The 57671-nt window shown below is 39.7% G+C and carries 54 protein-coding genes and 2 tRNA genes (1 of these 56 running past the window's edge); 22 read left to right on the forward strand and 34 right to left on the reverse strand.

Features of this window, described 5'->3' with window-relative positions:
* The first annotated feature begins 87 nt into the window (after positions 1-87).
* The 6 genes from B8983_RS11160 to B8983_RS11185 all read left to right on the forward strand — a co-directional run bounded on the left by B8983_RS11160 (position 88) and on the right by B8983_RS11185 (position 6385).
* Complete coding sequence (locus B8983_RS11160) at positions 88-411, forward strand: ATP-binding protein (RefSeq protein ID WP_084284930.1); 324 nt, start codon at positions 88-90, stop codon at positions 409-411.
* A gap of 318 nt (positions 412-729) precedes the next feature.
* A complete protein-coding gene (locus tag B8983_RS11165; protein WP_084284933.1) occupies positions 730-2628 on the forward strand; it encodes a B12-binding domain-containing radical SAM protein in 1899 nt (632 codons plus the stop codon).
* A gap of 65 nt (positions 2629-2693) precedes the next feature.
* Positions 2694-3347 (forward strand): response regulator transcription factor, encoded by a 654-nt coding sequence (locus B8983_RS11170; protein ID WP_084284936.1) that lies wholly within the window; start codon positions 2694-2696, stop codon positions 3345-3347.
* A gap of 21 nt (positions 3348-3368) precedes the next feature.
* Complete coding sequence (locus B8983_RS11175; RefSeq protein WP_084284939.1) at positions 3369-4229, forward strand: pirin family protein; 861 nt, start codon at positions 3369-3371, stop codon at positions 4227-4229.
* A gap of 95 nt (positions 4230-4324) precedes the next feature.
* Positions 4325-5407 carry a Gfo/Idh/MocA family protein gene (locus tag B8983_RS11180; protein WP_084284941.1) on the forward strand — a complete coding sequence of 361 codons (1083 nt, stop codon included), beginning with the start codon at positions 4325-4327 and terminating at the stop codon, positions 5405-5407.
* Between the two features lie 3 nt (positions 5408-5410).
* Positions 5411-6385 (forward strand): Bug family tripartite tricarboxylate transporter substrate binding protein, encoded by a 975-nt coding sequence (locus tag B8983_RS11185; RefSeq protein ID WP_084284943.1) that lies wholly within the window; start codon positions 5411-5413, stop codon positions 6383-6385.
* A 53-nt stretch (positions 6386-6438) separates the two neighbouring features.
* Here B8983_RS11185 and B8983_RS11190 read toward each other — a convergent pair whose 3' ends face one another.
* From B8983_RS11190 to B8983_RS11215, 6 genes are all read right to left on the reverse strand, one after another.
* The gene (locus tag B8983_RS11190) at positions 6439-8730 is read right to left on the reverse strand and encodes a xanthine dehydrogenase family protein molybdopterin-binding subunit (RefSeq protein WP_084284945.1); all 2292 of its coding nucleotides are present in this window, start codon (positions 8728-8730) and stop codon (positions 6439-6441) included.
* Between the two features lie 10 nt (positions 8731-8740).
* Positions 8741-9211 (reverse strand): (2Fe-2S)-binding protein, encoded by a 471-nt coding sequence (locus B8983_RS11195; RefSeq protein ID WP_084284947.1) that lies wholly within the window; start codon positions 9209-9211, stop codon positions 8741-8743.
* A gap of 81 nt (positions 9212-9292) precedes the next feature.
* Positions 9293-11587 carry an amidase family protein gene (locus B8983_RS11200; RefSeq protein ID WP_084284949.1) on the reverse strand — a complete coding sequence of 765 codons (2295 nt, stop codon included), beginning with the start codon at positions 11585-11587 and terminating at the stop codon, positions 9293-9295.
* Positions 11588-11698: 111 nt separating this feature from the next.
* Positions 11699-14032 carry a Tex family protein gene (locus B8983_RS11205; RefSeq protein WP_084284951.1) on the reverse strand — a complete coding sequence of 778 codons (2334 nt, stop codon included), beginning with the start codon at positions 14030-14032 and terminating at the stop codon, positions 11699-11701.
* A gap of 170 nt (positions 14033-14202) precedes the next feature.
* Complete coding sequence (locus B8983_RS11210; RefSeq protein ID WP_084284952.1) at positions 14203-14898, reverse strand: molybdate ABC transporter substrate-binding protein; 696 nt, start codon at positions 14896-14898, stop codon at positions 14203-14205.
* 23 nt (positions 14899-14921) lie between these two features.
* Positions 14922-15905, reverse strand: a complete 984-nt coding sequence (locus B8983_RS11215) for a tripartite tricarboxylate transporter substrate binding protein (RefSeq protein ID WP_084284954.1) — start codon at positions 15903-15905, stop codon at positions 14922-14924.
* A 115-nt stretch (positions 15906-16020) separates the two neighbouring features.
* On the opposite strand from B8983_RS11215, the gene B8983_RS11220 reads away from it, so the two are divergent.
* Entirely contained in the window at positions 16021-16830 is an 810-nt protein-coding gene (locus B8983_RS11220; protein WP_084284955.1) for a ferritin-like domain-containing protein, read from the forward strand.
* 12 nt (positions 16831-16842) lie between these two features.
* Entirely contained in the window at positions 16843-17307 is a 465-nt protein-coding gene (locus B8983_RS11225) for a MaoC family dehydratase (protein WP_084284957.1), read from the forward strand.
* Between the two features lie 19 nt (positions 17308-17326).
* Here the strand turns inward: B8983_RS11225 and B8983_RS11230 are convergent, their stop codons facing one another.
* From B8983_RS11230 to B8983_RS11245, 4 genes are read right to left on the reverse strand one after another with little or no spacing between them, the layout of a single operon-like run.
* On the reverse strand, positions 17327-18382 hold the full coding sequence (locus tag B8983_RS11230) for a phosphotransferase family protein (protein ID WP_084284958.1): 1056 nt from the start codon (positions 18380-18382) through the stop codon (positions 17327-17329).
* 8 nt (positions 18383-18390) lie between these two features.
* Positions 18391-18789, reverse strand: coding sequence for a PaaI family thioesterase (locus tag B8983_RS11235; RefSeq protein WP_084284960.1), 399 nt, complete (start codon positions 18787-18789; stop codon positions 18391-18393).
* 24 nt (positions 18790-18813) lie between these two features.
* Positions 18814-19536, reverse strand: coding sequence for a 2-phosphosulfolactate phosphatase (locus tag B8983_RS11240; protein WP_159460894.1), 723 nt, complete (start codon positions 19534-19536; stop codon positions 18814-18816).
* The gene (locus B8983_RS11245; protein ID WP_084284964.1) at positions 19533-19997 is read right to left on the reverse strand and encodes a PaaI family thioesterase; all 465 of its coding nucleotides are present in this window, start codon (positions 19995-19997) and stop codon (positions 19533-19535) included. The genes B8983_RS11240 and B8983_RS11245 overlap by 4 nt, the downstream gene beginning before the upstream one ends.
* Before the next feature lie 83 nt (positions 19998-20080).
* Between B8983_RS11245 and queE the strand changes: the two genes are divergently transcribed.
* From queE to B8983_RS11270, 5 genes are all read left to right on the forward strand, one after another.
* Positions 20081-20746: a 7-carboxy-7-deazaguanine synthase gene (queE, locus tag B8983_RS11250; RefSeq protein ID WP_084284966.1), complete on the forward strand. Its 666-nt coding sequence runs from the start codon at positions 20081-20083 to the stop codon at positions 20744-20746.
* A gap of 15 nt (positions 20747-20761) precedes the next feature.
* On the forward strand, positions 20762-21214 hold the full coding sequence (queD, locus tag B8983_RS11255; RefSeq protein WP_084284968.1) for a 6-carboxytetrahydropterin synthase QueD: 453 nt from the start codon (positions 20762-20764) through the stop codon (positions 21212-21214).
* A 25-nt stretch (positions 21215-21239) separates the two neighbouring features.
* Positions 21240-21677 (forward strand): tRNA adenosine(34) deaminase TadA, encoded by a 438-nt coding sequence (tadA, locus tag B8983_RS11260; protein ID WP_084284970.1) that lies wholly within the window; start codon positions 21240-21242, stop codon positions 21675-21677.
* Positions 21678-21687: 10 nt separating this feature from the next.
* Entirely contained in the window at positions 21688-22671 is a 984-nt protein-coding gene (locus tag B8983_RS11265; protein WP_084284971.1) for an LD-carboxypeptidase, read from the forward strand.
* A gap of 88 nt (positions 22672-22759) precedes the next feature.
* Positions 22760-24370, forward strand: a complete 1611-nt coding sequence (locus B8983_RS11270; RefSeq protein ID WP_084284973.1) for an ABC-F family ATPase — start codon at positions 22760-22762, stop codon at positions 24368-24370.
* Between the two features lie 53 nt (positions 24371-24423).
* Here B8983_RS11270 and B8983_RS11275 read toward each other — a convergent pair whose 3' ends face one another.
* The 6 genes from B8983_RS11275 to tmk all read right to left on the reverse strand — a co-directional run bounded on the left by B8983_RS11275 (position 24424) and on the right by tmk (position 28400).
* Positions 24424-24627: a DUF1289 domain-containing protein gene (locus tag B8983_RS11275; RefSeq protein ID WP_084284976.1), complete on the reverse strand. Its 204-nt coding sequence runs from the start codon at positions 24625-24627 to the stop codon at positions 24424-24426.
* Positions 24624-25037, reverse strand: coding sequence for a lactoylglutathione lyase (gene gloA / locus B8983_RS11280; RefSeq protein WP_084284979.1), 414 nt, complete (start codon positions 25035-25037; stop codon positions 24624-24626). The genes B8983_RS11275 and gloA overlap by 4 nt, the downstream gene beginning before the upstream one ends.
* 72 nt (positions 25038-25109) lie before the next feature.
* The gene (locus tag B8983_RS11285) at positions 25110-25868 is read right to left on the reverse strand and encodes an ankyrin repeat domain-containing protein (protein WP_084284981.1); all 759 of its coding nucleotides are present in this window, start codon (positions 25866-25868) and stop codon (positions 25110-25112) included.
* Entirely contained in the window at positions 25865-26644 is a 780-nt protein-coding gene (locus B8983_RS11290) for a TatD family hydrolase (RefSeq protein ID WP_084284983.1), read from the reverse strand. Before B8983_RS11290 ends, B8983_RS11285 begins: the two co-directional genes overlap by 4 nt.
* A 20-nt stretch (positions 26645-26664) precedes the next feature.
* Complete coding sequence (locus tag B8983_RS11295) at positions 26665-27747, reverse strand: DNA polymerase III delta subunit-related protein (protein ID WP_084284985.1); 1083 nt, start codon at positions 27745-27747, stop codon at positions 26665-26667.
* Positions 27744-28400, reverse strand: coding sequence for a dTMP kinase (gene tmk, locus B8983_RS11300; protein WP_084284988.1), 657 nt, complete (start codon positions 28398-28400; stop codon positions 27744-27746). The genes B8983_RS11295 and tmk overlap by 4 nt, the downstream gene beginning before the upstream one ends.
* 104 nt (positions 28401-28504) lie before the next feature.
* Here tmk and ygfZ point away from each other — a divergent pair, with 104 nt between their 5' ends.
* Both ygfZ and B8983_RS11310 read left to right on the forward strand, forming a co-directional pair.
* Complete coding sequence (gene ygfZ, locus B8983_RS11305) at positions 28505-29416, forward strand: CAF17-like 4Fe-4S cluster assembly/insertion protein YgfZ (RefSeq protein ID WP_084284990.1); 912 nt, start codon at positions 28505-28507, stop codon at positions 29414-29416.
* A 13-nt stretch (positions 29417-29429) separates the two neighbouring features.
* Positions 29430-30281, forward strand: coding sequence for an NRDE family protein (locus B8983_RS11310; RefSeq protein ID WP_084284992.1), 852 nt, complete (start codon positions 29430-29432; stop codon positions 30279-30281).
* 6 nt (positions 30282-30287) lie between these two features.
* On the opposite strand, the gene B8983_RS11315 is transcribed toward B8983_RS11310, so the two are convergent.
* On the reverse strand, positions 30288-30767 hold the full coding sequence (locus tag B8983_RS11315; RefSeq protein WP_084284996.1) for a PaaI family thioesterase: 480 nt from the start codon (positions 30765-30767) through the stop codon (positions 30288-30290).
* A 189-nt stretch (positions 30768-30956) separates the two neighbouring features.
* On the opposite strand from B8983_RS11315, the gene msrB reads away from it, so the two are divergent.
* From msrB to B8983_RS11335, 4 genes are read left to right on the forward strand one after another with little or no spacing between them, the layout of a single operon-like run.
* On the forward strand, positions 30957-31349 hold the full coding sequence (gene msrB, locus B8983_RS11320; RefSeq protein WP_084284999.1) for a peptide-methionine (R)-S-oxide reductase MsrB: 393 nt from the start codon (positions 30957-30959) through the stop codon (positions 31347-31349).
* Positions 31349-31909, forward strand: coding sequence for a septation protein A (locus B8983_RS11325; RefSeq protein ID WP_084285120.1), 561 nt, complete (start codon positions 31349-31351; stop codon positions 31907-31909). Before msrB ends, B8983_RS11325 begins: the two co-directional genes overlap by 1 nt.
* A gap of 5 nt (positions 31910-31914) precedes the next feature.
* Positions 31915-32184 carry a BolA family protein gene (locus tag B8983_RS11330; RefSeq protein WP_084285001.1) on the forward strand — a complete coding sequence of 90 codons (270 nt, stop codon included), beginning with the start codon at positions 31915-31917 and terminating at the stop codon, positions 32182-32184.
* Positions 32181-32969, forward strand: coding sequence for a peptidylprolyl isomerase (locus B8983_RS11335; protein WP_084285003.1), 789 nt, complete (start codon positions 32181-32183; stop codon positions 32967-32969). Before B8983_RS11330 ends, B8983_RS11335 begins: the two co-directional genes overlap by 4 nt.
* Before the next feature lie 31 nt (positions 32970-33000).
* On the opposite strand, the gene B8983_RS11340 is transcribed toward B8983_RS11335, so the two are convergent.
* From B8983_RS11340 to B8983_RS11365, 6 genes are all read right to left on the reverse strand, one after another.
* Complete coding sequence (locus B8983_RS11340) at positions 33001-33783, reverse strand: spermine/spermidine synthase domain-containing protein (protein WP_084285005.1); 783 nt, start codon at positions 33781-33783, stop codon at positions 33001-33003.
* Positions 33780-37769 carry a phosphoribosylformylglycinamidine synthase gene (gene purL / locus B8983_RS11345; RefSeq protein ID WP_084285008.1) on the reverse strand — a complete coding sequence of 1330 codons (3990 nt, stop codon included), beginning with the start codon at positions 37767-37769 and terminating at the stop codon, positions 33780-33782. The genes B8983_RS11340 and purL overlap by 4 nt, the downstream gene beginning before the upstream one ends.
* A 34-nt stretch (positions 37770-37803) precedes the next feature.
* The gene (locus B8983_RS11350; RefSeq protein ID WP_084285011.1) at positions 37804-38304 is read right to left on the reverse strand and encodes a TPM domain-containing protein; all 501 of its coding nucleotides are present in this window, start codon (positions 38302-38304) and stop codon (positions 37804-37806) included.
* Positions 38304-39209 carry a TPM domain-containing protein gene (locus B8983_RS11355; RefSeq protein ID WP_234987027.1) on the reverse strand — a complete coding sequence of 302 codons (906 nt, stop codon included), beginning with the start codon at positions 39207-39209 and terminating at the stop codon, positions 38304-38306. Before B8983_RS11355 ends, B8983_RS11350 begins: the two co-directional genes overlap by 1 nt.
* 11 nt (positions 39210-39220) lie before the next feature.
* Positions 39221-39829, reverse strand: a complete 609-nt coding sequence (locus B8983_RS11360) for a LemA family protein (protein ID WP_084285019.1) — start codon at positions 39827-39829, stop codon at positions 39221-39223.
* 71 nt (positions 39830-39900) lie between these two features.
* Complete coding sequence (locus B8983_RS11365) at positions 39901-40578, reverse strand: ABC transporter ATP-binding protein (protein WP_084285022.1); 678 nt, start codon at positions 40576-40578, stop codon at positions 39901-39903.
* 35 nt (positions 40579-40613) lie between these two features.
* Here B8983_RS11365 and B8983_RS11370 point away from each other — a divergent pair, with 35 nt between their 5' ends.
* Complete coding sequence (locus B8983_RS11370) at positions 40614-41252, forward strand: arylesterase (protein ID WP_084285027.1); 639 nt, start codon at positions 40614-40616, stop codon at positions 41250-41252.
* On the opposite strand, the gene B8983_RS11375 is transcribed toward B8983_RS11370, so the two are convergent.
* The 8 genes from B8983_RS11375 to ispF all read right to left on the reverse strand — a co-directional run bounded on the left by B8983_RS11375 (position 41249) and on the right by ispF (position 50433).
* A complete protein-coding gene (locus tag B8983_RS11375; protein WP_084285033.1) occupies positions 41249-42700 on the reverse strand; it encodes a peptidylprolyl isomerase in 1452 nt (483 codons plus the stop codon). The genes B8983_RS11370 and B8983_RS11375 overlap by 4 nt on opposite strands.
* A 38-nt stretch (positions 42701-42738) precedes the next feature.
* A tRNA-Val gene (locus B8983_RS11380) sits at positions 42739-42814 on the reverse strand.
* Positions 42815-42946: 132 nt separating this feature from the next.
* The gene (gene lon / locus B8983_RS11385) at positions 42947-45358 is read right to left on the reverse strand and encodes an endopeptidase La (RefSeq protein ID WP_084285037.1); all 2412 of its coding nucleotides are present in this window, start codon (positions 45356-45358) and stop codon (positions 42947-42949) included.
* 151 nt (positions 45359-45509) lie between these two features.
* A complete protein-coding gene (clpX, locus tag B8983_RS11390) occupies positions 45510-46856 on the reverse strand; it encodes an ATP-dependent Clp protease ATP-binding subunit ClpX (protein ID WP_084285041.1) in 1347 nt (448 codons plus the stop codon).
* A 13-nt stretch (positions 46857-46869) separates the two neighbouring features.
* Complete coding sequence (clpP, locus tag B8983_RS11395; protein ID WP_084285043.1) at positions 46870-47496, reverse strand: ATP-dependent Clp endopeptidase proteolytic subunit ClpP; 627 nt, start codon at positions 47494-47496, stop codon at positions 46870-46872.
* Positions 47497-47544: 48 nt separating this feature from the next.
* The gene (tig, locus tag B8983_RS11400) at positions 47545-48882 is read right to left on the reverse strand and encodes a trigger factor (RefSeq protein ID WP_084285047.1); all 1338 of its coding nucleotides are present in this window, start codon (positions 48880-48882) and stop codon (positions 47545-47547) included.
* A gap of 138 nt (positions 48883-49020) precedes the next feature.
* Positions 49021-49107: transfer RNA gene (locus B8983_RS11405), tRNA-Leu, on the reverse strand.
* Between the two features lie 123 nt (positions 49108-49230).
* Positions 49231-50433 carry a 2-C-methyl-D-erythritol 2,4-cyclodiphosphate synthase gene (gene ispF, locus B8983_RS14315; RefSeq protein WP_084285053.1) on the reverse strand — a complete coding sequence of 401 codons (1203 nt, stop codon included), beginning with the start codon at positions 50431-50433 and terminating at the stop codon, positions 49231-49233.
* Positions 50434-50498: 65 nt separating this feature from the next.
* Between ispF and mfd the strand changes: the two genes are divergently transcribed.
* Together mfd and serB are read left to right on the forward strand one after the other, a co-directional pair.
* Complete coding sequence (gene mfd, locus B8983_RS11415) at positions 50499-54026, forward strand: transcription-repair coupling factor (RefSeq protein ID WP_084285125.1); 3528 nt, start codon at positions 50499-50501, stop codon at positions 54024-54026.
* Between the two features lie 5 nt (positions 54027-54031).
* Positions 54032-54883, forward strand: a complete 852-nt coding sequence (gene serB / locus B8983_RS11420) for a phosphoserine phosphatase SerB (RefSeq protein WP_084285057.1) — start codon at positions 54032-54034, stop codon at positions 54881-54883.
* 12 nt (positions 54884-54895) lie between these two features.
* Here serB and B8983_RS11425 read toward each other — a convergent pair whose 3' ends face one another.
* The 3 genes in view from B8983_RS11425 to phaR are tightly spaced (at most 60 nt apart) and all read right to left on the reverse strand, a layout consistent with a single transcriptional unit that may run on beyond the window.
* Positions 54896-56080, reverse strand: a complete 1185-nt coding sequence (locus B8983_RS11425; RefSeq protein WP_084285059.1) for an acetyl-CoA C-acyltransferase family protein — start codon at positions 56078-56080, stop codon at positions 54896-54898.
* Positions 56081-56140: 60 nt separating this feature from the next.
* Entirely contained in the window at positions 56141-57499 is a 1359-nt protein-coding gene (gene rimO / locus B8983_RS11430; RefSeq protein WP_084285061.1) for a 30S ribosomal protein S12 methylthiotransferase RimO, read from the reverse strand.
* Positions 57500-57540: 41 nt separating this feature from the next.
* A protein-coding gene (phaR, locus tag B8983_RS11435) for a polyhydroxyalkanoate synthesis repressor PhaR (RefSeq protein WP_084285063.1) crosses the window boundary here: on the reverse strand, positions 57541-57671 show its end. It continues 568 nt past the right edge of the window; the window shows 131 of its 699 coding nt (coding positions 569-699); the start codon falls outside the window, past its right edge; the stop codon is at positions 57541-57543.

Here is a 57671-nt window from a genome sequence, read left to right on the forward strand (position 1 = left end):
AATAACCGACCAAGAAAAAGGTTAGGATTTAAAACACCCAACGAAGTTTTTATGCAGTCTGTAAAACGTGTTGCACTTCGTACTTGAATCCACGACTTATTAAATAATGCGATTCAATCACTTAAACGCTCAGAGCGTTCAATTGCAAAGCAAATTCAGATATTGCTTCATCATGATGGTAGCAAGGTTTTATTATCTGTAATTGATAATGGTGATGGCATTCCAGATGAGCATCAGAACTCGCTATTTGACTTATTAGATTCCAATAAGTCATCGGGTTTGGGTATTGGACTTTGGCTTTGTAGGCACATTATGACAAAACATCATGCAGAAATAAATTTTGATCATCCAGCCGAAGGTCTCGGAGCTGTTTTTACCTTAAAGATCCCTCTAAAACAGCCTACTAATTAATAAGTTTTTAAGAGCATTTAATAACAAGGACTAGAGAGTAGGGTTTTTCACTGATTTAATTTGATGAAGTGATCATGGAATAGATAAAGATCATATTTCAAGGGTCATCTCGATTTTTGGCGATATGTTTCGGATACTGATGGAATAAGATTGAATGCTAAAATCACCAAATATTGATTTATATAACTTCTGATTAAAGATTCTTGATTTTTTTAACGCCATTTCGTTGTAAATCTCTACTAGGCTCTCTTACAGTGTAATTGACTCATTTGTGCAGTTACACCTTTACTTTATTATTGGATCATTTGATAACTCCCCATGAAAGTCTTAAGCATTATTCCACCGATGACGCAGTTGAATACGCCATATCCTTCAACAGCTTACCTCACTGGTTTTTTAAGATCTCGCAATATTGTGGCTGTTCAAGAGGATCTTGCCTTGGCTTTAGTCCTGAGTTTTTTTAATCCAGTAGGTTTAGATGAAGTAAAAATAAGTGCGCTTGAAGTACCAGAAATATACCGCAGTAGCAGTGTTAACTTTTTTCTTGATTATTTTGATGTTTATCAGACTACGATAACCGCTGTAATAAAATTTTTGCAGGGTAAGGATAGTACTCTCAGCCACCGAATTAACACTCGTGATTTTCTTCCTGAAGGGCCTCGTTTTGCTTCCCTTGATGCCTTTAGTGATGAAGAAACTGGTGACTCCTTAGCTTGGGCCTTTGGTGCACTGGGATCACAGGATAGAGCGCGTCATTTAGCTACTTTGTATCTCAATGATCTTTCTGATGTATTGCGTGATGCAGTTGATAGTCGTTTTGAATTTGTGCGATATGCTGAGTCTCTTGCTGGCAGTCAACCAACATTTACTCCATTAGACGAAGCTTTAAAAGCTGAACCGAATTTAATGGATCGTCACCTCAGCAATCTAACTATCGATGTAATTCGCCTTCATCAGCCAGGTTTAGTCCTGTTGTCAGTTCCATTCCCTGGTGCAATGTATGCAGCACTTCGTATTGCTCAATCGATTAAAAATACTGACCCTTCTATCAAGGTTGCTCTTGGCGGAGGATACATCAATACCGAGTTAAGAGAGATTACAGATTCTCGGATTTTTGATTATGTGGATTTCATTACTTTAGACTCCGGTGAAAGACCCTTACTAGCATTATTAGAGCATTTGAATGGAAAGCGCTCTCGTAGTCGACTAGTACGTACCTTTATTAGAGGTGAGTCTGATAAGGTCGAGTTGATGAATTGGCAAGAACCGGATATCCCATTTGAGGAGGTGGGTACAGCAACATGGGACGGCTTGCCGCTCGACTCCTATTTGTCATTACTGGATATGCTAAATCCAATGCATCGTCTTTGGAGTGATGGCCGATGGAATAAATTAACAGTTGCGCATGGGTGCTACTGGAAAAAATGTAGTTTTTGTGATGTGACCCTAGATTATATTTCTCGTTATGAGACCGCTTCGGCTAGTTTATTAGTTGACCGGATTGAACAAATTATTGCCGAAACTGGTCAGACTGGCTTTCATTTTGTTGATGAAGCAGCTCCACCCAAAATCTTAAAGGCCCTTGCAGAGGAGTTAATTCGACGTAAGGTTGTCATTTCTTGGTGGGGTAATATTCGCTTTGAAAAAACTTTTACACCGGAGTTGGCTCAGTTACTCGCAAAAAGTGGGTGCATTGCCATGTCTGGTGGTCTTGAGGTGGCATCGAATAGATTACTAAATTTAATGAAAAAAGGTGTCTCTGTGAACCAGGTGGCGCAGGTTACCAAGGGGTTTTCAGATGCGGGTATCTTAGTTCATGCTTATCTCATGTATGGCTTTCCTACACAAACAGTCCAAGAAACCGTTGATGCTTTAGAGTATGTTAGACAACTCTTTGAGCATGGCTGTATTCAGAGTGGGTTTTTTCATCGCTTTATTTGTACTGTTCATTCTCCAGTTGGTAAAAATCCAGAAGAGTATGGAGTGGAGCTGGTACCACTTCCTGACATTACGTTTGCTAAAAATGACATTCATTTTATTGACCCTGTTGATGTTGACCATGATCGTTTAGGGCAGGGTCTGAAAAAAGCGATTTATAACTTTATGCATGGGATTGGGCTAGAGGAAGATGTGAGAACATGGTTTGAAAGTTATGACAAAAAAATTCCTAAAACTACAGTTGCCAAAAATCATGTAGCTAATGCATTGTATGATTGAATAAATTGGTAGTTATTTTTAGGTTTAAAAATGTCCATGCAAAGACAATAATTCATTAATTAATCATGACTGGTAATACGCAAATCAATTCAGCTCCGTTCAGCCAAGCGCCTGCCATGAATGGTCATCATGTCTATTTAGTAGAAGACGACGATGCCATGCGTCAAATTTTACATTCCATCCTTAGTTTTTGTGGATACGAAGTTCACGCTTTTCAAAGTGCGCCAGCATTTTTAGAGCAAGACCACATTGAAACTCCTGCAGTTGTTGTAACAGACATGCGTATGCCGGGGATGAGTGGGACAGAGTTGCAGACTGAACTATTGGCAAGAGGTCGAGGTTTACCCGTGATTTTTATTAGTGGAGAAAGTACCGTTGAGCAAAGTATTATTGCCATGAAGCAAGGTGCAATAGAGTTTTTACTAAAGCCATTCCAAAGAGATGATTTAATTAAAGCCGTAGCTCGTGGCATTGAAAAAGATATCATCAATACCAAAGAGCTGATGAATTTAGAGAAATTAGAGCAACGCTTACATTCACTAACGAAGCGAGAAATGGAAATTTATGAGCTGTTACTTAATGCTTATAACAATATTGAGTTACAAGAGATAACAGGTCTCAAAATGAATACCATCAAAGATTATAAAAGTAAGGTGATGCAAAAAATGGACGTTACAACTTTAGCTGAGTTGATCCAACAAAGAAGCAAAACCTTTTAACCATAACTTCAAGATTACAATATGAAAAAATGTATCGGGATACAAGGTAATGATCAAGGTCATTGGGTTGGCGATGGCTTTCCCGTTCGAACACTCTTCTTCTACCAAAACCTTGGTAAACAAATGAGTCCTTTTTTGATGCTTGACTATGCAGGACCTCATCAATTTTCCATGACTACAGAGCGTAAAGGTGTCGGATCGCATCCGCACCGTGGGTTCGAAACGGTGACGATTGTTTATGAAGGAGAAGTTTCTCATAAAGACTCAACTGGGGAGGGTGGTACGATTGGTCCCGGCGAAGTACAGTGGATGACTGCTGGTGCAGGTATTCTCCACGAAGAGTACCACTCTGAGAATTTTGCAAAGAAGGGTGGAAATCTCAGAATGGTGCAACTTTGGGTTAACTTGCCAGCCGAGCAGAAGATGGTGAAGCCTGGTTACCAAGCTATCTTTAATCACCAAATCCCCAACTTTTCATTAGATAATCATCAAGGTAGTGGCAGAGTGATTGCCGGTAGTTATTTTGAACATCATGGTCCTGCTCATACTTTTACTCCCTTAAATGTCATTGACTTCACCTTGAAAAAAGGTACTACTATTACGATTCCCGCCCCAGATGGTTGGAATACTTCTTTAGTGATTATGCATGGTGCAATTCAAGGATCTGATGGCTCCGTAGCTAGGGATGCACAGATGCTGATGTTTAGTGCTGAGGGTCAAGATTTTGTGGTCACAGCCTTAGAGGATACGGTTGCCTTATTACTGAGTGGTGAACCCATTCAGGAGCCTATTGTTGGTTATGGCCCATTTGTAATGAATACGAAAGAAGAAATTGTGCAAGCTGTAGATGATTTCAATAGTGGCAAATTTGGAAAGATTTAATTCAAAGTTTTTGCACCTAGGGAACGATGTTTTAATTCTATTTTGAAGCTTCACTCATGTTAGGATATTGCCTATAACTAAAAAGTGGAGACGACATGCAAGCAAAAAAAGAAATTGGCCTAGCTATTGTAGGTTCAGGAAGAATCGGCACCCTACGTGGCAAATTAGCAAAAATGCATCCATCGGTAAGATTTATTGCCGTATCCGATGCCAACCCTGAAGCAGCAGAAAAATTAGCAAAAACGATTGGCGCTGATTATTGGACAACAGACAACTTAGAAGTCATGTCATTGCCAGAGGTCAATGCGATCGATATTGCAACTAGCGAACATGAACATACGGTGCCCTTATTAGCTGCTCTTGATCGTGGCGTTCCCGTTTTAGTAGAAAAACCAATTGCCTTATTAGAAGAAGATGCAAAGCTAGTCATTGCAAAGGCAGAGGCATTAAACAGTGACTTACATATTGGTTATAGTCGTCGATACAAGAATCGTTATTTGATTGCCAAGGAACAAATTGTGCAAGGTAGGTTAGGGGTGATAACAGGTGCCTGTGCGCGTTTATACAATTCTCGCTCTCAGTGCTTTGCGATGTTAAAACGAAATAAAGGTGCCACCCCTGTAGTGGATGCACTAACCTATTATGTCGATTTAATGGGGTGGTTATTAGCTGATAATCCAGTTGTAGAAGTTTTTGCAAAAGGACAAAAAGGTGTTATTCATGCTGCGGGCTATGATACTGAAGATGTTACTTGGGCCATCTTAACTTGCAAAGATGGGGCAGTGGTTAATTTAGGCGTTAGTTATGCACTGCCAGAAAAGTGGCCTTCCGTCGGGCATTCTGCTCGCGTTGAATTATTAGGAACGCATGGCACGCTATTAATTAATGATGATCATACTGATCAAATCATGCAAACAGACATTGGTTTTCCGCATGTGTATTTGAGTGATCATAAAATCGAAACTGTATTTCTTGAGAGTTCTACACCCGGTGATTGGGCATTAGGCGATTTCTTAGGGCCGATTGCAGATGAAACAAGAGCATGGCTTGATTATCTGTCTACCGGCAAACCATGTAACTTAGCAAAACCCAGAGATGCAATTAGGACTTTAGCAGTTACCTTGGCGATTGAAGAGTCTGCGAGAACAGGCAAAACAGTTTATTTAACACCCAATTAACTCATGAAGACAACCAATAAGATATGGTTTGCGATAGCCATCTTTCTGCTGGGAGCTAGTTCGTCCTGTGTTTTTGCGCAGTACCCAGATCGTCCCATTAAACTCGTTGTAGCTTATCCGCCAGGTGGTGGTACAGATATTATTGCCCGTTTAATTGCCCCAGAGCTTGGCAAGCAATTAGGCCAGTCAATCACCATTGAGAATCGTGGTGGTGCTAGTGGCAATATTGGCACAGACTCGGTAGTCCATTCACCTCCGAATGGATATACCTTGTTGATGGGTAATATTGGCCCGAATGCGATTAATGTCAGTATTTTTAAAAAGTTACCCTATAACCCTGAGAAGGATTTAATGCCGATTGCGCTGGTCGCCATTACACCGAATGTCTTAATTACCTCACCAGAATACCCCATTAAGAATATTGCTGACTTAATCAAATTAGCGAAATCACAGCCAGGTAAGATTAATTTTCCGTCAGCAGGGAATGGCACATCATCGCATTTGTCAGGGGTACTCATGAACTCGATGGCTAATCTTGATATGGTGCATATTCCATACAAAGGAGGGGGACTTGCCATTACAGATTTACTTGGCGGACAAGTACAAGTTTATTTTGCAACGATCCCTGCCGCCATGCCCTTTATTAAGTCTGGTAAGGTCAAAGCAATTGCAGTTACTTCTGAGCAAAGATCGAGTGCTTTATCCGACTTACCAACGATTGCAGAGTCAGGCCTTCCAGGCTATAGCGCCTCGACTTGGTATGGTCTTTACGCTCCGAAAGGAACTCCTCATGAAATTATCGAAACGGTTCATAAAGCCCTCGTTGAGGTCTTAAAAAATCCCAATATAAAAGAACAAATGTTACAAAGAGGTTTCGAAGTTGCCACGACTACACCGGCTCAATTTGCTACATTTATTCATAGCGAAATTGCAAAATGGGCAAAGGTTGTCAAGATTGCTGGCATCGAACCAGAATGAAAAAAGGCCTAACTCACGTTAGGCCTACTAGCTTTCATTTTGTTCCTAAATTCTCAAACCATTAAGGCTTTTTTTACTCTTTCTGGTGCTAAAGGATATTGACGAATTCGAACACCCGTTGCATCAAATACTGCATTGGCAACAGCGGCTGGAATGCTTACCAATCCAGGTTCAGCGACACCACCTGATGCTTTATCAGGACGATTGAGAAGAATCAAATCTACTTTACCTGGAATGTCTTTTATCGTCGCAATGGGATAGGTATTCCAATCAACACTTGTTACCTTGTTTTCATCAAAATGAACTTCCTCATAAAGAGCACGACTGATGCCTTGCATGATTTGTCCTTCAAGCGCAGCTCTGACACCAGCTGGATTAATGATCAGTCCGCAATCCATCGCTATCACAATTTGACGTACCCAAATTCTACCCGTCTTTTTATTCACTTCGACTTCACAGCCAACCGCAGCATAGGACTGATAGCCATTGTATAAAGCGATACCACGACCAACTTGCAAATCTCCAGAACTTTTCTGTTTCGTATTTATTGACCAGTTAAATTTATCCGCTACCGCCTTCAGAACATCTTTTTCTCGAGGCTCTTGGATATGCTTCATTCTAAAATCAACGGGATCAATTTTGGTTGCATGGGCAACTTCATCGATGAAACACTCTTGAGCAAACCGTGTTTGCATTTCTTGAGGAGCTCTCAAATGGGCTGTTCTAAGCGGTGAAGCTTGATTTAAATAAGATGGGACCGTTTCCCACCAATGGACATGATTGGGAAATTTATAACTTTCTTCAGGAATATTAAAATTAAATGCAGTCCATTTTTTATGACCAGTTTGCATACCAACCAGTGTATGCTCAGGACTCTCGGCATTAAATTTCACATCCCAACCATTAAAGCCTTTAGCCTTAAATAACCAAGCGGTAATTTGATTATTCGTATCAACTCCAGCTTTGAGTGACATGATTGCAGCAGGGGCTTTCGGATCCCAAGCAGTTCCTTCCTCCCTAGACCATTGAACTCTCACAGGTTGTCCAAATGCTTTTGATAGTAGTGCCGCTTCATAAGGTGCTTCATCCGCGTCGCTGCGACCATAAGAGCCTGCGCCATGCATCCATTTGGCTTCAACCGTTTGCGGAGTCACCTTTAAAAACTTTGCAATACCTTCACGTTGAAAGTGAGGTTTTTGCGTGTCTGTCCAAATTTGTACTTGATCTTTTTTCACATCCACGACACCACAAGAAGGCGCAAAACGAGCATGAGATTGAAAGGGGGCAAAGTACTCAGCTTCAATGACCTTAGCAGAGGTTTTTAAGGCGGCCAAGGTTGGTTCGGGGTTATATTCTTTTTTACCAAAGAACATCGGCACAGCATTCGTGAAAGTAGGTTTGGCATCTTTGATGTAATTAAATACATTTTTTTCACCACCAGGAAATGGTGGATTGACTTCAGACCATTCAATTTTCAATGCTTTAGCGGCTCTAACTGCATCCCATTCAGTCTTGGCGACTACTGCCACAAAGGTGCCTTCACGAAACACTTTAGCACCTGGAATAGCAGCAATTGATTTTTCATCGATCATGATCGGGGAGGAGCCTGCTACAGGTGGTCGAATGCCTCTAGCATGCAGCAAGTTATCTGGCCTGATATGCGCCGTAAAATGTTCTGAGGCATTCACTACACTCAGAATATCCCTACGACTTTGTGGCTTACCAACTAATTTATATTCGCTCACAGGTTTTGGCTTAGCAAGACCAGTGACGTTCATGTCATTACCAATTCGCTTATTCCAGTCGAGCGAAGTAGTGAAGTTCTTATTGCCAATTAATTGTGCATAGGTGATTTGTTGGGCTGGATTATTCTTATTAAAAACTTTACCAGCAACAACTTCTAACTGTTCTACTGGTGTATTTAGTTCTTTCGAAGCTAGTCCTACTAGAATACGTTTTGCTTCAGCCGAAGCATTCCGAATGGGGATTGCTCCTTGGCGAATACCTGATGAGGCACTACCGCCACCTTGATTCGCTGAAATTCTCGTGTCACCGAAATTTACATGCACTCTGCTTAGAGGCACATCTAATTCTTCAGCGGCAATCATGGCATATGCGACATCTAAACCCTGACCACAATCCATTTTTCCAGAGTTAATCGTTACCAAACCATCTGTGCTAATTTTGATCCATGTATCCAACGCTGATGGATTAGGCCCAAGCACTGTAGGTACTGATTGATTTTGTGCAATGGCGTCAAGGCTTGGTAAAACCCCTGAAACCCCAATGATTAAAGCTGATGAACTTTGTATAAATTCACGGCGAGTTAATTGAATATTTTTCATTGGATCTCCCTTATGCCTTTGCCATTTGATCGCGCGCTTTTTTTACAGCTCTTAAGATGGCTATTTGTGTGCCACAGCGACACTGAACATTCGACAGGCCATTGATAATTTGGTCATCACTTGCTTTAGGATTGTTTTCTAAAAGTGCGATTGATTGCATGATCCAACCATTCGTGCAATAGCCACATTGAGCGGCACCTTCTTCCACAAAAGCAGTTTGCATCGGATGCAATTGACCATTTTTCTCTAAACCATCAAGCGTTCTAATTTTGCTATTCGCTACAGTACTGGTGGGCATTACACAAGATCTTACAGCGTTGCCATTGACGATCACAGTGCAAGAACCACACTGGGCTAAGCCACAACCAAATTTAGGCCCCTTCATTTTTAATTGATCAGTAAGCGTGTAGAGTAAGGGTTGATCTGCAGGGACATCGACGGATTTAATTGCTCCATCAATGTTAAGTTGGTACGTTGGCATATAGTCTCCTTGGAATAGGCTCAACCATACAGGATGATTGAACTGTTTACCATGAGGATTTTCCCCATGGTAAATCATTCATTATTGAAAGTTGGGTGGTGATACTCGGCGACGAGACGCTTTTTCATAAGCTGAGGCAATTTCCAATAAAGTATCTTCTTTACCTGGCTCTGCTCTAAAGACAAGTGAAAATGGCAAGCCAGGATAAGGAATTTCTGTTGGAACATTGACGGACTGACCAATATATTTAGTTTTATCTGCACTCAGTTGAAATTTAGCATCATATGCTTGGCGCACATAACCAGCTGGTACCAAAACTTCAGTCAAGCCCGCATTGGGCCCAAACGTAATTTCATTACGAAGATGATTGATGAGTCCAGGCTCATCTGGCCAGCCAATCTTGGCCGGTGGAAGAGCTGAATGAAGTCGAACAAATACATCTAATTTGTTTTCTAAAAGCACCATCATATCGACCCGTCTTAACAACTCACGCAACATAATTCTTTCGTCGATTCCCTGACGTCCTCCGAGAGGATTTCTCGGATCAGTCGTTTCTTCCCAATTTTTGAAAGCACTCCGCTGATCATCTCCCCAATATTTCGAACGCTCATTGAGTGTTGCCCAGTTATTAAGTTTTTCGGTATACCCTTGATCTTTCCAATCTTGAACACGCCTACTTAAATATTGGCTAATATGAAACCTAAAGCTATTCGCTAAAATTTCATCTTGAACCGTAGCAATAGTTAAATTCTTTGGAATAGGTATTTGTAAATCGGCCAATAGAACTAAATAATCCATCGGGTCTAAATTGCCACTACCAAAAAATTGACCCGGTGCAAACTCTGTTTTTTTAATTGCACTAGCAAACTCTGGAAATACTGGTTCGCCTGAAAGGGTGAGGCGAAAGAGAATATCCGGCATAAAGATTGGTACCAGACGAGCTAAAGACTTTTGAAAATCGATTGTCATTTGCTCGCACTCAGCATCTGGAGTCCAAAGATCATCGCGAGACTCAACTAAAGTTGCACCTAATTGTTTGCCGAGTATCTCCTTAATTTCTTTACTAGCCGCTGCAATAATTGGTTCAACTGCTAAAGTTCCTGGATTAAGCATTGATTCGCGTACTACCCCAATCCGCTTTCCTTTTAATTCATGATTAGTAACTTGTTTTTTAATGAATGGCGAATAAGCATCTAGAACACTAGATCTTGAAACGGTGGTGTAAGGATCTCTCGGATCATAGTAACCATTTTCAGGATCTTTTAAAGCGTCCAAAATCGTGGCACAGTCATCTAACGATTTAGCTAAGATGCCGGTCCTGTCACAATAAATATCAGCACCGATCGCTCCACCATCAAAGCCAAGCATCGCTTTATGCGGCAGAATCAGTGCTACAGAATTATGATTTGATGGACCACGGGTAGACTGCCTCGTCTCTTCACCTAGGCTCGCGGTGACTAAGTTTGCGCTCACGGAAACACCTGATCCAGAGCTTGATCCTAAGGATGCTGATCGGGTCGTGTCGTAAGGATTGGATGGGTTGCCAGCCCAAGTTGAACGCTGATAACCTAATACGGAGGGTAATACTTTGTCTGGAAAATTCTTTCCACCTGGGTCGCCAGCGCGACCGTTATATTCAGTCATGGTGGCTTTGGCATAGATAATTGCCCCTTTTTTCCTGAGCTGGTCCACTAACAGATGATCCTTCGCTGGAAAGTCAATATCGTAGTTAGCATCGCCACCACCAGTAGATCGCATATCCTTGGTATCAAATGCATCTTTAAAGGAGAAGACGACCCCATAAAGTGGTAATTGGTCAAGCGGCGGGTTACTACCGTATTTTTCATCCAGTGCATTAGCTTGCTCAATAGCATCGGGAAAGTGACGAAACATTTCACAGACCGGGGGAGCTCCCGGTGGTAACTTTCCTAAACTTGGATGTAAATCAAAGTCACCTTGACAGGTAACAGAGCGCTCGCCACGAATATTTAGAGTTGCTAAGGTATTTAATTGACCAGCATTTTCTTGACCTACAATCATGCCAAATTGTTGAACTACTTTGTTATCAGAGGCCGTAGGCTCCATTCGACCAAATTCTAGTGGAGGACCTTGATACTCTGCCAGATCTGGGAGCAATGCCGAGGCCGCAAGGGTTTCTAGCGGAAACTGAATAGGACTTCCAGCTCTTATAACTCCAGGTTGTGGAATCAGCTTAGCACCATCCTTGGTAACTAATAGACTAGAGGGACCATTATATTTTTTTGCTCTTTCAATATATTGCTGGACGATTTCAGTACAAGTAACTGTTCCTGCACAAATGGCTGCTTGAATATCCTGAATACTCGCTTCAATAACGCTAAATTGCTTGTGTTCCATATTGTCTCCAGTTAGATTTATTTTTTTAAGTTCTTAACTAAGAGTTTAATACTAAGCAATCATCAACAAACGAATTTGGTGTGCGGAATAGGGCATATTCCGCACCGATGATTATTTATTTTTTAATTTAGCAAAAGCACTTGCCATGGCACTAGGTTGTTGCGAGGATGGCATAATTTTCGGATTCTTCAAATCTTTTTTGTAGTTGCCACTACTGTTTGAACTATTGGCAGAACCAATTTGATTATTTTTAAATTGGACCGACGTGTCACCTAAGCGCATGGTTAAAGCGATACGTTTACGCGCTATATCAACTTCAATGACTTTGACTTTTACAATTTGTCCGGCTTTAACGACACTATGAGGGTCTTTGACAAAACTATTCGATAAAGCTGATACGTGCACTAGTCCATCTTGATGGACACCAATATCGACAAAGGCACCAAAGGCAGCCACATTGGTCACAACCCCTTCCAAAATCATATCAACCTTCAGGTCTTTCATTTCTTGAACTGAATCATCAAACTGTGCCGTTTTGAATTCTGGTCTTGGATCTCGTCCAGGTTTTTCTAATTCAGTCAAAACGTCAATGACCGTTGGCAATCCCCATTGTTCATTCACAAATAACTCAGGAGATAAGGTTTTAATTTCGCTTGATTTTCCTAAGATGGCGGATAGCGGACGATTAATATGACGAATAATTTTTTCAACCAATGGGTAAGCTTCGGGATGAACTGAAGAGGCATCTAAGGGATCAATTCCATTCGGTATTCTTAAAAAGCCAGCCGCTTGTTCAAAAGTTTTATTGCCTAAGCGAGGAACTTGGTGTAACTCACTTCGGCTTTTGAAAGCACCATGTTGATCGCGATATTGAACAATACTCGTGGCTAAATTATTATTTAAACCTGATACTCTCGCTAATAATGGGATCGAAGCTGTATTCACATCAACGCCGACCGCATTTACGCAATCCTCGACCACGGCCTCTAAATTTTTTGCTAGTTTAATTTGTGAGACGTCATGTTGATACTGACCAACCCCAATCGATTTAGGATCGATTTTTACAAGTTCAGCTAAAGGATCTTGTAATCTTCTTGCAATCGATACGGCACCGCGAATAGATACATCTAAATTCGGAAATTCTTTGGCGGCGAGTTCCGATGCAGAATACACTGAAGCACCGGCTTCAGAAACAACTAGCTTACTTAACTTTAAACTAGGGTGGGTTTTAATGGTATCCAGTACCAACTTATCCGTTTCACGGCTTGCAGTGCCATTACCAATCGCAATCAGGGTGACTTGATGAGCTCTGCACAGTTGGTTAATGGTGTGAATGGACCCCTCCCAATCTTTTCTCGGCTCATGGGGGTAAATCGTCGCCGTATCTAATAACTTGCCCGTAGCATCCACCACGGCAATTTTGCAACCAGTTCTAATTCCTGGGTCGATGCCCATCGTAATGTGCTGACCTGCCGGCGCGGCAAGTAATAAATCTTTTAAGTTTTGACCAAAAATTCGAATCGCTTCTTCTTCAGCTCTTTCTTTTAGCTCACCCATGAGATCAAGTTCTAAGTGAATCGAGACTTTTACTTTCCAAGTCCAACGTACGGTATCAGCTAACCATTTATCTGCAGGCAGATCTTGCTTACGAATATTAAATTGACGAGCAATCATTTGTTCGCAAGGATGCACTTCTTGTTTACGCGCTTCATCAAGTTCAAACGGAAGTACTAAGCCGACTTTTAAAATTCCTTCATTTCTTCCCCGGAGTAATGCTAGTGAGCGATGAGAAGGGATTTGTGAATATGACTCAGAAAAATCAAACCAATCTTGATATTTGGCTCCTTCAAGCTCTTTCTCTTTAATTAACTCAGACTTAATTAAGCATTGATCTTTATAAAATTGGCGAAGTTGGCCGATTAATTTGGCATCTTCCGCAAAGCGCTCCATCAGGATTTGACGTGCACCGTCAAGAACCGCCTTAACATCACCAAAGCCTAAATCCTCTCGAATATAGCTTACGGCAGCTTCTTCAGGAATTAACTGCGGATTAGTTAATAAATCGGTTGCTAGGGGCTCGATGCCTGCTTCTTTGGCAATTTGGGCTTTTGTTCTGCGCTTTTGCTTATACGGCAAATAAATATCTTCAAGATCCTGCTTCGTTAAGGCATGCTCCACCTGAACTTTTAACTCATCAGTTAGCTTGCCTTGTTCTTGAATACTATTGAGTACCGTAGCACGGCGATCTTCAAGCTCTCGAAGATAGGTAAGTCTTTCTAGTAACTGGCGTAATTGTGTGTCATCTAATCCCCCAGTGATTTCTTTACGATATCTTGCAATAAAAGGCACTGTGGCACCGTCATTTAATAATTCAATGGTGGCAATCACTTGGGCAGGGCGCACAGCTAATTCGGTAGCAAGACGTTGTTCGATTGGAGGCAGCATTATATGATTTTCTAAAAAAAAGTTATTTTACACAAATCAACGTCTTCAAATTCTTCATGGGTAAATAGAAAATAAAGTATTTTTCGCTTTCAAACCATCAAATGGTGAAAGCTAAAAAACAGAAATCACCACGAATGGTGATCCCTATTGATCAAAGAGATTGGCTGATATTAAAATTCAAAACCAATTTTTTTTCGGATTTCAGCGGAGCCAGAACCCGTCAAAATATTTGCCAGTTGTTTGGCAAGTTCAGGGTTTTTTGCATTCGTACAAATACCAAGTGTGTAATCTGTTGCGAGTTCAAACTCTTTGGGTAATAAACCGATTAATTCGCAACCCGGCGTAATGTTGATTTCAGTAACCTGTGTGCTACCAATGAGATCCTCTTCATCACAGGCAGCCATCGCCGCCATTGCAACAGCGCCATTTGGATAAGTTCTAAACTTATCGCTATGTGTTTTATCTAGACCAAGCGCTTTCAACACACTCATTACGTGAATACCAGCAGTTGCCTTTTCAGGATCTGGAAAGTAAATACCCTTTGCTGATAATAAAGTTTCCAATAATTCCTCACGCGTTGAAATCGCGGGAGCGGATTTACCTGATTTAATGGCCACGCCTGTTTTTACTAATCCTAAAGATTGCTCAGAGCCTGCAATAACATGACCGGAGGCAATCAGTAGATCGATTAATTGTTTAGTTAAAATGATGAGGTCACAGGCTCCACCTCCTATTAGTTGATCACGCATTTGACCAACGGCATTAAAAGTTGCATTAATTGAGCAAGAGGTATTTTTTTCAAAGTCAGCTTGTACTCCTCTGACAACTCCTGCAGCGGCACCACCACTTAAGATTACTAATTCCACGTTACAGATCCTTTAAAGATGAATTAATCAGGTTTAATTTGGGCAGATTTAACAATCGCAGCCCATTTTTGAATATCAGCCTCCAAATATTTATTAAAATCAGAGGGGGACATTAAAAGAGGAGCAGCACCTTGCTTAGCCCAGGCGTCACGAACTTCTTGAGAAGAAATGATTTTTCGAATCGCTGTATTTAATAGGTTAACAATTTCAACGGGCGTACCTTTTGGCGCCATAATACCTAACCAAATCGTGGTTTCAAATTTCGGCACTCCATCTTCAGCGACAGTTGGAATATTCGGGGTAATATTGGATCTAGTTTTGCCAGAAGTTGCCAACGCCCTTACTTTGTTTTCTTTAACAAACTCATTCATCGTCGTCACAGCGTCAAACATCATATCTACTTGACCGCCAATTACGTCGGTTCTTGCTCCTGAACTTCCTTTGTAAGGAATGTGCGTAATATTGACACCAGCAAGGGCATTAAAGAGTTCCCCAGCCATGTGATATGGGGTGCCATTACCAGAAGACGCAAAGTTTAATTTACCTGGCTTAGCCTTGGCTAATGCGATTAACTCAGGTACGTTTTTTACAGGAACACTAGGATTAACAACTAAAATCAAATCGGAGAAGTTAATCGGCGCAACACCAACAAAATCCTTCATTAAAGTAAAAGGCTTATTGGGAATCAAGGATTCATTGACAGTTTGCGTATTAGACATCATGAGCAATGTATAACCATCGCTCGGGGACTTCGCTGCGAAGTCAGTACCAATAATTGACCCAGCGCCAGGTCGATCTTCGACAATAAATGATTGCTTCAGTTCATCTTGAAGTCTTTGTGCCATAAACCTCGCATAATTATCAGCCGGTCCACCAGCAGCAAATGGTACGATGATTTTTACGGGTTTGGTTGGGTAACTTTGAGCCGAGCTGTTCCAACTAACAACAATACATGCAAATACTTGTAGACTTACTAAAGTCCGCAAAAGTTTTCGAAGTTGATTCATATTTGTCCCTAATTGAATTATGTGTTCGGATATAACTTATAGTTTTTACATTTTAAATTGCTTTTACATTCTAAGTGTTAAAGTAACGCATCAAAAATTGAGTTATCTTGGAATCATGGAAACATCCCTTCGCCAATTAGCTTTAAATCATCTAGCTATTTCCTCACCAACTGAAAAGGTTCTTGCAGTTTTTCAGTTATTTGATGATTTCATGGTCAGCCCTAAGCTTGATGTTAGTGAGATTTTTAGCATATCCAGCCTGGAAATCCCTGGCAAACCCATCAAGCCTGATCTGGTACCTCCTTTGGCCGTGAAAAGAAGAGCAATGCATACGATTGAAGGGCGGGCTATCGCGATTCATGCTTTAGCTCATATTGAATTTAATGCCATTAACCTAGCTTTAGATGCTATTTGGCGGTTTTCTGATATGCCACGCACTTATTATCGAGACTGGCTCACCGTCGCCAAAGAGGAAGCCTATCATTTTTCATTACTAAACAATCACTTGCATTCACTAGGTTACGAATATGGTGATTTTCCAGCCCATAATAGTTTGTGGGAAATGGTTGAAAAAACAAAAGATGATGTACTAGCGAGAATGGCGCTAGTTCCAAGAACAATGGAGGCGCGTGGTCTTGATGCGGTGCCCGTTGTGAAAGATCGCTTTATTCAAGTAAAAGACATAGAGATGGTAAAAATATTAGAAATCATCCTAGCAGACGAAATTGGACATGTTGAAATTGGTAATCGATGGTTTAATTACTTATGTGACTTACGTGCCCTAAACCCAATTGATGTTTTTCAACAGCTTTGTTTGCAATATAAAGCACCCACCTTAAAAGGACCCTTTAATATTCCAGCTAGATTACTTGCCGGATTTACAGAAACCGAATTAAAGGTTTTACAAAATCAAGCTATTTCCTAAAGGAGCAATTGGATGCTAGTTACTCGGTTCAAAGACGTCTCAGAGTTAAAAGAGTCAATTGGTCGTGAAGTTGGTGTGAGCGATTGGTTGCAAATTGATCAAGATCGTATCGATCAATTTGCCAAGGCTACCGATGATTTTCAGTGGATTCATACTGATCCAGTAAGAGCTGCGAAAGAGTCACCCTTTGGCAAGACGATTGCGCATGGATTTTTATCGCTTTCCTTAATTCCGCATTTCATGTATTCCTGTTTGTTTTTTGAGCACTCTCAATTAACAGTGAACTATGGTTTAAATAAACTTCGATTTACTTCTCCAGTATTGGTTGGTAGCAAATTACGTGCGATTTTCAAAACGATCCAAGTCACCGATATCAATCAAGGAGTGCAGATTGAGTGGCTGGTCACCTTAGAAATAGAAGGGCAGGAAAAACCCGCACTTGTAGGGAGTTTTTTGATTATTGTGTATCACGCATGAGATGCATTGCCGAAGATACCTACTGAGGTAAAGACAAAACTTGTTGCCAAGCAAGTATCGCAATAGGTTTTGCTTTGCTACCTGCCTCAAGAGCCTTTTCACTAGCAGCATTTCCTTGTAGGGCTCGGAAAAGAACGCCTTGCAAAATGGCCGCCATTCTGAACATGTTGAAAATAATGTAAAACTCCCAGTCTTTTTCATTTTCTAAATGCTGGTTTGTGGTTGCCAAATATTCTTTTAAGTAGCTAGATTCAATAGGAATCCCTAAATCTTCAAATGCGCTTCCAGCAAGACCACGAAATAAGTCAGGAGCAAAACGCCAATTCATCATGTGATAAGCGAAATCTGACAGTGGATGTCCAAGGGTTGATAGTTCCCAATCGAGTAAAGCTAAGACCTTTGGCTCTGTTGGGTGAAAAATCATATTATCTAAACGAAAATCGCCATGTACTAGACGTGTATCGTCGTAATTAGGGATATTTTTAGGTAACCATTCAATCAGATGATCCATCTCTGGAATGGCTTCCGTTGCAGAAGATTGATACTGCTTGGTCCAACGAGCAATTTGACGGCCAATATAGCCTCCCGCTTTGCCGTAATCACTTAAACCAATTGCAACTGGATCTAAAGCATGTAACTTCGCAATTGTGTGGTTCATTTCTTTGAAAATCGCAGTTCTCTCAGAAGCTTGCAAACCTGGTAAACGTGGATCCCAAAAAATACGACCTTCGACAAAATCCATTAAATAAAACTCGGCGCCAATCACGGAGGTATCTGTGCAGTAAGCTAAGGGCTTTGCAACCGGAAAACCGACATTATCTAGCGCTTTAATCACCTTAAACTCTCGATCAATTGCATGCGCACTAAGTAATAAATTGCCTTCAGGCTTTTTTCGCAAAACAATTTTTCTTGTGCCAAGTTTAATCAAGAATGTTGGATTTGATTGACCACCTTCAAACTGATTCACCTCAATTGAACTAACCTCACCAACCCCTTCAATATGCAAGATCATCCAATCAAGCAATTGCTTTTGGTTTAAGCTAAAAGGGGCTGTGGAGCTTTGGGGATTTGTCATTGCAAAATTTAAAGTGGCTTTGCTTCAATTAAACGAAAAGTACCCATTGATTTAGCCAAAATATCGCCAGACTCATCATAGGCTGTTGCCTCACAAAATTGAATTGCTTTACCTGTTTTTAATACTTTACCTTGCGCTTTCACTTTGCCTTTGGCAGCCTTCATGAAGCTTGTTGACATATCAATGGTCATCGCAGCGCCATCATGATTCATTTTCACTTTAGCCGCCATCGCCATCGTAAAGTCAAGCAAGGTCATCATCACGCCGCCGTGAGATACCCCGAAGGAGTTTGTTTGCCAAGGTTCAATTTGAATGGTTACTTCAACCAAATCCTCTGAAATTTTCTCAGCTTCAAAGCCCATTTTTTCGATAAAAGGAATTTCAATTCCAAAGTATTTTTTTGTCATAGTTAATTTTAATTAGTTGTGTAGTTAAATTCTAATCACTCCATCAGGATGAAGCATTGGAATAATATTGTATAGATTTTGTTGGGCAGCAAACCTAGTTTCATGATCCCAAGCACGTTCAATCATCATTTTGCCAACTCTTGCATCCGATAAAATTTGCAGAGCATTCCCGCTAACATAAACTTGTTTTGCAGCAATCGCACTATCCGTGAAGTGAATATCTGGTCCGCTTTGAGTTTGCATTAATGCTTGAATAAAAGCCCCAGCGCCATAAAAATCCTCTAAATTGAAACGGTTATTAGAACCAGAGCAGACCATTAAAATGGTTTGTTCAGAATGCAGGTCAATCAGTCTATCAACAATCGCTCTCGTATTTAATAAGCTTCCTACATAAACATTTTTTGCAAGCTTAGTATCATTGAGGGCTACAGTCCCATTAGTAGTGCAATAGACTAAATGTCGATTAGCAATCTCGGCATTACTAAGCGCTATTGGTGTCGGTTGAATAAACCCCTCAAGAGTATCCGCATTAATCTCTCCTGAATATAGGTGGTTTTTAAACTTCGTTTGTTTTTTTAGTTCTAATGCTTCCGTAACATTACGCACCGGGACTACTGATAAACATTGATTGGCAAAAGCAGTAACGATGGAACTGGTAGCAAAAAGAATATCCAGCACAACCACAATCTTATCTTGAAGAAGAGCGGGATTAATTTCTGCCTTAGTAGTTAAAACGTGTACTTTCAAGATTTACCCACATCTCTTAAATTTTTCAAAGCGGTGAATACACCATTCGATTTCAAGATTAATCGTTTTCCTACCCACAAGTTACATTGGGCAAAGCTCATTCTAGAACCGGCTTTGGTCAGAATGAATTCAGAATGAACCCAATCCCCAGGTTTTGGACTAGACACAAAATCGGAATCAAGATGAACCGTTACCAAATTTTGATGTGGTGTTGTACAACGAGATAAGTTGTATCCTAATACTGAGTCAGCCATTGAAATCAGCATACCGCCGTGAGCAGACCCCCAAATATTGGTATGCTTATCGTCAATGGGCACACCGAAAACTCTTTCAGAAAAGCCATTTGGATGCTCAACTTGTTTGAAATACCATGGGCCGAGCATGGTCAAAAATTTTTCAGACTCAGGTAATAACTCATGAGACTGAAATTCTTCAGGAATTAAACTTTGGATTTTAGTCATTATTAGATTGTATTCAATCTTTCTGATTATTAAAAAACATTAATAATTTCTTCATATAGAGCGAACTTGATTAAAATGTCGCTATGTATACAATTAAAGAATTTTTTTCAACTTTGCAAGGCGAGGGCACTCATGCCGGCAGAGTAGCAGTTTTTTGCCGATTTACTGGATGTAATTTATGGTCCGGGCGGGAAGTTGATCGTGAAAATGCACAATGTCGCTTCTGTGATACGGACTTTGTTGGCACGGATGGTAATTTAGGCGGTAAATATCAAACCGCTGCCGAGTTAGCCGACATCATTGAGAAAGAGTGGCTCAGCATGAATCCCTCAGAATCTCATCGCTATGTTGTTTTTACGGGTGGTGAACCGCTTCTCCAACTGGATCAAGATTTAATTTCGGCACTTCACCAGAAATCTTTTGAAATAGGTGTTGAGACTAACGGAACCATCAAACCACCAAATGGGATTGATTGGTTATGCGTAAGTCCAAAAGACGGAACTGAACTGCTTTGTCTTGTGGCAGATGAAATTAAGTATGTCGTTCCGCAATTTCATGGCGAAATTGATAAAAAAGCAATTATTCAGCGATTAAAGCGTTTTGAGAATATGAATTTCAAGAATTTTTATCTTCAACCAATGGACGGTCCTCATCGTGATCTCCATTTAGAGTTTGCCATCGCCATTTGTAAAGAACGCCCAAAGTGGCGCCTGAGTATTCAGCAACACAAATATATTAACTTGCCTTAACCTCTGAAAGTTGGAATGAAATTTTTTGAAATCACTCGTCATTTGGAGTTTGATGCTGGCCACAGAATCCCCAATCATCAGGGCCAATGTCGTCATTTACATGGCCATCGTTATCAAATTGAGGTAACTTTAAAAGGTGAACTTTCAGAAGTTACCGGCTCCTCCAATGAAGGTATGATCATGGATTTTGGGGATATTAAACGGATTATGCAAGAGACCATCATCGAACCATGGGATCACTCTTTTTTTGTTGCGAAGTCCGATGTCGTGATGGTGGATTTTCTAAATACAATTCCTGGTCACAAAACAACCGTCATTGATCACATTCCAACTGCTGAAAATTTAGCTAAATTCGCTTTTGAATTATTAGCTCCAAAGTTAAATAGCCAATTTGATGGAAAAATTAAGCTTCAGCGACTGCGTCTTTATGAAACCCCCAACTGTTGGGCAGATGTGATTGAAGAGTGATTTTTCTCCCCCTCATGAGCATTGGATGCGCTTGGCCATCCATCAAGCGAATTTAGCAGCTCAAAAGAATGAAATCCCTGTTGGTGCTGTGATTGTTCACCAAAATGAATTGGTCGCAGAGGCTCATAATCAACCGATTTCGGATTCTGACCCATCGTCTCATGCAGAAATGAATGTACTTCGTTTAGCAGGGAAAAAACTATCGAACTATCGATTACCAGGCTTGGACTTATACGTCACCTTAGAACCATGCCTTATGTGTGCTGGCGCTATTATGAATGCTCGAATTTCTAGAGTATTTTTTGGCGCCTTTGATCCCAAAACAGGGGTTGCGGGTTCGGTATTAAATGTGTTTAATGAGAATAAGCTCAACCATCATGCCAAGATAGAGGGTGGTATCTTAGGTGAAGAATGTGCCCATCTGCTTAAAGATTTTTTTAGAATGAAACGATCAACCAGTTGAATATTTGTCGATGAAATCCTTAAATTCCAAACAATCAATGGTTTCCTCACCATTCCCAAAGACGATTTATTGTTTTTCACCATCCGGTAGATTAATGAATCTGGAGATGGCGGAAAAGGGCGTTGATTTTTTAAAGCAGCAGGGGTTTACCGTTTTAAATACAACTATTTTTTTAAGGGAATTTGAACGTTTTGCAGGTTCTGACCTCGAGCGGGCCACTGAAATCAATTCGCTCTATAGCCAAGTTGAACGATATGGTCCAATGATTGCTTTAGCCACGCGTGGTGGGTTTGGCTTAAATCGCATCATGCACTTAATTGATTGGGAACAACTAGGTCAAGCCGTAAAAAATGGGCTCCGAATTGTTGGCCATAGTGATATTACGGCACTTCAGCTAGGTTTATTAAGTGCAACTGGTGAAACTAGCTTTGCTGGACCGATGTTAAGTTATGATTTCGGCGGACTTGAAAATGACTCAAAGGATTTCACATACAGTCATTTTGTAGAGGCGGTTATCCATCAAACTTTTGATATACAAGTAGTCAGTTCGCAGGACTTTGTTACATCCTCAGTAGACATCAAGCAAGCAGTCATCTGGGGAGGAAATCTTTCTTTAGTCCAAAACTTGGTTGGCACACCATACTTCCCCAAAAATATTCAACAAGGTATCCTTTTTCTCGAAGATATCAACGAGCATCCTTATCGAATCGAAAGAATGCTATGGCAGTTATTGGATGCTGGTATTTTAGGTTCCCAACAGGCGATCCTGTTAGGTGATTTTTCTGAGTATCGTTTAACCGATTTAGATCAGGGCTATAGCCTGAAGACAGTAGTAGGACAAATTCAAAAGGAACTCCAAAGAAGGGGATGTAACACGTTGATGTTAATGGATTTACCCTTTGGACATATACCTAAAAAGATCACCATTGAAGTCGGCAGCGAAGTTAATCTGCAGGCAGACGCAAATGGATATCGCATTAGCAAATCTAGTTAACCTTTGATTCTTCGGTCAAAAAAATGTAAAATATTGCTTCTCTAAAGCTATATTTGGCTTAATCATTTCGTTCATACGGGTATTTCACGTGCTATCAACATCAAACATTACCATGCAGTTCGGCGCAAAGCCGCTTTTTGAAAATATTACCGTCAAATTTGGTAATGGCAATCGCTATGGCTTAATCGGCGCGAATGGTTGCGGAAAGTCCACTTTTATGAAAATTTTAGGTGGTGAACTTGAGCCTAGCTCTGGTCATGTTATGTTGGAACCGAATATTCGCTTAGGTAAGTTAAGACAGGATCAATTTGCATATGAAGATATGCGCGTTTTAGATGTGGTCATGATGGGTCACAATGAAATGTGGCAAGCAGCGCAAGAGCGTGATGCAATTTACGCTAATTTGGAAGCTACTGAAGATGACTATATGCACGCTGCAGAACTCGAAGCAAAGTTTGCAGAGTACGGTGGCTATACAGCAGAAGCGAAAGCAGGGGAATTGTTATTAGGTGTTGGGATTTCGATTGATCAACATCAAGGACTCATGAGCGCCATCTCACCAGGTTGGAAGTTGCGTGTATTACTTGCTCAAGCGCTGTTCTCAGACCCAGATGTATTGCTCCTAGATGAGCCTACCAACAACTTAGATATTCACACGATCAATTGGTTAGAGGACATCCTCAACGAAAGAAACTGCACGATGGTGATTATTTCTCACGATCGGCATTTTTTAAACTCTGTCTGCACTCACATGGCGGATATGGATTTCGGTACATTACGTGTATATCCCGGTAATTATGATGATTACATGTTAGCTTCTGCTCAAGCACGTGCTCAGCAGATGTCTGATAATGCCAAAGCAAAAGAGAAGATTGCTGAACTGCAAGATTTCGTTCGTAGATTCTCAGCAAATAAATCAAAAGCCAGACAAGCAACTTCCCGTCAAAAACAAATGGAGAAAATCGAAGTGGCTGACATTAAGCCATCTTCACGTCAAAATCCTTATATTCGTTTTGAAGTTGAAAAAGTTTTACACAATATTGCTGTTGAATGTACTGAAATTACCAAAACTTATGATCGAGCAATTTTCAAGAATTTTAATTTATCGATTCAACCCGGTGAGAGAGTCGCGATTATTGGCCAAAACGGTGCTGGTAAAACAACTTTACTCAATAGTATTCTGAATGAGCGCTTTAACGGTATCAATGTTGATCACGGTAAAGTAAAGTGGGCTGAAAATGCCAATGTAGGTGTGATGCCACAAGATACGAGTGAATGCTTTCCTAAAGACACGAATTTATCTGACTGGATGGGTGAGTGGGCAAAAGCAGGGGATGATGATCAAATTATTCGTAGTACTTTAGGTCGTTTGCTATTTTCAGGTCCAGATATTACCAAGTCCGTAAAGGTTCTTTCTGGTGGAGAAAAAGGCAGAATGATTTGGGGTAAGTTGATGCTTGGCAAACACAATGTTTTAGCACTTGATGAGCCAACCAATCATATGGATATGGAGTCTATTGAAAGTTTACAAATCTCTCTTGAAAAATTCACTGGTACATTGGTTTTTGTATCCCACGATCGTGAGTTTGTATCTGGACTAGCTAACCGTATTTTAGAGGTTGGAATGGATGGTCAAATCACTGACTTTTCAGGAAGTTATGAAGATTATTTAAGTACAAAAGAGGCTGCAAAAGTTTAATTGATTCCCCAAGAAGACCCTTGGGGATTGTTTTGCAATTGTTTCACAACAGCTTAGATTGAATCCTTAAAACGCATTGCTGTGCCTTCAGCGGTGATCCGTTCCCATACTTTTTTCTTCTCAGTCGCGTCCATTGCCACCCAATTAGAGACTTCTAAAATAGTCCGGCCACAGCCCCGACAGACATCATCAAATAGAGTAGAGCAGATACCAATGCAAGGTGAGTCGACTGTATCATCTTTTAAATAAATGTTCATGAATTGGTGTCCGAACTGTGAGTTCCTAATTGGATGAGCTCAATTTTATATCCATCTGGATCTTCGACAAAGGCAATCAAGGTATTGCCCCCCATCACAGGCCCAGCTTCACGGGTAACCTTGCCGCCATGTAATTTGATGGTTTCACAGGTCTTGTAGACATCTTCAACGCCAAGTGCGATATGCCCGTAATATCCGCCATGCTCGTAATGCTCTATGCCATAGTTGTAGGTCAACTCAATCTCAGCCTGGCCGGATTTATTTCCTTCTTCAAAACCAAGGAATGCCAAGCTATATTTTTGACTGGGTCGATCAGTTGTTCTTAATAGACTCATCCCAAGCACCTTGGTGTAGAAGGTGATGGATGCCTCTAAATTCGTTACTCTTAACATCGTGTGCAGCATTTTCATTTAGATCATTCCTAATTACATATCTTGTTTAACATAATAAATATTATACGCACAATTATTTATTGCCGCCGTTTAAGGTTTTGGTAAATCATCAACCAATGGCTCGTATTCAACCTTATACAGCTTTAACCAGCGTGACTCTAAACCCTTGGCAATTTCCTTTTGGTTATACATTCTTGCAAAATCAATAGGCGTTAAATCCTGATTATTCGAAGCTGATAAATCAGCGCCTTTGTCCAGCAATAACTTCACAACTCTAATGTGTCCATAACGACAAGCAAACATTAATGCGGTTGACTCATTTGGTGACAAAGCATCTACGGTTGCACCTGAGTTTATTAATTTAGTGGTTATTTCTAGATCACCACGAATCGCCGCATAATGAATTGGACTCCAACCATCTTTATTGACATTCGCCTTACGAACATCAATGAGAAAATTTACCAATTTTGCATTTCCGACAAACGCTGCCATCATCAATGCATTTTCACCGCTTAAATTTTCATTATTTACATCAAAATCAATGGTTTGCGCAAGATAGTAAGAAACTTTTGTAGAGTTTTGTTGTATCGCAAAAACGAGAGCAGAATTGCCGAATTTACTTTTAGTATTTCTTTTAAGATATTGTTTATATTCTTCTTTTTTTATTTCATCAACATCATCCAGTTCAATTGCATTAAATAATCGATCGATTTCTTTAATCACAAATTGATCTTTATTGGATGCGTTTATAACTTTAAAGTCGTATTCTTTGAATGCTTGCGAATGACCTGAAAATAAAATAGAAGCGCTAAAGAATAGAAAAATGAAGAAAGGATGAGATCGCATCATGGACTTACATTAAACAATTGATAAAAGTTGTTACTTGTGATCCGACCAACCTCCTCTACATTGCTCTCCTTTAACTGGGAAATGTAACTAGCAACAAAGCTAACAAAACCAGGTTCATTCGTCTTACCTCGATGAGGTACCGGTGCTAAGTATGGGGAGTCAGTTTCAATTAATATTCGGTCAAAAGGAACATATTTGCAAGTTTCCTTAATTTCTAGGGCATTTTTAAAAGTTACAATTCCCGAAAAAGAGATATAAAAACCAAGGTCTAAAGCTTGCTTAGCGACCTCTTTGTTTTCTGTAAAGCAATGCATTACACCTTTGACCTGATGTTGACCAGACTCTTTTAATATAGCAATCGTGTCATCAGAAGACTGTCGAGTATGAATAATCAAGGGTTTATTCGTGACTTTTGACGCTTCAATGTGCGTACGAAAACGATCTCTCTGCCACTCGAGTTCTTCGTAAGGTTTATGAGCCATACGATAATAATCCAATCCCGTTTCACCAATTCCAATGACTTTAGGATCTTTCGATTGCTCAACTAACCATTCGAAAGAAGGCTCTGGGGTATCTTCATAGTCTGGATGAACGCCAACAGTTGCAAATAAGTGAGGATACTCATGAGCCAAAGCAAGAACTTTAGGAAAGTCAGGCATATCAACACTAATGCAAAGGGCTTTTGTGACCAATTGCTTTTCCATGAGTGCTAAGACCTCAGGTAGTCGGTTGGTAAATTCTGGAAAATCAAGGTGGCAATGTGAATCGATGAACATAAGAGAAACTTAATAGAGAGTTAACTTTTGAAAAGTTGGGCGTATTTAGATAAAACTGCTTCCAATTGGACCTTTGGAAATAAGGGATGAGTGGTTAATTTTAGCTCCTGAATTAATAATTTTAAAAACCGATTCAATTCTAGGATGTCTAATTTATTCACTTTATCTTTAAGAATTAATTGCTTGTCTGGAAAATACCTAGGTGAAACCCCAGAGTAAACCATGTATAAGTCAATACACCATTTTTGTAAGCAGGTTAATAGGTCTGATAGCTCTGCATGACTGAGTAAATCAATGAATTTGGTATGATCAAGTGAACTTGAGCTACACAATTCATTTAACATGAATGTGCTGTTAAATGAGTTTCCATCGATAGCATTTAATACTTTTAATGGTGATCTACCCATTTCTAGGAAAAGCGCCTCTATTTCAGACTGAGATTTATTCGACAATTGGGCTTGTTCCGAAAGCCATGGAATCGATAATTCTTGAGATGGCTTTGGAAGCGCGAGCAAACGACAACGTGAACGGATCGTTGGCAAAATACTCTCCAAACGATGCGTTACCAAAATATAAAAAACGTTTTCGGCTGGTTCCTCTAGCGACTTTAAAAGACAATTGGCGGCTTCAACTCGCATTGACTCCACTGGGTAAATCAGAATCACCCTCATTCCACCTCGATATGAACTGAGTTCATTCACCGAAAGAATATCTCTTACTTGGTCAATTCGAATATATTTACTTTGTTTTTTATCCTCAGATGAGGTACTAACAACAGCATCTGGATTTACTGCAAATGGGAGTAAGTGGTAAGAGTCCTCGGGAAGGATTGAGAAAAAATCGGGATGATTTGCCATTGAATACCAGCGACAAGCTTGGCACTTTAAACAAGGCTTATGATTCGTTTTGTTTTCACAGATTAAATAATTTGCTAAATAAAGAGCAAAATTTAATTTTCCAATATCCTTTTCACCATAAATTAATAGTGAATTTGGAACGCCATTAATTACAAATTCTTGGTAAAAATCTTCAAACCATGGGTATAAATGGATTTCACCAGGAATGGACTGCCCTTCTTTTGAAATCCCCTTGGTACCACTCATAGAAAACTAGCTTCCAATTCCATCATGTCCCGAATTGTATCGATGCTCAAACTCGCATCAATTAACTTGATCCGGTTAGGAAAAACACTGGCTCTTCTTAAGTATTCATTACGAACTTGATTAAAGAAATGGATATCTAACTTTTCAAATTTATCAGGTGTTCTGGTTTGCTCTCTTCTTTGCTGTGCAATTTCAACGGATAAGTCGAATAAAAAAGTCTTATTTGGCTGAATTTCAAAAACATCGCCTTTCGTAACCCTGCCCTGCACCCACTTTTCAAGTATATTTAATTGCTCAATCGAGATTCCCCGACCACCACATTGGTAGGCAAAGGATGAATCCGTAAAACGATCTGAAATAACGATGTCGCCCATCATGAGAGCTGGTTCAATGATTTGTGCAAGATGCTCTCTCCTTGCAGCAAACATTAAAAGCGCTTCTGTTTCAGGATGCATGGGTTGATTTAATAGCTCTGTACGCAGTTTTTCACCAAGATCTGTTCCACCTGGTTCACGGGTTAAGATAATTTTTTTTGCGGGATATTTTTCTTTTAATTTGCCAGCAAAGTGATTAATGTGGGTACTTTTTCCAGCGCCGTCGATGCCTTCAAAAGTAATGAAAATTCCTGGATAACGCTGTGCTTGTAAATTCATGAGGGAGTTTATAATGGTTTAAAGTATTCTATCAAGTTATTAACCTTATTTCATAAGTGTTTATTTAAACACATACGTTGTTCAATCCATCTTCTAGAAACCCTATGACTTTAAACAAATTTCAATTGTTAGGCGATTTAAATATCATTTGTGTTCGTGGCGATGACGCCAGAAATTTTTTACAAAATTTATGTACATCTGATCTCAATAAGACCAACTCATCAAAAGGATCTTTGTCTGGATTTTGCTCACCCAAAGGGAGACTCCAAGCAAGCTTTTGGATTACGAATCCTAATCCAGATGAATTTTATCTTTGGATCAGTCGAGATATAGCGTTGGAGTTTTCAAAGAAACTTTCGATGTACAGATTAAGGTCAAAAGTAGAAATCAACTTATTGGATCAAGGTTTGAATCTTTACGGGGTTCTCTATTCAGAGGGATTCGAAAACCCTGCAGATGCTCTAGCAGTCTGCGAGTTACCAACAGTCACATACCATGGCACAAAGTATGGCCGGGTGCTCGTAGCAAGTACAACCCCATTATTTCAAGATCAAGTTTTGAGTGTTCAAGATCATTGGCTCTTATTAGAAGTAATGAGTGGTGTACCTAGAATTACAAGTGCTACCAAAGATTTATTCGTTCCTCAGATGGTTAATTTTGAATCCGTCGGTGGTGTTGACTTTAAAAAAGGCTGCTATCCTGGTCAAGAAATAGTCGCTAGAAGTCAATATTTAGGGACGATTAAGCGCAGACTTCTGATTGGTTTTGTATCTAGTGTCACAGGAGTTGAGGCGCTTTTAAAACCTGGTCAGACAATTTGTTTAACGGAGGATCCAGACCAAGAAGTAGGCGTCATTGTTTTAGCGGCATTCAGCGCAGAAAAAAACGGCTATTATCTGCAAATTGAAGTAATGCTAAACTGCTCTGATAAACAGTTATTGATCCGTAATGAACAGCAACAATCCGTTCAAATCACGGAGATTAACCAGCCCCCTTATCAACTATTAGAAATTTAATCCTTTTGATTGTATGTGTTTAATTTTATTTGCTTGGAACTCTCATCCTGACTACTCTTTGGTAGTTGCGGCTAATCGTGATGAGTTTTATGCTCGACCAACACATCCAATTGGCTACTGGAAGGATGTCCCCCACATATTAGGCTCTAGAGATGCAGCTGATGTCTTAGGGATTCCGGGGACAGCTTTAGGTTTGTCTTTAGACGGTAAATTTGCGGCTGTAACGAATATCCGAGCACTGAGTGAAAAAAACCCTGAAATGCGAACCAGGGGTGAACTAACCGCTAAATTTCTCACTCAGCCGCACAATATTCAAGAGTTTATCCAACAACATGAAAAATCCTTTTTGCAATATAACGGATTTAACTTACTGTTAGGTGATATTTCTCAAGGTGAGAAAAGTCACTTGAGTTGGTTGAGTAACCGACTTGTCATTGGTGGTAAAGTTCGTCATCGTAAAGTCATGAATCCAGCACCTGTCATCCCGGGTGTTTATGGCTTGTCCAATGCAATGCTCGATACACCATGGCCAAAAGTTCGCACTGGTGTTGCTTCTTTTGCTCAAGCCTTAGCAATGGATAACGGCAATTTAAATCATCCAGAACATTACTTTAAGTTATTGAAAAACGATACTTTGCCTAGAGATGAAGAATTACCTTCAACGGGTGTAAATCTTGAGTGGGAAAGAGCTTTATCGCCAATTTTTATTAAAACTGAAAATTATGGCACTCGATCAAGCTCTCTACTTAGAGTTAGGAAAGATGGCGTCTTTCAAATGATTGAACGCACTTTTGATGCTGACGCCAATGAGGAAACTGCAATTTTTGAAGGTCAATTTAATCAATCAACACAAATAGAAAGATAATTTTCTTTATTTTTCTATAGAGAGTTGATCTTCCTTAACAATTCTTGAACCGTTAGCATCCCTACTAGCCATCTTTTTAAAATATTTAAAAGTGCCTGTGGCTAAGCAACAAACCTTATCATTTTCATCATAAACTTTGGCTTCACAAAAAGCCATCGTTACGGAACGTTGAACAATGCTACCAACCACTCGAATGGTTCCAGTCGGCGTTAACATAAACATATTTTTCAATTCAATCGTGACAACACTACGATCATCTGGGTCCCCTGCTCTGGCGGCAATGGCCATAGCAGCATCCGCTAATGTTAAAAGGGCTCCACCGTGCACAGTTCCCCAAGTATTTAAATGCTTTTCTTCAATTGCAAGGCTAACAACCCCCTCACCATCAGCCATTTTCTCAAGTTTTACACCTAGCAATTTTAAGAAAGGAACATCAATATCCCTCGGAAAGGTGGTGGCTTCAGTTGTTTTTATGGTGTTCGTCATTTTTGATAGATGTTGATTGAAGAGGTATGTTCATTTTAGCGACTAAAGTTTTCACCCTTTCAAATTATTTAAAATTCCTATGAAATGAGGAATACTTAAATAAACCTTGAACAGCGATTGAAATATTGAAAGAGTCGAAACCTTATATAATTCAAAGGTTCTTTTTATCTAACTCGATGAGATTAAAAAATGTCAAAAAAACCGAATGAACAGTACAAAGCCGAACTGAGCCCTATTGAATATGCAGTAACAAGAGAGGCGGCTACTGAAAGACCATTTACAGGTAAATATTGGGATTTTTGGAATAAGGGAACCTATCAGTGTATCTGTTGTGGAACTCCTTTATTTGAATCAGATGCAAAATTTGATGCTGGTTGCGGTTGGCCCAGTTTCTTTATTCCGAAAGATCAAGCCCCGATTGCTGAAATTAAAGATATGACTCATGGAATGATTAGAACAGAAGTTCAATGTAAAAATTGTGATGCCCATCTTGGTCATGTCTTTGAAGATGGACCACAGCCTACGGGTCTGCGGTATTGTATTAATTCAGCTTCTTTAAAATTCGAATCGAACGATCAATGATTAAACTACTTCTTGAAATTCTGCCCATTGTTGCATTTTTTGTAGCATTTAAATTATTTGATATTTTCACCGCTACAGCGGTTGCCATGGCAATCAGTGTGTTGCAGATACTATGGCTTAAGCTAAGAAAACATGAAGTACCAAAAATGCAATGGTTTAATTTAATCATCATTATGGTGTTCGGTGGATTAACCTTGGTTTTGCATGATGAAAGTTTCATCATGATCAAACCAACGATTCTCTATTGGTCTTTTGCCGCGGTACTTGCGATTAGTTGGTTTGGATTTAAAAAGAATCTAATCAAGGCTGTATTAGGTAAAGAAATTGCTTTGCGTCCGGCAGTTGAAAACGAAGTATGGTTTAAATTAAATCTAGGCTGGGTTATTTACTTCGTAATTCTTGGAATTCTCAACTTGTGGATTGCCTACAATTTTTCAAAAGATACATGGGCCGACTTTAAACTATCAACGATAGGTTTGTTGTTCATTTTTGTTATTTGCCAAGGAGTTTGGTTATCGAAACATATGGACCATGACTCTACAAATACTCCTAACCAATAATCCATATGCATCCAGATATTCAACGTTACCTAATCGCCTTAGAAAAACTCAATGCATCTCATGTTGAGTTTATTGATAATTCATCAGATCATGCTGGTCATGCAGGTCATCATGGAGATGGCCCTAGTCACTTAACACTCAACATTGTTAGTGATGCTTTTGCAGGTCAAAACCGAGTCTCACGTCATCGCCTAGTGTATGATATCCTCAAAGATTGGATGCCAAATCCAATTCACGCTCTAGTTATTAACGCAAAAACTTCAAACGAAAAATGAAAATCATATTAAAAACTACCATCGCTATTTGTTTACTCAGCTCTTACACATTAGTTAACGCTCAAAATGCTGCCGTTGTGAATGGCAAACCCATCCCCTCTGCTAAATTAAATCGTTTAATTGAACAGTCTGGTCAACCAAACTCTCCTGAGTTACGTGAAAAAGCACGTGATATTTTGATTACCAAAGAGTTAGTTCTTCAAGAAGCTGACAAGCGTGGTATCACCAAGAATCCTGATGTTCAAGAAGCGATTGAACAAGCTAAACTTTCAGTTTTGGTTTCAGCAGTTTTTGAAGACTTCGTTTCTAAAGAAGGTATTTCTGATAAAGAACTCGAGCCGATCTATGAGTCCATGAAAGGTCAAATGGGCGGTAAGGAGTATAAAGCTCGGCATATTCTTGTGAGTGAAGAAAAATTAGCAAAATCACTGTTAGCAAAAATCAAAGGTGGCGCAAGTTTTGCAGAATTAGCGAAAGCCAATTCAAAAGATACTGGCTCAGCCGTTAAAGGTGGCGATTTAGACTGGGTTTCAGCGAACAGTTTAGTTCCTGAATTCTCAAAGGTAATGACTACTTTGTCTGCAGGTCAATTAGCATCTGAGCCTGTCAAAACTGAATTCGGTTGGCATATCATTCAAGTAGATGAAATTAAAGAGACGCCAATTCCAACACTTGCAGAAGTTAAACCAAAATTAGTTCAAATGTTAACCCAAGATCAAAATTGGCAAAAATCTAAATTTGCTGAAATGATGGAGAAATTCAAAGCTAAAGCAAAGATTCAGTAAGCTTCATACTACGAATTCACAAAAAACCTTTCTATATAGAAAGGTTTTTTTTATCCTGAAGATTATTCTCTCGAATAGAGTCAACCCAGCCCTCGGTTGGTAACTTGGTTTGCTTTTGCAGGTAAGCCGCTCGTTTTTGTAACTCTGACCAAGAGACCGTCAAAGGTGGACCTTTAAAAGCAATCGCCACGACGTTGTAATCATGCACTTCTTTGAATAGTAGAACACGATTGCCAAAGGCATCGCAAAGATTATTAATGTTTTTCTTAAAGCTTGAATGACGACTAAAAAGATTGACGGTTAAAACACCTGGTGCCTTGAGGGTATCAAAACACCCTTTATAAAAAGATTTTGAACTTAACGCTGGACCTGAAGCTTCACCATTAAATAAATCAACTGCTAGAACATCAAATTGATGATGATTATCTTTGTTTTTAACAAACTCTAAAGCATCTGCTTGTAATAAGCTCAGCCGAGGATCCATTGTATTGAGGCCAAACATTGATTGAGAAGCAACGATAACAGCAGGATTCAAATCTACAGCCGTAGCTGTAATCTTTCGATGAAGACCCAAGGTAAATTTCGTAATCGAACCCGTTCCAACACCAAGTTGCAAAGTATTAAAGTTGTCCTGTGGCTCTAAAAAAAGTAACCACCCCATCATTTGCTGAGCATATTCCAATTCCAGAAGGTCTGGTTTTTTGATACGCATCGCACCCTGAATCCAAGGAGTACCTAGATGTAAGTAACGCACCCCATCAATTTCGGAGAACGTTACTGGTTCAAAACGTTTTTGTTTTTTATTCTTTTTCAATTGATTGCTTTTCTGGCGTTTCTAAACATTCTCATCCAAGGACTCAAACCTTCATCGAAGTCATTCCAGTTGGATGGAGACCAACTCATTTGGGCACTTCTAAATACTCGCTCAGGATGAGGCATTAGGATAGAAAATCTACCGTTAGTTGTAGTGACTCCGGTGATACCCTCAGCAGAGCCATTCGGGTTGAATGGATAGGTTTGCGTTGGTTGCCCGTAGTGATCCACATAACGCATCGTCATCAACTGTTGGTCCTTGAGTGCTTGTAAAGAGCCCTTTTGACTAAAATTAGCGAAACCCTCACCATGAGCAACTACTATCGGTAATTGACTACCTGCCATACCAGAGAAAAATAGACTATTCGATTGAAGAATTTCCACTTGAACTAATCGTGATTCATATTGCTCAGAGTGGTTACGTGTGAATTTTGGCCATGCCTCTGAACCAGGGATGATAGGAGATAAGTTACTCATCATCTGACAGCCATTACATACCCCAAGTGCAAAGGTTTCACTTTGATTAAAAAATGATGCAAAAGAATCTCTTAAACTAGGGTTAAATAAAATAGTGCTTGCCCAACCTTCTCCAGCCCCGAGCACATCACCGTAACTAAAACCACCGCAAGCAATAAACCCTTGAAACTGATTGAGTTCTACCCGACCTGAGATCAGATCTGTCATATGAACATCCATTGACTCAAAACCAGCCAAACTAAATGCTCTTGCCATTTCAACGTGTGAGTTAACACCCTGCTCTCTTAAAATCGCTACCTTTGGTTTAAGGTTTAAAGAGAGATATGGCGCTGCTGGGTTTTCATTCGGATCAAAAGTCAGAATAGGCGAAATACCTGGGTCTTTTTTGTCATTAACAATATTTTTTTCAGAAGCTACACATGCCGGGTTATCCCTTAGTGAGGCGATCTCCGAACTATTTTTCTCCCATAAAGTTTGTAACTCAACCCGAGACTTTTGGAAAATAGTTTTCGCATCACGCCAAATCTCAATCATATCGGAGGTGTTGATTTTAGCGATTACGTGAGAATTAGCACTCAATCCATATTTACGTAGCTCTGCAAATACGAGATCACGTTGCTGGCGATTCGTTTGAATCACAACGCCTAATTCTTCATTAAACAATGCTTTGATGGTACTCTCATCACGTCGACCAGATATTTGTGACGCCCAATTTTTAGCATCACCATAATCAGACTCATGACCTTTTTCCATTACGAGAAGATCAATATTGATGGATAAACCAACTCTTGAGCAAAAAGACATTTCACAAAGAGATGCAAATAACCCTCCATCAGAACGATCATGGTAAGCCAAGATTAATTGTTCATTTTTTAACGCTGTGAGTGCTTGGGTAAAACGAATCAATAAATCGGCTGAGGCTAAATCAGGACAATTTGAATCATCTTGATTAGTGATCTGTGACAAAACACTTCCACCCATCCGATTTTCTTGTTGGCCTAGGTCTAGAAAGATCAGCTCAGTATCCTGACTATTGTGAAGAAGTGGTGTAACCGTTTTGCGGACATCAGAAACAGGTGCAAATGCTGAAATAATTAATGAAACAGGAGAAGTTACGCTTTTTTTCTCATCCCCATCTTGCCATTGTGAGCGCATCGATAAAGAATCCTTACCAACAGGAATCGATATACCTAAAGCTGGACATAGTTCCATACCAATTGCTTTAACGGCCTCATACAACTTTACATCTTCACCTTCTGTGCCACAAGCAGCCATCCAGTTCGCAGAAAGTTTCAAGTCTGAAATTTGTTCAATATCAGCACTAAAAATATTGGTAATCGCTTCACTGACAGCCATTCTAGCTGCGGCCGCAGAATTATAAATAGCAATTGGCGTACGCTCCCCCATTGCCATTGCTTCGCCTTTAAACCCCTGATAGTCCATCATTGTTACCGCACAATCAGCTACTGGAACTTGCCATGGGCCAACCATCTGATCACGATGCGTTAAACCACCAACAGATCTATCGCCAATGGTAATTAAAAACGATTTACTAGCGACTGTTGGGTGAGAAATTACTGATTCAATTGCCTCACTTAAAGGGATAATGCTCCAATCAGTTGATTTTTGTGGCATCGGCAATGACTTCACATCACGATGAGTTAGTGGTGGTTTTCCTAATAGAACTTCCATTGGAATATCAATGGGAGTAAATTGATCATCAGTGGATTGATATTTCGTATCCTTTAAGATCAACTGTCTTTCTTGCGTCGTTTTACCAACGACCGCAAATGGGCAACGCTCCCTTGCACAAATCTCTGAAAAAAGTTCAAGACTCTCTTCTTTGATTGCTAGTACATACCTTTCTTGGGACTCATTGCACCACATCTCAGCAGGACTTAAGCCAGATTCCTCAATTGGGATTTTCCGCATATCAAAAATAGCACCTAAACCCGCACCATCAGCAAGCTCTGGAAAGGCATTTGACAAGCCACCTGCCCCCACATCATGAATGGAAACGATGGGACTATTTTCCCCCATTTGAATACAACTATTAATCACTTCTTGAGCGCGACGCTCGATTTCTGGATTACCTCGTTGTACCGAATTAAAATCTAGATCACTCGCATTGGTACCGGTTGTCATAGAACTTGCAGCTCCACCACCCATACCAATTTTCATTCCAGGACCGCCTAATTGAATGAATAAATCACCACTCATGATTTCTTTTTTGTGCGTATGAATATCATCAATTGCACCGATACCGCCAGCAATCATAATTGGCTTGTGATAACCCCATCTTTTGCCATGAATGGTCTGTTCAAAGACCCTAAAATAACCGCCCAGTATTGGCCGACCAAATTCATTATTAAAAGCTGCGCCACCAATCGGACCACTAATCATAATTTCTAGTGGGTTAGCAATTAAATCAGGTTTACCAAATGCAGGTAACTCCCAAGAATGTGTAAAGTTAGGGATTTGTAAATTAGATACGGAGAAGCCAGTTAAGCCGGCTTTAGGTTTACCACCTATACCAGTAGCACCTTCATCTCTAATTTCTCCACCAGCACCAGTTGATGCACCAGGAAAAGGAGAAATGGCAGTCGGATGATTATGGGTCTCGACTTTCATCAAGGTATGAACGAGCCGAGATTTTTCTTCGTAAACTTTCGTGACAGGATTGGGAGCAAAAACCTGACTTTGTACGCCCTCCATGATCGCAGCATTATCTGAATATGCAACAACGGTACCTTCTGGGTGCAGTTGATGCGTATTTCGAATCATACTAAATAAAGACTTCTCTTGTTGAGTACCATCAATAGTCCAACTGGCATTAAAAATTTTGTGACGACAATGTTCACTATTCGCCTGAGCGAACATAATTAATTCAACATCGGTCGGATTTCTTTTTAAGAGATTGAAATTTTCTTCTAAATAATCAATTTCATCTTCTGATAATGCTAAACCTAGGTCAGTATTAGCTTGAATAAGGGCTGTCTTGCCTTCAGTATATAAAGCAATTTCCTTAAATGGTTGATCAGGTAGCACCTGATATAAAGTCTCAATTTGGGAGATTGCATCGAATACAGATTCCGTCATACGGTCATGAGTCAACTTATACAGGGTCAGCAATTGATCTTGAGTTAACTCCTTACTTGACTCATAGGTATAGCAAATGCCTCTTTCTAATCGCAATAGGTCTAAGTGACATATTTTGGCAATATCTGTTGCTTTGCTAGCCCATGGTGAAATAGTTCCGAGTCGTGGGGTTACAAAAAATGATTTTTGTTTTTTGTTTTTAACAACTACGTCACTTGTAGGACAATTTAACAGTTCTTTTAATTGTTTGAAGGTTTCATCCGTTAATGCATCTTCAGTCCAAATAAAGAACTGAAATTGAGATTCGATGGATTTAATGGGTAATTGATTTTCTTTGAAAGAATCCAGTAGTTGAATTTTTCTAAAATCTGATAGAGCAATGGCTCCGAGTAAATGATGAAAGTTAGGCATACCGTAATTATACGAAATGCGCAAAGCAAACGGTTTAAATTATGACAGGTTGATCAGAAAGTTCATTAGGGGTAATGAGTTTTGATGGATAAAATTCCCTCAATATCTGGTCTATTTCATGAATACCTGCTAAAACACCCTCTTGAAATGCCCCATTTCTCAATTGTTTTTCAATTTTGCTACAGGTTGTTTGCCAAAATCCATCGCCCACAAGTTGATGAATTCCTCGATCTGCGATGATTTCAATGGCTTGATCAGCCATCAATAAATAAATTAAAACCCCATTGTTATGCTCAGTATCCCAAATCTTTTGCAATGAAAAAACCTCTATGGCCCGTTCTCTGGGGCTTTGGTGATGAAATAATGCATAAGGTGACAAACTAGTCTCAATCACTACTTGAATTTGACCAGAATGACCAATTTCACTTCGAGCGATAGCAGACTCGATTTGTTGGAGACTAAGCGTTGAGAAATACTTCTTGGTTTGCCTAGATGTCGCAAATAAATGTTTAAATAGTCGAGATACATTAAGCATTACCAACTCCCTGAAGATCCGCCACCGCCAAAACCGCCTCCACGACCTCCACCAAAACCACCCCCACTAAAACCACCTCGTCCACCGCTAAACCCACCTACCCCCCCAATACCATGCATACCTAGACCGCCGAGAAGGGTTGCGAAAAAACCAATCACAGCAGCTATCAAAGCGATACCAACTGTGCCCGTAATTAACCACGCCAAGATGCCAGTAATACCAGCAGTTAGAGTCCCACCTAGAATATTCCCTACTAATTTTTTCAAGATAGATCCTACGAAAATTGCAACCATGAAAGCAATCATTAAAACGCCTTCAAAGCCATCATTTTGATTAGCTACCTGTTGAGCTCTGACAGGGGGAGGTAAGGCCTCTCCATTAATAATTTGTATTGATTTATTAAGGCCGGCAATAATGCCCTCATAAAATAACCCTTGCTTCAAATAAGGGGTAATGATTTCACTGATGATTCTTTTAGTTGTTACATCCGTCAGAGCACCTTCCAAGCCATACCCTACCTCAAACCTTAGTTTTCGATCCTCTTTAGCAATGATTAATAACAGTCCATCATCAACTTTTTTCCGCCCCAACTTCCACTGGTCCACAACCCGAATAGAAAACTGTTCAATCTCCTCCGGTTGAGTTGTCGGAAGGATTAACACTGCGATTTGTGTACCCCTTGCTTTCTCATAGGCGTTTAATTGATTCTCTAATGTAATTTTTTGGTCAGCCGTTAAGGTATTGGTTAGATCAGTAACCAAACTTTTCAAAGTAGGAATCTCTACTAGCCCTTCATGTTGATGGGGCAAATCAGCAGGCTTACTTTGGCAAATAAAGGTCCCTAGAGCTAAACAAAGAATTAGCATCCATTTTGAAAAATAAGACGCTATGAATGAGTAATTCATTAATTAATTAATTATTTGTTTGAATTAAAGTCGACCGTTGGTGCTTTTGATATGGCAGCTTCATTTTCAACGGTGAAGTTCTCTTTCGGTTTATATCCAAACATCATTGCAGTCAAATTATTGGGAAAGGTTCTAACATTAACGTTGTACTCTTGAACTGCTTTGATATACCTATTTCTAGCAACTGTAATACGATTTTCCGTACCCTCAAGTTGAGCAGAAAGATCTCTAAAGGTAGCGTCCGACTTTAATTGAGGATAGTTTTCAGAAACCACCATCAAGCGTGACAAACTACCTTTTAATTCATTTTGAGCGGCCAAGAACTTTTTAAAGGCTTCAGGATCATTAACCAATTCAGAAGTAGCCTGTATCGTACCCACTTTAGCTCTTGCTTCGGTTACTTGAGTAAGGACATCTTTTTCTTGGTTAGCATAACCTTTTACGGTATTGACTAAATTAGGGATTAAGTCTGATCTTCTCTGGTATTGATTCAACACCTCAGACCAATTAGCTTTAATCTGCTCATCAGCAGTTTGGAAGCTATTGTAACCACAGCCGGTTAAGGTCAAAACCATCAAAATACTGATGAGGAAGGAAAATGATGTTTTAATAAATCGCATATTTAAATCCTTTTTAACTAGTAAATGAATATAGTAATTATTTAATCATCCAGAAACTGACAAAGAAAGTTTCACTCACTTAATGTACCACTATTGAGGCGAAAAATCCTATCGCATTGATTTGCCAAATTTAAATCATGAGTCACCAAAATAATGGTTGTCTTTAATTTTTGATTGAGTTGAAACAACAAATCTGTGACAACATTGCCGTTTTGAGCATCTAGGCTTCCCGTAGGCTCATCGACAAATAGTATTTCTGGATCATTGATAAATGCTCTAGCAAGAGCAACACGTTGTTGCTCTCCACCAGATAATGTATTGGGATAAGCACTCATGCGGTGACTCAGGCCAACTTTTTCCAATAAGAGCTTCGCTTTCAGCTCAAAACTTTCACTTAATTTCCCTGAGATCTCAATGGGTAATAAAACATTTTCGAATACACTTAATTCAGGAATTAATAAAAAATTTTGAAACAGAAATCCAACCCGGTTTTTTCTAAGATTTGCCCTCTCGTTTTCATTCAAGTCTGAAAGTAATTCGCCAAAGAGTTTCACCTCGCCCGTGTAATCCGAATCTAAACCCGCTAAAATACTCAATAAGGTGGTTTTACCAGAACCAGAGCTTCCTAAAAAAGCGATCTTCTCCCCTGGGAATATTTCTAAATTAATATCCTTGAGAATTTCGATTTTTCCAGTTCCCTGTTGGACTTCTTTGGCAAGATTTTTTGCTGAGATATAAGAGTCAATCATTTCTATTGTGTCATTAAATTATTGAGGTACTTGGGATGTTTCGAAGATTTTGTAGTTTGTTCATTGTATTGCTAAGTTTGATTATTTCATCTTCTATCACTTATGCCCAAGGAAATACTAAGGGTACTTCAGCTATTTTGGTTCTTGGTGATAGTATTTCAGCTGGTTATGGGGTGGTTAACGGCAAGGCATGGGTAGACCTTATTCAACAACAATTAATCGCCAAGCAATCGCCTTATTTCATGATTAATGCCAGCATTAGTGGTGACACAAGCTCAGGAGGAGTGTCTCGAATTCCAGCATTACTAGAGAAGCACCATCCCAAAATTGTCATCCTTGAATTAGGGGCAAATGACACCCTGAGGGGCTTTCAAATTGAACAGACCGAGTTAAATCTTCAAAAAATCATTAACCTCAACAAACAATATCTTGCTAAGACGATGCTAGTTGGTATGAAAATACCGAATAATTATGGTGAAAAATATACGCAAAAAATTGAGTTGATGTATCAACGTTTAGCGAGGGCCAATAACTTAGTATTTATCCCATTTCTGCTTGAAAAATTTGCCCTTAAAAGAGAGTTTTTTCAAGATGATGGGATCCACCCAACTACCCTCGCCCAACCATTGATTTCTCAAACTGTCGCAGAGAAATTATTTCCGATGCTGAATTAAAAAGAAGACTTCAAAAACTTCACTGTTGAACGATCTTTGATATTTTCTAAGTACGCAGCAATCTCGGCTTGATTAGTCAAAACACCGATTTGTTGATACTGCTGTAATAAAACGTTTGGATTTGACTTTTCACCAGGCCGAACTTGATTAATTTTGTAAATCGCAAATCCACTTCCAGGAATATTACTTGACACCACTTTAGGTAAAGCGTCTTCCTTCGCATTGAAAATTCTCTCAAATGGCTCACCAGCCAAATCGGCCGGACGATTTCTTGAAACCCAAATTGGTTTCGTGAATTCTTTAGAGTTAATTTTTTGGGTAGGATCGGTTTGTAATTTTGCGAAAACTTCCATTCCTGCTTTAATAGCGGCTTCTTCAGCCTTCTTGAGGGCAACAATTTTTTCAATATCTGCTTTTACCTTCTCAAAAGGCAGAGTTGCAGCTGGGTGATTTTGGACAACACGCGCGGCGACTAAGACACCAGGAGATACTTCAATGGCTTCAATGTTCTTACCTGATTTTAAAGAGTCTTCTTTGAAAATTGCTTGTAAAAGCTTTGCTTGATTTAATGGATGAGACTTAGGTAAGTTAGATAAACCCCGCGTAGTTAAATCAGCCTGAGATTCAATTTTTAATTTAAATGTATCCGCGGTAGGCTTTAAGCTATCGGCTTGTTCATAAACCATATTAGCGAACTGATCCGCTTTTTTAGCAAAGGTTGTTTCATCCTCACCTTGCTTACTAAAAGTAATATATTCAACATCAACTGATGGGGTTGATTGAAACTGAGCTGGGTTTGCTTGATAGTAATCAGAAATATCACTGTCTTGAACTTGAACCGTTTTTAGATAGTCATTCGAAGTAAAAAACATTGCTTGGACTTCCCTTTCGGTACTCATCGAAGTAATAATTCTGTCTGAAATTTTACTAGAGGAAATAACAACTCCATTACTACTTAAGGCATTTTGCAAGGAACCATTCATTATTTCACTACGTTTAATCGCTTCAAACTGCGATACAGTAAGTCCGTTATTTTCTAATAACTGGCGATATTTATCCGTATCAATTGAACCGTCGCTTTTCTTGAGTGCAACAATTTCTGGAAATTTTAATAATTCTTTTGCCAACATTTCAGAAGATACTTGCAAATTCAAATCTTTAATATCAAAAGCCAACAATTTTTGTTGAATCAACTGATTCAAGATGGCATTTTTAAATGCTGGAGTTTGGGCTAGGCTTTGATTAGAACCCAAACGACTCGATTGACTTTTAACTGCATTATCAAGTTCAAGTTGAGTAATCGTCAGGTCACCAATTTTGACAATATCGTTATTACTTGTCGAAAATCCTTTATAACTTTCAATTCCCAAAAAGACAAATGAAGGGAAAATTAAAACTAAAAGGATTGCTTGCAGAATTTTTTGGTGTTGACGAACGGAATCAAACATAGGGATTGGGTTAGTTATTGAAAAATGATAGGAGGATTTGGTGGGTGCTGACGGGATCGAACCGCCGACATTCTGCGTGTAAGGCAGACGCTCTACCATCTGAGCTAAGCACCCTTATCTATTGATTGTCAAAATTTTAATTATAAAGGAATGATGATACATGAACTACGTAAAACACCAAACTTTTAATTAAATTGAGACTGGAATAACTAAGAAAAATATTATAACCCAATCTCAATCAAAAAATCAATGCTTTATCACCCCTGTTTCATCTTTTACTACATTTGTTTCTTTCGTAATTGCAGCAACTTCCTCCGGAAGAGCCTCTGGCTTGCGTTCTAGGGCTTTCTCAAGAACTTTATCAATCCAACGAACAGGAATAATTTCAATAGCATTTTTAACGTTATCAGGGATTTCAGTCAAATCTTTTACATTCTCTTCTGGGATTAAGACCACTTTAATACCACCCCTATGAGCTGCAAGAAGTTTTTCTTTGAGACCACCAATCGGTAACACTTCGCCTCTTAGAGTGATCTCTCCAGTCATCGCCACATCGGCGCGCACTGGAATACCAGTAAGAATCGAAACTAATGCCGTGGTGATAGCAATACCAGCTGAAGGACCATCTTTTGGAGTTGCACCTTCAGGGAAATGGATATGGATATCCTTTTTCTCAAACAACTCTTCTTTAATCCCGAGTTCTCTTGATCGTGACCGAACAACTGAACGAGCGGCCTCAACAGATTCTTTCATTACATCACCAATTGAACCTGTTCGAGTGATTACACCTTTACCAGGCATGAGTGCTGCTTCGATAGTTAACAAATCACCACCAACCTCAGTCCAAGCTAAGCCAGTTACCTGACCTAATTGATTTTCTTTACTTGCAAGGCCATAGTCATATCGTTTTACTGATAAGAATTTTTCCAAATTATCTGAATTGACAATAACAGGGGCTAACTCTTTTTTCAATAAAAGCATTTTTACAACTTTACGACAAATCTTACTGATTTCTCGCTCAAGAGCACGAACACCAGCTTCACGTGTGTAGTAGCGAATGATATCTAAAATTGCAGATTCTTGAACCTCTATCTCTCCCTTACGCAAGCCATTATTTTTAATTTGCTTTTGTAAAAGATACTTCATAGCAATATGCGTTTTCTCGTCTTCCGTATAACCCGCTAGACGAATCACTTCCATACGATCAAGGAGAGGGACAGGAATATTGAGCGAGTTTGATGTCGCAACAAACATGACATCTGAGAGATCAAAATCAACCTCGACATAATGATCTTGGAACGTATGATTCTGTTCAGGATCTAAGACCTCTAACATGGCACTTGCTGGGTCACCACGAAAATCTGAGCCCATCTTATCAATTTCATCTAACAAGAATAAGGGATTTCTGACTCCAGCCTTAGTGAGGCTTGACAAAATCTTCCCTGGCATCGAACCAATATAAGTTCTACGATGACCGCGAATTTCAGATTCATCGCGAACACCACCTAAAGCCATCCGAATAAATTTGCGGTTAGTTGCTTTTGCAATTGATTGACCTAGGGATGTTTTACCAACACCTGGAGGACCAACTAAACATAAAATCGGTGCTTTCACTTTATCAACACGTTGTTGAACTGCTAGATACTCAAGAATTCTCTCTTTAACTTTATCTAACCCATAATGATCGTCGTTCAATACATTCTCAGCATTAACTAAATCATTATTGACTTTACTTTTCTTTTTCCAAGGCAAGTTAATTAAAGTGTCTAAATAATTGCGAACAACGGTTGCTTCCGCAGACATTGGGGACATTAACTTTAATTTTTTTAATTCTGATTCAGCTTTTTTTAGAGCTTCTTTTGGCATCTTCGCCGCAATGATATTTTTCTCTAACTCTTCGAGATCTGCACCCTCTTCACCATCGCCTAATTCTTTTTGGATTGCTTTGACTTGTTCATTTAGATAGTATTCGCGCTGACTTTTCTCCATCTGACGCTTTACACGACCACGAATACGCTTTTCAACTTGAAGAATATCGATTTCACTCTCAAGTTGACCTAATAGACTTTCGAGACGCTTAATTACATCACCCATTTCAAGCAATAACTGTTTTTGATCCAATTTAATTGGCAAATGAGCACAAATCGTATCGGCAAGTCTACTTGCATCATCAATACTACTTAATGATGCCAAAATTTCTTGTGGAATCTTTTTATTGAGTTTTACGTACTGATCAAATTGAGCTACGATCGCTCTTTTTAAAGCTTCCGTTTCTGATTGATCAACTACTTCAACTGAATGGGGTACAACTTCACAACTAAAGTAACCGAGAGCATCTTCAATTTGATTAATTTGAGCGCGTTGAGTACCTTCCACTAGAACTTTCACAGTTCCATCGGGTAGTTTTAGCATCTGCAAAATATTAGCGATGCAGCCTACTTCATAGAGATCTGCAACCGTGGGTTCGTCTTTTGAAGCAGTTTTTTGAGCAACCAATAGAATGCTTTTGCCAGATTCCATTGCAGCTTCAAGTGCTTTGATCGATTTAGGTCTGCCAACAAACAATGGCATTACCATATGAGGAAAAACCACCACATCTCTCAATGGTAGAAGTGGCAATTGAATTGGTTGAGTGGGTAATAACAAGTTGCCTGGCATTTAAATCTCCAAAAGTCGGAATTTTGTAAAAATATTGAACTTGCTTATAAGATAGGGTCTAAATTTGGGATTACAAGTCTAGAATACACTTTTTTATCAAAAGTTTAAAAATCAAAGTGCTATTTTGACACTTTCGCGTCTAAATTAGGTCTCAAGCCGCAGAACTAGCTGATTTATAAACAATCACTGGGTCTCCACCTTCAATGCAATTTAGATCTATGACAACCTTTTCAACATCTGTCTGAGATGGCAAATCGTACATGACATTCAGAAGAGTCGCCTCGACAATGGACCTCAATCCTCGAGCACCAGTATTTCTAATCATTGCTTTTTTAGCAATCGCGTGCAAGGCTTCATCTCTAAACTCTAAAGCCACCCCTTCGAGGCCAAATAAAGCTTGATATTGCTTGACGAGGGCATTTTTAGGTTCAGTTAGAATTTGAATTAAAGCATCTTCATCCAGTTGGGTAAGAGTCGCAGTAACTGGTAAACGACCAATTAACTCCGGAATCAAACCAAATTTAATCAGATCTTCTGGCTCTACATTCTTAATAAGCTCACCAAAATTTCTAATATCTTTACTTTGAACTTCAGCATTAAAACCTATACCAGTCTTAGTATTGCGTTGGTTAATGATTTTTTCAAGTCCATCAAAAGCACCACCACAAATAAACAAAATATTTGTAGTGTCAATTTGTAAGAACTCTTGATTTGGATGTTTTCTACCACCTTGGGGTGGAATAGAAGCCATGGTACCCTCAACAAGTTTCAAGAGAGCCTGTTGAACACCTTCACCAGAAACATCTCTTGTGATCGATGGATTTTCAGATTTACGAGAAATCTTGTCAATTTCATCTATGTAAACGATACCTTTTTGAGCTTTTTCGACATCATAACTACAAGCCTGCAATAGTTTTTGAATAATATTTTCAACGTCTTCACCTACATAACCAGCTTCTGTCAAAGTAGTTGCATCAGCCATCACAAAAGGCACATCGAGCATTCTTGCTAAAGATTGCGCCAGCAATGTCTTACCAGATCCTGTTGGGCCAATTAATAAAATATTACTTTTGGCTAACTCAACACCATTAATTAATGCTGATTTTTTTACAGGTGGAGCAGACTCCTTGGCATCCTTACTATCTTTCGACTCACTTTTTTGAGCGGAAGAACTCTGAACAGGCTTAAGGTTATTCAGTCTTTTGTAATGGTTGTAAACAGCAACTGCTAATGTTTTTTTGGCTTGATCTTGACCAATTACATATTGATCAAGATTTTGCCGAATTTCTTTTGGTGATGGTAGAGGCTGATTTTTAGAATCATCTTTTGAATCAGCGTTTGATTTACCACCCTCAGCAATGACTTCGTTACACAAAGCCACGCATTCATCGCAAATGAATACTGAGGGTCCCGCAATCATGCGAACAACTTCATCGTGGTTTTTACCACAAAATGAACAGATTAAATTGCTATTTGAGTTATCAGATTTGTTGCTCATTGATTCTTATCAATTACCTTGATGTAATTACCTTATCAATCAAACCATATTCTTTTGCTTGTTCAGCAGACATGAAATTATCTCTATCTGTGTCTTTAGCAATTGTTTCTATAGTCTGACCAGTTCTGTTTGCTAAAATGCCATTGAGTTGTTCTCTCAGATACAAAATTTCTCTTGCTTGAATCTCAATATCTGAGGCTTGACCTCTTGCTCCACCCAAAGGTTGATGAATCATGACCCTTGAGTTAGGTAATGCAAAACGCTTATCTTTCTCGCCAGCACATAGTAAAAAAGCACCCATACTAGCAGCCATTCCCATACAAAGGGTACTCACTTGGGGCTTAATAAAATTCATGGTGTCATATATTGCCAACCCAGCTGAAACTGATCCACCAGGAGAGTTAATATACAAGGAAATATCTTTGTCAGGATTTTCGCTTTCCAAGAACAACATTTGAGCAATCACCAAATTAGCAGTTTGATCATTGACTTCGCCAACCAAAAATATAACTCTTTCACGGAGTAAACGTGAATAAATATCATATGCACGCTCACCACGACCTGACGTTTCAATAACCATCGGCACAAGCCCTAAAGCCTGAGGGGATTGGTATAAATCTTGATAAGTATTTGAAGTCATTTTATTTTCCGAGTGAATATTATTGTATTAGTAATAACTTTAGCACTTTTACTTCAACTGGCTAAGTTCCTCAAAAGTAACTTGCTTGTCATTTACTTTGACTTTATCCATTACATATTTCACGACATTGTTTTCTAAAACTAATGACTCAATATCAGCTAAACGACTTGGATCACTGTAATACCAGCGCATTACTTCTTGTGGATCTTCATAACTTGCCGCTTGATCATCAATTTCAGACTTAATTTGCTCAGGAGTTGCTTTTAAGTCAAATTCTTTTACTAATTTATTAAGAATCAAGCCTAACTTCACTCTTTGTTGAGCCTGTGGTGTGAACATACCATCAGGAATCGGAGCATTTTTGGCGTTTGGCACACCTCTTTGCTCTAAATCTTTTCTTGCTTGTTCGATTAAACGCTCTTCCTCTTGAGATACTAAGAATTTAGGCAAATCAAATTCACAAGCATTTGCCATAACATCCATCGACTGATTTTTCAAAAGAGATTGTGTACGACGCGTAATTTCTCTTTGCAGATTTTGGCTGATCTCTTCACGAACTTTAGCAATCCCACCTTCAGTAACACCGAGGCTAAGAGCAAAATCATCATCTAAAGTTGGTAAATGCGGCCACTCAACTTTTTTCATCGTAATAGTAAATTCGGCAGTTTTTCCAGCAACTTCTTTACCATGATAATCAGCAGGGAAACTCAAAGGGAATACCTTGTCTTCACCAGCTTTTAAACCTAAAGAGGCTGTTTGAAATTCTGGCAACATTTGGCCTTGGCCCAATACAAAAGTGAAGTCATCTGCTTTACCGCCTGCAAACTCAACACCATCAATTTTTCCAACAAAATCAACAGTAACTTGGTCACCACTTTGTGCACTTACATCAGCTCCACCATCACCATGGTCACCAGTTTCACCCCTTGGATGATAGTGAACGCGTTGCTTCAGAAGCATCTGGAGTGTCTTATCAATTTCCGCATCATTAACATCGGTTGAATATTTAGTGATTTCTGCGTTTGAAATATCACCAATTACAACCTCTGGAAACACTTCGAAGAATGCATCAAATTGAATCTCTTGAGCAGAGATTTCGCTTTTTGGCTCTAATCTTGGCTGTCCAACCAACTCAATATTTTCTGCTTTGGCAAACTCAAAAAACTTCTCTGAAGCAAAGTCAAAAGAAAGTTCAAAATCTACTTGCATACCGTATTGCTGTTCAATCATTTTAGTCGGCACTTTGCCGGGTCTAAAACCAGCCATTTTCATATTTTTACCAAGCTGCCTTAATTTTGCTTCACGCTTTGGCAAAAGCTCTGTTTTGGAAAACTCTAAACTGATTTTGCGCTCAAGTGCGCCAAGATTTTCGATAGTTATGGACATAGTAAAAATAAATAAAAATAGCTAAAAAAAAGGAACTTAAACAAGACTGTTTAACTTCCTCACTAAACAATACATTCTGATATTACAAACTCTGCGGTACTTTTACAAAGTAATTTGACTATAAAACTAGTCTAAATTTGGTGCGAGGAGGGGGACTCGAACCCCCACACCATTTACGGCGTCAGGACCTAAACCTGGTGCGTCTACCAATTTCGCCATCCTCGCATCTTATTTCAATTAGGTAATCCAATATTTTAACTCAAACCGCTGAGATGACTCATTAATTGTGTTGAATGGCCATCAAAATGAGGATTTTTAGTTGGATTAGAGTCATTTAGAAACCCAAAATTAAGTTAATTTCTCAATTAAAACAATCGCTTGTGTTTCAATTGCTTTAGACTCGCCCAAGTATCCAAGATTTTCATTCGTTTTTGCCTTAAGATTAATTTGTTGAGTATTCACCTCTAGAAGTTCTGCAATTTTTAGAGTCATCCCTGGAAGATAAGACATTAATTTGGGTTTTTGACAAATAATCGTGGCATCAAGATTAACTAATGCGAAACCAAGTTTTAGCACTTTTGCATAGGCTAGCTTTAGAAGGACACCACTGTCGGCTCCTTTAAAACTTGGGTCAGAATCGGGAAAATGTTGACCAATATCTCCAAGGCCCGCTGCCCCTAGCAACGCATCGGTAATTGCATGCAGTAATGCATCAGCATCGGAATGCCCCAATAACCCTTTGTCATGAGGTACTAAAACGCCCCCTAAAATTAAGGGGCGTCCTTCAACCAATTGATGCACATCATAACCTTGACCAACCCTAAACGGACTTTTTATTAACAGGTTCTCCATATTTTTTAAATCCTCTGGATAGGTAACTTTAAAGTTCTGGAAATCTCCTTTGACTAATAAAACCGAATGACCACAGTGCTCCATCGCACTAGCTTCATCGGTAATGTCAAAAGATTTCTCAAGTGAAATTGCAATAGACTTATATAAGTCATTGATTTTAAACATCTGGGGAGTTTGAGCGGCCCACAAATTTGTACGATCAATAGTAGACTGAGATAGGCGCTTCTCCCCTGCTTGCATTGCCTTTTTTAGGGTATCTGCTAAAGGCAGCGCTAGAATGCCACCGGACTCGTTAGAAGTACGAACACTTTCAATTAAGTGTTGAACACTCTTTACCCGTATTCCTGGCCTAGCGGCATCATGAACCAAAATCCAATCATTGGCTTGAACTTGATCAGAATCGCCCTGCAAAATATATTCTAAAGTTTTAAGAACGGTCAAGGCTCTTGTTTTTCCACCTGTAATGCAAAGCTTTAACTTGGGATGCTTTGGAAAAATCTCCATGAGTTCGGGATTTTGAGCGATTGAATCAGATAAGCCTACCCAAACCGTTTTGATTTCTGGCATCTTTAAAAAAACCTCAAGACTATACAAAACAATTGCTTGTTGATGAATTTTTTGAAATTGTTTTGGGATTTCTCCACCAATCCTTGTACCTGTGCCCGCGCAAGGAATTAGAACATGACAGTTTGCATTCATAAAGTTTTAAAAATTATTATCATTGCATTCATCTTAAAGCAAGTCCAATCCTTATAATGTTTCAAATGTCAAAAATTACTAGTTCACCCTCTTCTCAAAAGCAAATCGTACAACTTGTAAACGACTTTCCGGAACCAAAAGCTGGAAATAAGTTCACTTGGGCAGATCTGATTGGTTCTTCAGATGCTGGAGTTATTGCTCAACAAGCTAAATTACATCAAGCTCTTTATTCGGTCATGATGGTCATCTGCAGTGACTCAGCGAATGCCCAAAGGTTAGCTTTAGAAATTCCACTTTTTGACCCTTCCCTAAAAGTAAGTGTATTGCCCGATTGGGAAATCTTGCCTTATGATCAATTTTCTCCGCACCATGACCTCATTTCTGAACGATTAAAAACCTTACATGAACTGAGTTTAGGGCAATTAGATATTGTGATTCTGCCGCTTTCGGCTGCAATCCAGAAAATATCTCCTCCACAGTTTTTGGCTGCTAATACCTTTTTCTTTAAACAAGGCGAAGTGGTTGATGAACAATCACTTCATCATCAGCTCCAACAAGGTGGTTATGATCCCGTTTCTGCAGTTGTGCGGCCCGGAGAATATAGTCTTCGTGGTGGATTGATTGACCTGTTCCCTATGGGTGAACCTCTCCCATTTCGCATTGACTTGTTTGGTGATGAAATCGACCAAATTAAAGTGTTTGACCCTGATACACAACGCAGTCTATTTCCCGTCAAAGAAATCAAGTTATTACCGGGTCATGAGTTTCCTTTCACAGAAAATGCCAGAAAAGAATTCAGGGGTAAATGGCGAGAGGTGTTCGAGGGAAACCCCGCTAAATGCCCCCTATACAAGGATGTTGGTTTAGGCATCCCTGGTGCCGGCATCGAAGCTTATTTACCCTTGTTCTTCGATTCATTGGCAACCATTTTCGATTACTTGCCACTATCAAATCAACCAGCGTGGATATGGACGCATGGAAACTTACAGGAATCAATTAATGATTTTTGGAAAAGCGTCAAAGAACGTTACCAATTTCTATCCCACGATACTGAGCATCCGTTATTACCGCCTGAGGAGTTGTATTTAAAAGAAGACTCATTTTTTGGATTAATGAAACCTTTTTCTAGAGTTTCTTTAGAGCCAAAAACATTTGTAAATGAAGACTTAATTTTCAAATCTCCCCCCAATGTATCCGTGGTTCGAAAAGATAAAGATCCAGTTTTAGCATTAAGAAATTTTTTAGAGCAAACCAAAGAAAGAGTCTTAATTTGTGCCGATAGTGCTGGTAGACGTGAGTCCATTAAACAACTTTTAGAAGATTCGGAATTTTCAGGTAGTCATGCCAAAATTTCATTTTGTTTCCCACCATCTATTCAAGAGTTTTTACTCGGTGATGATCAACTGGGAATGGTCGTTGCACCACTAACCGATGGTTTCTACTCAGGACTAGGCAAGGTATATTTTTTAACTGAATCAGAAATTTTTTCAAACTCAGTTGAACAAAGAACAGCAAGAAAATCTGGTAAAAAAGATCAGGTCACCAATATTGAAGGGATGGTGAGAGATCTTGCAGAGTTGCAAGTTGGTGACCCTGTGGTTCATTCCGAGCATGGTATTGGGCGTTATAAGGGCCTCATCATGCTAGAGGTAGATGGTATCGAAGATGAATTTTTATTTCTTGAATACGCCAATAGCGCTTCTCTATATGTTCCCGTTCAGCAATTACATCTAATTTCTAGATATTCCGGTTCAGATCCAGAAACTGCCCCCCTCCATAACTTAGGCTCTGGCCAATGGGAAAAAGCAAAACGTAAAGCAGCCCAACAAATTCGTGATACTGCGGCAGAACTTTTAAATATTTACGCAAAACGCGCTCTTCGAAAAGGTCATGCATTTGAATACTCAAGTCACGACTATGAAGCATTTGCCGAAAGCTTTGGCTTTGATGAAACTCCCGATCAGACCTCAGCAATTAAGGCCGTTATTGAAGATATGACCAGCGGTAAGCCAATGGATCGATTGATCTGTGGAGATGTTGGTTTTGGTAAAACAGAGGTGGCATTAAGAGCGAGTTTTGTAGCGGTCATGGGTGGCAAACAAGTAGCAGTTTTAGCACCAACAACTTTGTTGTCGGAACAGCATGCCAGCACCTGGAAAGATCGTTTTGCCGATTGGCCTGTCAAAATCGTTGAGGTGTCTCGTTTTAAATCAGGCAAAGAGATTTCAAGCGCACTAAAAGCACTTGAAAGTGGCGATGCGGATATTATTATTGGTACGCATAAACTACTTTCTCCAGACATTAAATTTAATCGATTAGGCCTCGTCATTATTGATGAAGAGCATCGCTTTGGCGTTAGACAAAAGGATGCATTTAAGGCTCTTCGCGCCGAAGTAGATGTGTTAACCTTAACTGCCACACCGATTCCAAGAACCTTAGGCATGGCACTCGAGGGCCTCAGAGAATTATCCGTAATTGCCACTGCGCCACAAAAACGCTTAGCGATTAAAACTTTTGTCCGGCGTGAAAGTGACGGCGTGATCCGTGAAGCAATTCTTAGAGAGATTAAACGTGGTGGTCAGGTTTATTTTTTACATAATGAAGTTGAAACCATTCAGAACCGTCGTTTCGCACTCGAGGAATTAGTGCCGGAAGCGCGTATTGCTGTCGCTCATGGACAAATGAATGAGCGTGAATTAGAACAAGTAATGCATGACTTCGTAGCGAAACGATGTAATGTTCTACTTTGTACGACAATTATCGAAACGGGTATTGATGTGCCCACGGCCAATACAATCATCATGCATCGAGCGGATCGATTTGGTCTGGCTCAATTACATCAACTACGTGGTCGGGTTGGTAGGTCACATCATCAAGCTTATGCCTATTTACTTGTTCCTGATCCAGAAGCCCTTTCCAAGCAGGCCAAATTGAGACTTGATGCTATCCAATCAATGGAAGAGTTAGGATCAGGATTCTATCTTGCAATGCACGATTTAGAGATTCGAGGAGCTGGAGAAGTTTTAGGCGATAAGCAATCAGGCGATATCCATGAAATTGGCTTCCAACTTTATACGGAAATGTTAAATAAAGCTGTTTCCGAACTCAAAAAAGGCAAAGAACCAGATTTATTAAGCCCGATGCATGCCATTACTGACATTAATCTAGGCTGTCCTGCCCTACTGCCAAATGATTATTGCCCAGATGTTCATGAGCGACTTTCATTATATAAACGCTTATCCAGTGCCCAAGACATTGAACAAGTTGAAGATTTAAAAATGGAAATTATTGATCGTTTTGGTGATTTGCCTAATCAATCCGTGACCTTATTAGAAAATCATCGTTTAAGGATTCAGATGGAAAGCCTAGGTATCTGTAAAATTGAAGCAAGCGTTGAAATGCTAAAGATTCAATTTATTCCAAATCCTCCAATTGACTCTTTAAAAATCATCAAACTGATTCAAACAGATAAAAAAGTCCAATTATTTGGTAAAGATCGGTTGAAGATACTTCCAGCCAATTCACACGGCTTTAACGAACTGACGCAACGTATTGAAGCAATTAAACGTTTTATTGCAACTATTAAAAATTGATTACTATGAAAATTATCTTTTTACATCAGCATCAAATACCAAAGAGTTTCTTGAGTGAGTTTGCAGACAGACACCCAATTTTAGAAAGTCGTGAGTATTCTCAGAAGGCGGTTGAAATTACCATCAGCAAGCACCTTTCTATTGAAGATAAAGAACATTTACGTAACCATGCAGCTTTACATGCCTGCGATATTATTTTTCCTAAACCCCACTTTGATTTTAAAGAAGTCAAAATGATTGCTTTTGATATGGACTCTACTCTAATCAATATTGAATGCATCGACGAAATTGCCCGAGCCGTTGGCAAAATGGAACAGGTTTCGGCTATTACGGAAGCTGCAATGCGTGGCGAAATCAAAGAGTTTGCAACTAGCTTGAGAGATCGTGTTGCGCTCTTAGCTGGTACTCCAGAGGGCGTATTAGAGGACGTTTATCAACAACGTTTACGTTTAAATCCTGGGGCAGCAGAACTTGTTGGGGGTGTCAAACAAATAGGTTGGCATACCGTTTTAGTATCAGGTGGATTTACCTACTTTGCAAATCGTTTAAAAACACAGTTAGGGATGGACTTTGCTCAATCGAACACTCTTGAAATAGAAAAGGGCTTTCTTACTGGCAATGTAGTTGGTCATATTGTAGATGGTCAAGCCAAAGCACAAATAGTCGCTAATCAAGCTCTTGAGCAAGGTATTCGCCCTGATCAAGTCATTGTAATGGGAGATGGGTCAAACGATTTGGCCATGATGGCGAACGCTGGTCTATCCATTGGCTTTAGAGCAAAGCCAATTGTCAAAGAAAAAGCCGACGGAGCTTTCGATCACGTCGGCCTTGATGCGATTTTAGATTTGCTACACTAAAACCGGACCCGATTAGAGGCGTTCAAAGATTACCGCTATACCTTGTCCACCACCAATGCACATCGTCGCTAGTGCATAACGGCCATTGGAGCGATGAAGTTCATAAATTGCTTTGGTTGCAATTACTGCACCTGATGCACCAATCGGATGACCGATGGCAACAGCTCCACCATTGATATTGGTTTTTGACAAATCAAGTCCTAAACCTTTTGCCACAGCTAATGATTGCACCGCAAAAGCCTCGTTTGATTCAACCACATCAATTTGATCAATGGTTAATCCTGCCCGACTGAGGGCTAACTTGGAAGCCGGAATTGGCCCCTCACCCATTACATCATTAGGCACTCCAGCCACAGCATAAGATACGATTCTTGCAAGCGGTTTTTGACCTGCTTTAGCAGCAGCATCTGCGGAGGCCAATACAAAGAATGAAGCACCATCGTTGATAGAAGAAGCATTACCAGCTGTCACTGTGCCATTTTCTTTTAAGAAAACCGGCTTCAATTTCGATAAAGATTCAAAAGTTGTTTCAACCTTAACGCCCTCATCACTTTCAAAGACAATATCACCCTTACGCGTTTTAATCGTAATCGGTACAATTTGAGACTTAAAACGGCCTTCTGCCTGAGCTGCAGCGGCTTTACGATGTGATTCAGCAGCAAACGCATCTTGTTCTTCACGCGTAATACCCCATTTTTTTGCTAAGTTTTCAGCAGTAATACCCATATGGCCTACGCCAAATGGATCAGTCAAAGCAGAAACCATTAAATCAATCATTTTTGTATCACCCATACGAGCACCAGAACGCATCGCAGGGGAGCCATAGAGACCGCGAGACATCACCTCAACTCCACCACCGATTGCATAGTCGCAATCACCAAGCATAATTTGCTGAGCTGAAGTAACAATTCCTTGCAGACCAGAACTACATAAACGATTCACTGCCATCGAAACAGATTGCATGGACAAACCAGCTTGAATTGATGCTACACGGGCCACATAGGGATAACGATTTTCTGTAGGAATACAATTTCCGACAGTTACATAATTAATAAGTGATGGATCTACATTGGAACGAATGACTGCTTCCTTCATTACCATACCACCAAGTTCTGCAGGTTCAATGCTACTCAAAGAGCCATTAAAAGAACCTACTGCAGATCGAACTGCACTTAAAACAACCACATCTTGTGTCATAAATCCCCCATATAAATATCAATTAATTAAAAATATCACTACTAAAATTTTTATACCGTTTTAAGAGACATTGGCCAATAAATCATGTCCACTAACATCAGAAATAACGACCTTAGTGAACTCTCCAGCACGAAATTTTTTTGAAATCTTTTGTGCTGGAGCAACGAAAATGACTCCATCAATTTCAGGCGCATCCGCGTAGGACCTTGCCACACCGCCCTGAGCATTTTGACTATCGACGAGTACCCGAGTTTTTTGACCGACCCGTTGCTGTAACTTATCAACCGATACTCTTTCCGCAACCGCCATAAATCGTTGCTGACGATCTTCTCTAATTGCTTGCTCGAGTGCCCCATCTAATTGATTAGCTGTCGCACCCTCTACTGGCGAATAAGCAAAACAGCCGACTCGATCTAATTGAGCAGTTTGAATAAACTCTAATAAATAATTAAACTCTTCTTCAGTTTCACCTGGGAAACCAGCAATAAAAGTGCTTCGAATGACAAGTTCAGGACAACTTGCGCGCCATTTTTCAATGCGTTGTAACGCCTTCTCGCCACCTGCTGGGCGTTTCATTCTTTTTAAAGTGTCGGGATGGGCATGTTGTAGGGGAATATCTAAATACGGCAAAAGACCATTTCCATACTCAAAAAAATCACTCATTAAAGGCACAATCTCGTCCACAGATGGATAAGGGTAAACATAATGCAGGCGAACCCAAGCATCATATTGTCTTGCTAAAACCTTCAACTCTGATGCCAACTCAAATAATCTAGTTTTTAAAGGTCTGCCATTCCAAAAGCCTGTTCGATATTGAATATCGACACCATATGCACTCGTGTCCTGTGAAACCACTAGTAACTCTTTTACACCAGACTGAAATAATTTTTCTGCCTCTTTCAGAACATCATCGATAGGCCTAGAAACTAGGCCCCCACGCATCTGTGGAATGATGCAAAAGGAGCAAGAATGATTACAGCCTTCTGAAATTTTCAAGTAGGCATAGTGTTTTGGCGTTAACTTGATTCCAATTGGTGGGACTAAATCTACGAATGGATCATGTGGTTTGGGCAAATTGATATGCACCGCATCTAGCACCTCATTGGTTGCATGGGGACCAGTAACAGCTAATACTTTAGGGTGATGTTTGAGAACCAAATTTTCACCATCTAACTCGCTTTTAGCACCTAGGCAACCTGTAACAATTACCTTACCATTTTCAGACAAAGCTTCGCCGATGGCGTCTAAACTTTCTTTAACAGCAGAATCTATAAAACCGCAGGTATTAACAATCACTAACTCTGCATCTTCATAGTTCTTGGCAATTTCATAACCCTCAGCACTAAGACGAGTCAAGATTGACTCCGAGTCAACTAGAGCCTTGGGACAACCAAGCGAAACAAAACCAACTTTAGACAAGGTATTCCTTTATGAAAAAATAACAATGCTCCATTTTAGTTTCATTTTTTAAATGGGAACGAATTTATCACACCATTTGACTGAGATTGAATTTGCTCGAGGATCTTGGACCCGGTTTCAAACAAGAAACTCATTGGGTGAGTAAACTCAACTGCATTTTGCTTATTTACAA

Source organism: Polynucleobacter kasalickyi (genome assembly GCF_900176405.1).
Lineage (GTDB): Bacteria > Pseudomonadota > Gammaproteobacteria > Burkholderiales > Burkholderiaceae > Polynucleobacter > Polynucleobacter kasalickyi.

Coding starts and splice junctions, on each gene's coding strand:
- B8983_RS11245 (WP_084284964.1), bottom strand. CDS start 19,997: ATGACTAAAATCCAAAGTTTAATTCCTGAAGAATTTCAGTCTCATGAG.
- tadA (WP_084284970.1), top strand. CDS start 21,240: ATGCGCTTGGCCATCCATCAAGCGAATTTAGCAGCTCAAAAGAATGAA.
- B8983_RS11230 (WP_084284958.1), bottom strand. CDS start 18,382: ATGACAAATCCCCAAAGCTCCACAGCCCCTTTTAGCTTAAACCAAAAG.
- B8983_RS11165 (WP_084284933.1), top strand. CDS start 730: ATGAAAGTCTTAAGCATTATTCCACCGATGACGCAGTTGAATACGCCA.
- B8983_RS11375 (WP_084285033.1), bottom strand. CDS start 42,700: ATGTTTGATTCCGTTCGTCAACACCAAAAAATTCTGCAAGCAATCCTT.
- B8983_RS11190 (WP_084284945.1), bottom strand. CDS start 8,730: ATGAAAAATATTCAATTAACTCGCCGTGAATTTATACAAAGTTCATCA.
- lon (WP_084285037.1), bottom strand. CDS start 45,358: ATGCCAGGCAACTTGTTATTACCCACTCAACCAATTCAATTGCCACTT.
- B8983_RS11350 (WP_084285011.1), bottom strand. CDS start 38,304: ATGCTTAATGTATCTCGACTATTTAAACATTTATTTGCGACATCTAGG.
- msrB (WP_084284999.1), top strand. CDS start 30,957: ATGTCAAAAAAACCGAATGAACAGTACAAAGCCGAACTGAGCCCTATT.
- tmk (WP_084284988.1), bottom strand. CDS start 28,400: ATGAATTTACAAGCACAGCGTTATCCAGGAATTTTCATTACTTTTGAA.
- serB (WP_084285057.1), top strand. CDS start 54,032: ATGAAAATTATCTTTTTACATCAGCATCAAATACCAAAGAGTTTCTTG.
- B8983_RS11215 (WP_084284954.1), bottom strand. CDS start 15,905: ATGAATCAACTTCGAAAACTTTTGCGGACTTTAGTAAGTCTACAAGTA.
- tig (WP_084285047.1), bottom strand. CDS start 48,882: ATGTCCATAACTATCGAAAATCTTGGCGCACTTGAGCGCAAAATCAGT.
- clpX (WP_084285041.1), bottom strand. CDS start 46,856: ATGAGCAACAAATCTGATAACTCAAATAGCAATTTAATCTGTTCATTT.
- B8983_RS11180 (WP_084284941.1), top strand. CDS start 4,325: ATGCAAGCAAAAAAAGAAATTGGCCTAGCTATTGTAGGTTCAGGAAGA.
- B8983_RS11170 (WP_084284936.1), top strand. CDS start 2,694: ATGACTGGTAATACGCAAATCAATTCAGCTCCGTTCAGCCAAGCGCCT.
- B8983_RS11195 (WP_084284947.1), bottom strand. CDS start 9,211: ATGCCAACGTACCAACTTAACATTGATGGAGCAATTAAATCCGTCGAT.
- B8983_RS11335 (WP_084285003.1), top strand. CDS start 32,181: ATGAAAATCATATTAAAAACTACCATCGCTATTTGTTTACTCAGCTCT.
- B8983_RS11290 (WP_084284983.1), bottom strand. CDS start 26,644: ATGTTCATCGATTCACATTGCCACCTTGATTTTCCAGAATTTACCAAC.
- queD (WP_084284968.1), top strand. CDS start 20,762: ATGAAATTTTTTGAAATCACTCGTCATTTGGAGTTTGATGCTGGCCAC.
- B8983_RS11175 (WP_084284939.1), top strand. CDS start 3,369: ATGAAAAAATGTATCGGGATACAAGGTAATGATCAAGGTCATTGGGTT.
- B8983_RS11365 (WP_084285022.1), bottom strand. CDS start 40,578: ATGATTGACTCTTATATCTCAGCAAAAAATCTTGCCAAAGAAGTCCAA.
- B8983_RS11275 (WP_084284976.1), bottom strand. CDS start 24,627: ATGAACATTTATTTAAAAGATGATACAGTCGACTCACCTTGCATTGGT.
- B8983_RS11370 (WP_084285027.1), top strand. CDS start 40,614: ATGTTTCGAAGATTTTGTAGTTTGTTCATTGTATTGCTAAGTTTGATT.
- ispF (WP_084285053.1), bottom strand. CDS start 50,433: ATGAATGCAAACTGTCATGTTCTAATTCCTTGCGCGGGCACAGGTACA.
- gloA (WP_084284979.1), bottom strand. CDS start 25,037: ATGAAAATGCTGCACACGATGTTAAGAGTAACGAATTTAGAGGCATCC.
- B8983_RS11360 (WP_084285019.1), bottom strand. CDS start 39,829: ATGCGATTTATTAAAACATCATTTTCCTTCCTCATCAGTATTTTGATG.
- B8983_RS11355 (WP_234987027.1), bottom strand. CDS start 39,209: ATGAATTACTCATTCATAGCGTCTTATTTTTCAAAATGGATGCTAATT.
- B8983_RS11220 (WP_084284955.1), top strand. CDS start 16,021: ATGGAAACATCCCTTCGCCAATTAGCTTTAAATCATCTAGCTATTTCC.
- B8983_RS11185 (WP_084284943.1), top strand. CDS start 5,411: ATGAAGACAACCAATAAGATATGGTTTGCGATAGCCATCTTTCTGCTG.
- B8983_RS11265 (WP_084284971.1), top strand. CDS start 21,688: ATGAAATCCTTAAATTCCAAACAATCAATGGTTTCCTCACCATTCCCA.
- B8983_RS11205 (WP_084284951.1), bottom strand. CDS start 14,032: ATGCTGCCTCCAATCGAACAACGTCTTGCTACCGAATTAGCTGTGCGC.
- B8983_RS11225 (WP_084284957.1), top strand. CDS start 16,843: ATGCTAGTTACTCGGTTCAAAGACGTCTCAGAGTTAAAAGAGTCAATT.
- B8983_RS11310 (WP_084284992.1), top strand. CDS start 29,430: ATGTGTTTAATTTTATTTGCTTGGAACTCTCATCCTGACTACTCTTTG.
- B8983_RS11200 (WP_084284949.1), bottom strand. CDS start 11,587: ATGGAACACAAGCAATTTAGCGTTATTGAAGCGAGTATTCAGGATATT.
- B8983_RS11235 (WP_084284960.1), bottom strand. CDS start 18,789: ATGACAAAAAAATACTTTGGAATTGAAATTCCTTTTATCGAAAAAATG.
- clpP (WP_084285043.1), bottom strand. CDS start 47,496: ATGACTTCAAATACTTATCAAGATTTATACCAATCCCCTCAGGCTTTA.
- ygfZ (WP_084284990.1), top strand. CDS start 28,505: ATGACTTTAAACAAATTTCAATTGTTAGGCGATTTAAATATCATTTGT.
- B8983_RS11330 (WP_084285001.1), top strand. CDS start 31,915: ATGCATCCAGATATTCAACGTTACCTAATCGCCTTAGAAAAACTCAAT.
- B8983_RS11425 (WP_084285059.1), bottom strand. CDS start 56,080: ATGACACAAGATGTGGTTGTTTTAAGTGCAGTTCGATCTGCAGTAGGT.
- mfd (WP_084285125.1), top strand. CDS start 50,499: ATGTCAAAAATTACTAGTTCACCCTCTTCTCAAAAGCAAATCGTACAA.
- purL (WP_084285008.1), bottom strand. CDS start 37,769: ATGCCTAACTTTCATCATTTACTCGGAGCCATTGCTCTATCAGATTTT.
- queE (WP_084284966.1), top strand. CDS start 20,081: ATGTATACAATTAAAGAATTTTTTTCAACTTTGCAAGGCGAGGGCACT.
- B8983_RS11315 (WP_084284996.1), bottom strand. CDS start 30,767: ATGACGAACACCATAAAAACAACTGAAGCCACCACCTTTCCGAGGGAT.
- B8983_RS11295 (WP_084284985.1), bottom strand. CDS start 27,747: ATGAGTGGTACCAAGGGGATTTCAAAAGAAGGGCAGTCCATTCCTGGT.
- B8983_RS11285 (WP_084284981.1), bottom strand. CDS start 25,868: ATGATGCGATCTCATCCTTTCTTCATTTTTCTATTCTTTAGCGCTTCT.